Below are 57,671 nucleotides of genomic sequence, written 5' to 3'. Positions count from 1 at the left end.
CTATCATGGCGTCGATCTGCCGGTTGAGCGGCTCAAGCACAGCTACGCCATCGACGGGGTCCCTGTCTCGGCAACGCGACTGTTGCGCATGGCGAAGGAAGCGGGCATGCGCGCAACGCGCACGCAGCTTGACTGGGGTGCGCTGTTTCGGTTGGGAGAGGCTTATCCGGCTCTGCTCCGACTTTCGAACGGCAACTGGATCGTCGTTCTCGCGGCAGGGCAGGGAGCCGATGGTGCGGAAGCGGTTAGCGTGTTCGATCCGCTCGCCGAGCGCCGGGACGAGCCTCTGATCGTCGACAGGGATACGTTCTGCGCCCGATGGAGCGGCGACGCCATCCTGATCAAGCGCGAACGGCTCGCGTCGGACCATCGGCCGGCGTTCGGGCTGCGCTGGTTCATCCCCGAACTGGCCCGTCAGTGGCGCCTGTTTGTCGACGTCGCGATCGCCGCCATCATGCTCTATGCGCTGGGGCTCGCGACACCGATCTTCTTCCAGCTCGTCATCGACAAGGTCCTTGTGCACGAGAGCTTCACCACGCTCTATGTGCTGGCAGCCGGTGCGACTGCCGCGCTGGCGTTCGACGCGATATTCGGCTTTCTGCGGCGCTATCTTTTGCTCTATGCGACCAACAAGGTCGATATCCGGGTAGCAACCAAGACCTTTGGTCACCTCCTTGGCCTGCCCGTGACGTTCTTTGAGCACATTTCGGCCGGCGTGCTGGTAAAGCACATGCAGCAGGCGGCGCGAATTCGCGAGTTCCTGACCGGTCGGTTGTTCCTGACCACGCTCGATGCGCTGTCGCTATTCGTCTTCATCCCGGTGCTGGCGTTCTACAGCATCAAATTGACATGCATGGTGCTGGCCTTCACCGCCGCGAGCGGTCTGGTCGTCGCGCTGCTGATGGGACCGTTCCGGCGCCGTCTCTATAATCTGTACCAGGCGGAAGGCGCGCGGCAGGCTCTGTTGGTCGAGACTGTGCACGGCATGCGCACGGTGAAGTCGCTGGCAATGGAGCCGCTGCAGAGCAGGGTCTGGGACGATCGCTGCGCACAGTCGGTGACGATGCGGTTCGGCGTCGAGAAGATTTCTGCTGCCGCCCAGTCAACCACCGGATTTCTTGAGAAGATGATGACGCTCGGCATCATCTCGTTTGGGGCGCTCGACGTCTTCAGCGGCGAGATGACCATCGGCGCGCTGGTCGCCTTCAATATGCTGGCGGGGCGCGTGTCGGGACCGCTGGTCCAGTTGGTCACCATGGTTCATGAATATCAGGAAGTCGCGCTGGCGGTGAAGATGCTGGGCGAGGTGATGAACCAGAAGCCCGAACGCGATGGCAACCGCGAGGGGCTGCGACCCGACTTCGCCGGCAAGATCGAGTTCGAGAATGTCTCGTTCCGCTATGGCTCGGAAGGCGCGCCGGCGCTGGACGATGTCTCGTTCTCCATCGCCCCGGGATCGATATTCGGGATCGTCGGCCGAAGCGGCTCCGGCAAGACCACGCTAACGCGGCTCATTTCCGGGATGTATCCGGTGCAGCAGGGCCTGCTGCGCGTTGACGGATACGATTCGAGGGAGCTCGATCTCGCCCATCTGCGCCAAAATCTCGGATTGGTCCTGCAGGATAATTTCCTGTTTCGCGGTACGGTTCGCGACAACATCGCCTGCGTGAAGCGCGACGCGACCTTTGCAGAGGTCGTCCGCGCGGCCCAGCTCGCAGGAGCCGATGAATTCATCGAACGGCTGCCGCGCGGCTTCGACACCATGCTGGAGGAGGATGCCTCGAACCTGTCGGGCGGACAGAAGCAGCGCCTCGCGATCGCGAGGGCGCTGATCGTCAATCCGCGCATCCTGATCCTGGACGAGGCAACAAGCGCGCTCGATTCCGAAAGCGAGATGATCATCCGGCGCAACCTGCGCCGTATCGCAGAGGGGCGTACCGTCATCATCGTCTCGCACCGGCTGTCGATGCTCGCAGACGCGAACCAGATCCTCGTGATCGACCGCGGCCGGATCGTCGACGTCGATCATCACGACCGGTTGCTGTCGAAGTGCATGATTTACCGACATCTCTGGAACCAGCAGACGAAGCAGATCGCATGACCAAGCCTGAGACATCCGGCACCGATGCAAACGCGCCGGTGCGGACGACCGAACGGCGGCGGCGCGGGCTATTCCGGCCCACCAGGCGCCGGCCGCAGATAGTGACGGAATTCCAATCCGACGCGATCGAGGTCGAGCACCGTTCGCCGCCGCGGATCGCCCGCGTGACGCTCTATTGCGTCCTGGCTCTGATACTCACCGCGATCGGCTGGGCCGCGGGGTCGCAGGTCGACATGATCGTGACGGCGCAGGGCAAGCTGGTCACCACGCGCCCCAATATCGTCGTCCAGCCGCTCGAGACCTCCGTCATCCGCGAAATACATGTCAAACCCGGCGACCGGGTCAATCGCGGCGACCTGCTGGCGACGCTCGATCCGACATTCTCGCAGGCGGATCTCGACCAGTTGAGCAGCAAGGTCGGTGTATTCAATGCCGCGATTGACCGTCTCAAGGCTGAGTTGAATGGTGAGGAGTATGTCATCGGCGAATCCGCGAACGCCGACCAGGTCCTGCAGCGCAAGATGTTCCTGCAGCGCAAGGCGGCCTACGATGCGCAGGTGGAGAACTACCAGGCGCAGATCGCGTCCGCGCGCGCCAATCTGAAGACCGCGCAAAACGAAGAGACCGTGCTGCTTCAGCGGCTCGAAACGATGAAGTCGATCGAGGTCATGCGCGCGACGCTGATGGACAAGGAGGTCGGCTCGAAGCTGAACTTGCTGCTGTCGCGCGATGCTCGCCTCGACGTGGAAAGCAATCTGGCCCGCGTCCGGGGCAATATCGCCGATTATACGCATCGCCTCGACAAAGCCGAGGCGGACCAGAAGGTCTACGCCGAGGATTTTCGCAAGACGGCTTATCAGGACCTCGTGGAGACGCTGGCGAAGCGGGATAGCGCGGCGGAGGATCTCAAGAAGGCTGAGCTTCGCCGGCAGTTGATTGTGCTGAAGGCGCCGGCCGATGCAATCGTGCTCGATATTGCCAACCGAACTGTCGGTTCGGTCGCGCGTGAGGCCGAGCCGATGTTCGTGCTTGTTCCCCGCGATGTGCCGCTGCGGGCCGAGGTCAATGTCGAGGGCAAGGACGTCGGCCAGGTTTCGGTCGGCCAGCCTGTCCGCATCAAGTTTGATGCCTTTCCGTTCCAGAAATACGGGACAGCCAAAGGCGAGGTCGCCGTCATCAGCCAGGACTCGTTCCCGCCGGATCCGAAAGCCGAAGGTGCGCACCGTCCGACCGCTCCCTATTACCGCGTATTGGTCGACTTGTCCGATACGCACCTTCGGCTGCCGGCGGAGCGCGCTCAATTCATCCCCGGCATGGCGGTGACCGCCGAGTTGAAGGTCGGGCGGCGCACCGTGATGTCCTATTTCCTCTATCCACTACTTCGCGGGTTGGACGAAAGTATCCGCGAATACTAGCTGCAGACACAAATTGCATATCGGTCATTTCATGAAGTTGGAATCCAATGCCAGTCGCCTGCTGGTGATGCCTATGACCGCGAACGAGCGGTCACGGACGTCGAGCCTGGTGGACTACGCGCCGAGAGGTTTACAGCGGTGCTGGCTGCGGGAGCACGGTCACTGATCTCAAATCCAAGAAATTGAGGACATTTTCATGCAAGATATCCGCGTTGGTATGGGCGTCGTTGGATACGGCTATTGGGGGCCGAATCTCGTACGCAACTTCGTCAGCAACCCGTCCGCTCGCCTCGTTGCGATCGCCGATCTCGACCCGGGGAAGCTTGCGGCGAGCACGCGCCTCTACCCGGGCGTAGCCACCACTGACCGCTACGAGGACTTGCTCAAGGATCCGAGCATCGATGCGATCGCGATCGCCACACCGGTGCGAACGCATTACGAGTTGGCGCTTGCAGCTCTGAAGGCGGGCAAGCACGTGCTGGTGGAGAAGCCGCTAGCGCCAAGCGCGGATCTTGTACGCCGACTTATCGACGAGGCCGATCGGCGAAAGCTAACGCTGATGGTCGACCACACCTTCCTCTATACGCCGGCGGTTCAGAAAATCCGCGAACTGGTGCTTAAGGAAGAACTCGGCGAGATCTATTATTACGACAGCACGCGCTCGAGCCTTGGCCTGTTCCAGAGCGATGTGAACGTCATATGGGACCTTGCGGTCCATGATGTCTCGATCATTCAGTATATCTTGAACGAGGACCCCGTGGCTGTCTCGGCGACGGGATCTTGCCATGTGGCCGGCACGCCGGAGAACATGGCGCATATCACGCTGTTCTTCGACAGCAAGTGCGTGGCTCATGTCAGCGTCAACTGGCTCTCCCCCATCAAGGTCCGTCAGACCTTCGTAGGCGGGAGCAAGAAGATGATCGTCTATGACGATCTTGAGCCTACCGAAAAGATCAAGGTCTATGACAAGGGCATCACTCTCGACGAGCCGTCCGAAGACGCTCATCAATTCCGGATTGGCTATCGGGCCGGCGACATGTGGGCGCCTCACATCTCCGCGAAGGAGGCGCTGCAGACCGAGGTCGAGCACTTTATCGATTGCGTGCGTACGGGATCGCCGCCGATCTCCGGCGGCATGTCGGGCCTGCGCGTGATCGAAATTCTCGAGGCGGCATCACGCTCGATTGCCGACCAGGGCCGTCCCGTTCTGTTGCCTGGGAGGCGAACCTCTGTAACGCCGGTCAGAGCGACGGCCTGATAGATGAAGGGCCTTGATCAGCCTGGTCCGTCAGGCACCGCGCCGGGTTCGCGACGCTCCGTGCAACGTTCGATCTTCTTTTCAGCGATCGAACGCTACGGCAATCTTGTTGTGTTCCTGGTCACGACTGCCGTGCTGGCACGTCTGCTGACGCCGGCGGAGTTCGGGATTTATGCGGTTGTCAATGCTGTGACGGCAGTCGTTGTCGCGTCCTTCCAGGAGTTCGGAGGTGCCAATTACCTGGTTCAGAAGCGCGAGTTGTCGCGCGCCAGCGTGCAGACTGCTTTCACGGTCACGTTTGGAATTTCGGCACTCACCGGGCTGGTGCTGCTCGCACTGTCGGGCGTTCTGTCCCAGCTATTCGACCAGGAAAGTTTGCAGAAAGGGATCGCGGTCTCGGCGCTGAGCTTCCTGCTTGCACCATTCTCTGGAACGATTACCGGCCTGTTTCGCCGTGACATGGCGTTCGGAAAGCTCGCCATCTGCAATCTTGTATCCGGCGTCGTGGCGGCCGCGGTATCCATCGCACTTGCAATGTCGAGCTTTGGTTTTATGGCGCCCGTTTGGGGCGGCGTAGCCGGCAACGTGGTCTTGACTATCATGTTGCTGAGGCAGCATCGCGATTTCGGCGTGTTTCGGCCGTCGGTTGCGGATTTTCGTGACGTCGTCAGGTTCGGCCTGTATTCGAGCGGCATAAGCATCATAAATGTGTTGTATAATCTGTCGCCTCAGCTGTTTCTGGCGAAGATTCTCGACTTCACCTCTGTCGGCTTGTACAGCCGCGCCACGAGCATAACTCAGGTTTTCGACAGGCTCGTCGTGCAGGTCTTGAACCCCATCATCATGCCCGCCCTTGTCTCGAGGAGCAGAGATGCGGCGGGTCTGAGGAGTGCCTATCTTGATGCGGTTGAGCTGCTTTCGGTTGTGCAGTGGCCCTTTCTGCTCTTCATCGCGATCATGGCGCATCCGATCATTCTGATCCTTCTCGGTCAGAACTGGCTGGAAATCGTGCCTCTGGTTCGCTTTCTCTGCGTCGCGAATTTGGCGCTGTTCGGCGCCTGTTTGAGCTATCCGACATTGGTGGCTACAGGCAGCGTGCGCGACGCGCTCACGTCGTCCTTGATCTCCCTACCGCCCTCGCTTCTCGTCATTCTGTGCGCGGCTTTCTTTGGGGCCGAGGCCGTGGCAGCTTCAGCATTGTTGACCTTGCCGTTCCAGGCTGCTGTGGCTTTGTATTTCATCGGTCGACGGCTTGCCCTTGAGCCAAAACACCTTTCTCGTGCTTTGCTGAAGAGCGGCGTTGTGACGGCCATGTCCGCTTCAGGTATGATGGTCTGCGCGGCGCTCATCGAAGCGAGGATCGTACCATCCTTCGTTGGCCTGATCGTTGCGTGCGGTGTCGCCGCCCTCTGTTGGGGGCTCGGGCTGATGCTCACCGGACACCCGCTGCTGCATCACCTTTATCGAGCGGCAGGTGGGGTAGTTGTGATTGCGCCGTGGCTTAGGCTGCGGCGTCTATGAGAGTGTTGCAAGGTTGTTGAGAGCTTGGAGATAGCAGATGCCTATCGCAAAGGACGTTCAACTCGGTCGCGACGTCCGAATATTCCATCCGGATCTCGTTAATCTCTATGGCTGTTCGGTCGGGGACGACACAAGGATAGGAACTTTCGTCGAAATCCAGATCGGCGCGAAAATCGGGGCGCGCTGCAAGATATCTTCACACAGCTTCATCTGTGAAGGCGTGACCATCGAGGACGAGGTTTTCATCGGGCATGGCGTGATGTTCACCAACGACAAATACCCGAGAGCAACCACTGCAGACGGCAAGCTGCAGGGACCTGCGGACTGGAAGGTCGAACGAACCCACATCGGCCGAGGGGCATCCATCGGCTCCAACGCCACCATTCTCTGCGGTGTCACGGTCGGCGCTGGGGCCATCGTGGGCGCCGGCTCGGTGGTGACAAGGGACGTTCCACCGCAGGCGATTGTTGCTGGCGTACCCGCGCAGGTTCGTGAACCGCGCCACGTCGCGGCAGAAGCCGCAGACCGTTAATCAAGGATTGGATTCAACCCAAATTTCTTCGTGCGGCTATTTTCATCGTGCGATTTATATGATTTAATTTTATCTGGAATAATCATTTAATATATTTATTGGGTCCGGGCGGCCCGGAGAGGATAACCACTTGATACCTTTTCTGGATCTGAAGGCTCAGTATCGCCAAATCAAGCCACAGATTGATGCCGCGGTTGCGCGGGTCATCGACAGCACTCAATTTGTTCTGGGGCCGGACGTCGCCGCCTTTGAGGATCGCTTTGCAGCTTACTGCAACGTTGATCACTGCCGCGCGGTCAATAGTGGAACCTCGGCGCTGCATCTTGCGCTGCTCGCAGCCGACATTGGGCCGGGCGATGAGGTGATCACCGTGTCGATGACGTTCGTCGCCACGACCGCGGCGATCCTGTACTGCGGCGCCAAGCCGGTCTTCGTGGACGTCGACCCGGTCTCCTGGACAATGGACCCGGCCTTGATAGAAGCCGCGATCACGCCGCGAACGAAGGCGATACTGCCTGTGCATTTGCACGGACTAATGGCGGACATGGATCCGATCATGCAGATCGCTCGCCGCCACGGGCTCGTCGTCATCGAGGACGCGGCGCAGGCGCATGGTGCGGAATACAAGGGCCGGCGCGCGGGATCCGTCGGCGATCTCGGCTGCTTCAGCTTCTATCCCGGCAAGAATCTGGGAGCATACGGGGAGGGCGGAGCGGTGGTTACCAACAGCCCTGACCTCGCGCGACGAATTTCGCTGCTCCGTGATTGGGGGCAGGAATCCAAATACAATCACGTTGTCGCTGGCTACAATTTCCGCATGGACGGCATTCAGGGCGCCGTGCTGTCCGTCAAAATGGACCATCTCGAGTCCTGGACCGAGGGGCGGCGAGCAGTTGCTGGGCAGTATGATGCCCTGCTCGAGAAGCTTCCGTTTGAAGGGCCCCGAGCGCCGACCTACAGCCGGCATGTCTACCACGTCTACGCGGTAAGGCTTCCCCAGCGTGACGAGGCGCTGAAGGCGCTGCAGGAGGGCGGAATTGGTGTGGGCATTCACTATCCCGTTCCGGTTCACCTGCAGAAGGCCTACGCGAATCTTGGCTGTCGCGCGGGCGACTATCCTGTCACCGAACTGCTGGCGAACGAATTCCTCTCGTTACCGATCTATCCGGAACTGCGGCCGGACCAGGTGGCAGAAGTCGTGTCTCGGCTGCAGAAGGCGGTACTTGTCGAGGCTGCCTAAGGCATCCCGGTCAAAGCAGCATGTCATGCACGTCTGCTTGCCGAGGTCCAACAACAGGAGAGCGTCTTGGCTGATCTGAAGGGTAGGCGGATTCTGGTTACGGGTGGCGCCGGCTTTATCGGCTCGCACATCATTGACCTGTTGTGCGACGAAGGGTGCCTCGAGATCGTCGCGCTTGATAACATGGTGAGAGGACGGCCCGAAAATCTTCAGCGCGCCGTCTCGCGCGGTCCTGTGCGCCTCGTCCACGGAGACATACGCGACGGCAAGCTCATGGCAGCGCTGGTGCAGGCGGCCGACATAGTCTTTCATCAGGCCGCGCTCCGCATCACCCATTGCGCCGCCGAGCCGCGCTTGGCCATGGAAGTCATGGTCGACGCCACGTTCGATCTGCTCGAAATGTGCGTCAAGCACAATGTCCAGAAGGTCATCGCCGCGTCCTCCGCATCGGTGTACGGCATGGCGGAGGAGTTTCCCACGACGGAGCGGCAGAATCCTTACGACAACCGTACCCTTTATGGGGCGGCCAAGGCCTTCAACGAAGGGCTGCTGCGCACCTTCAACGACATGCACGGGCTCGACTACGTCGCCTTCCGCTATTTCAATGTCTATGGCGACCGCATGGACATCCATGGCCGCTATACCGAGGTGCTGATCCGCTGGATGGAGCGGCTGGAAGCGGGCCTGCCCCCGATTATCTTCGGCGACGGTCAGCAGACCATGGATTTCATCCATGTTCGCGATGTTGCTCGCGCCAACATTATGGGAGCGAGGGCAAAGCTCACCGATCAGGTTTTCAACGTCGCCAGCGGGACCGAGACCAGCCTGTTGCAGCTTGCTACGACCCTCGCTTCGGTGATGGGCCATCGTGGCTTGTCGCCGGAATTCGCTCCGGAGCGATCGGTCAATCCGGTGCCGCGCCGCCTGGCTTCGACGGGAAAGGCGGAGCGCCTGCTCGGCTTCCGCTCGAGTGTGCCGCTTGAGCAGGGACTTGCCGATCTTGTGAAATGGTGGCGAGTCGAACGCGGATCGCTCGAGCCATCGCGCCAGAAAGAAGCGGTGGCTTCGTGATGCCGATCGCACTGCCGCTGCTCGCGGGCGAGTTTGATCCATTCCGACCCGGCTAGCCATGATTTCGATCGTCGTTCCGGCCCACAACGAGAGTTCCGTGATTGCGCGGACGCTGAGCCAGTGGGTCACCGACCCGGCTTCGGACGAAATCGGCGTGGTTGTCGTTTGTAACGGGTGTACCGACGACACTGCGAACGTCGCCCGGCGCTTCAGTCCGGCCGTCCATGTTGTCGAGTCGGATATCGCAAGCAAAACCCACGCGCTGAATCTGGGTGATCAAATCTCAAATGGGTTTCCTAGGATTTATGCTGACGCCGATATTGTTCTGTCGCTTGACGCCGTTCGAGCTCTGGCGAAACGCCTCGAGCGAGGCGACGTTTTGGCGGCGGCACCTACCGCCGAGATCAATGTGACGGGCTGTTCCTGGCTGGTCCGCAAATACTACGGAATTCGGTCACGGCTGCCATCTTCGCGCCAGGGAATCGGTGGGTCTGGCGTCTACGCCTTATCCGAGGCGGGGCGCAGGCGATTCGGCCAGTTTCCGGATGTCATTGCTGATGATACCTATGTTTGCCTTCAGTTCAGACCAGGAGAGCGGGAGACACTACCCTACGTCAGCTCCACGGTATTCCCCCCACGCACTGTGCTGCAACTGATCGCGGTCAGAACGCGTGCCTACAGGGGAATATTCGAGCTCGTCCAGCGCTTTCCCGAACTGCGCGTCAACAAAGCGGAAGCCAATCATCGGACGCTCGTTGCACTGTTCAAAGAGCCTCACTTGTGGCCCGGATTACTGGTCTACTGTTGTGTCAACATTGTTGCCCGGCGCAGGGCGAGCATGGCTTCCCGAAGTGGAGCCCATCTCTGGCAACGCGATGAGACTTCTCGTGCAGCGCTAACCGCAGATTCACTCAAATGAGGGCGCAATGATCCCGATTGCCATTCCGCTTCTTGACAAGGAGGAGGCCGACGCGGCTCGCGAGGCCGTGTTATCCGGCTGGGTTTCGCAGGGGCCACAGGTTGCTGCGTTCGAGCGGGAATTCGCTGCTCTGGTTGGTGCGCCTCATGCGTGCGCGGTCTCGAACTGCACGACGGCATTGCACGTGGCCTTGACAGCGGCAAACATCGGGCCAGGCGACGAGGTGATTACCGCAAGTCATTCCTTCATCGCAACAGCCAACTGCATCAAATATTGTGGCGCAACTCCGGTGTTCGTGGATATCGACCCGGACACGTACAACATAGACCCAGATCGGGTAGCCGAGGCGATCACATCGCGCACGCGTGCGATCATCGCCGTTCATCAGATGGGCATGCCCTGTGATCTCGCGGCGCTCGCTACGATCGCCGATCGTCATGGCGTCATCCTGATCGAGGACGCGGCCTGTGCCGCCGGCAGCGAGGTCCGCGTGAACGGCCACTGGGAGCGGATCGGCAAGCCGCACGGCCTGATCGCGTGCTTTTCGTTCCACCCCCGCAAGGTCATCACGACCGGCGAGGGTGGAATGCTCACCACCGCGGACGCGGAGCTGGATCGAAAGTTCAGACTGCTGCGCCAGCACGGCATGAGCGTGCCGGACACAGTGCGCCATGGCTCGGCGCAAGTGATTTTCGAAGACTATCTGATGGTGGGCTTCAATTACCGCATGACCGATATCCAGGCCTCGGTCGGCCGCAAGCAACTTGAGCGGCTCTCCGAGCTTGTCGCGCGCCGTCGCTCGCTTGCCTTGCGCTACACGGAACTGCTCGGTAACATCGAGGGATTGATCTTGCCTTTCGAACCGCAATGGGCTCGTTCGAACTGGCAGAGCTACTGCATCAGACTGCCGGATCGCGTGGATCAGAAGGTGTTGATGCAGCGATTTCTCGATAAGGGAATTGCAACTCGGCGCGGCATCATGTGTGCGCATCGCGAGAAGCCCTACTCGAATGACAAGCAGCCTCACGACCTTCGCCAATCGGAGCTTGCGCAGGATCACTCGATCCTGCTGCCACTGTACGCTCAGATGACTGACGAGAACCAGGTGCTGATTGCAGAGACCTTGAAGAAGGAACTTCAAGTCTAAATAGATCGTGTCGATGTCGCGAGCCGGCAGTTGCGCCGGTGACGCCGATCATTTCGGTTGGGCTCAGGGAATCAGGCGCATGGCCAAAGTTGATATCGTTGTACCCTGTTACAATTACGGGCGGTTCCTCGAAGCCTGCGTGGGGAGCGTTCTCAGGCAGTCCGTCGCAGATCTTCGCGTGCTGATCATCGACGACGCTTCGTCCGATAATTCGCTCTCGGTGGCGAGAAAATTGGCGCGAGACGATTCCCGAGTGACCGTGGTCGCGCATGAGCAGAACAAGGGGCATATCGGCACATACAATGAGGGAATTGCCTGGGCCTCGGCCGATTACTTCCTTCTGCTGTCTGCGGATGATTTGCTGGTTGCCGGCGCACTCGAACGCGCTGTCGAAGTCATGGACAAAAATCCGGACATTGTTCTCACGCATGGCGAATGCGTCAATTGGAATGATGATTCTCCGATCCCGAATATCGAACCGAAGCAGAACTACACGTGGGCTCGCCAAGAGCTCTTGGAAGAGATGTGTGCGACCGCGACGAACTTTGTTTGGACGCCTACCGCTATTGCGCGAACGAGTACGCAAAAAGCGATCGGCGGCTATCGAGCATCGTTGCCGCACAGCGGTGATATGGAGATGTGGCTTCGTTTCGCGGCGAGCGGCTCGGTGGCGCGCATCCATGCGGTGCAGGCAATCTATCGAAGGCACTCAACTGCAATGTCTAACGCGTACTTTGCCGAAATCATATCCGACTATCGACAATGTCAACTCGCGTTTGAGAGCTTCTTCGATGAATACGGGGATCGTCTCGGCACCTCGCGTGACTTGAAAGGTTCAGCTCGTCGTGCATTGGCCGAGCGAATATTCCATCGGGGAATCGGGCTGCTGCGACGGGGACGCTTCAATGACGGCCTCGGCCTCATGCGCGAAGCGATGGCTATGGATCGCCGGCTGCGTTACTTGCCGCCGCTATGGCGATTGCTGAAGATTCCGGGCGAGGGCGGCCGTCAATGGGCTTTGTCCGTCATCAGGAGGACGCCGGGCAAGCTATTGGGGTGGGCATTGCAATCGCCGAAGAGTCAGCATCAACCCGAGGTCGATAGCGGCCGTTTCTCTTCCGGGAACCATGTAGGTCATTAGATGGAGTCAAAACAGATACGAGGTCCAATCGTGCTCGCCTGTGACAAGCGGTATGCCATGCCGCTTGCCACGACCCTGCGGTCGATTGTGGAAACGGATAGAAGCGGCGAGCCGCTCGAGTTTCATGTGCTTGCCGATGGGCTTTCCGAGCGTATTCGAAGGAGGATACTGGACTCCCTTCCGCATGGTTCTGCGTCGATCCGATGGATCGAGGTGGACTTGGGAATGTTCCAGGAGTTCTCGACGATTAGTTACATTTCCAAAATCACCTACGCTCGATTCCTCATTCCGCGTATTTTCCCGGATACGGTCTCCAAGGTATTGTATCTAGACTGCGACCTTCTTGCTCTTGATGACTTGCAGGCGCTCTGGGCAACAGATCTGGAGGGAAATGTTCTTGGCGCGGTTTTGGACCGTCTCGATTCTCAGATTAAAAATCAAACCGTTCGCCTACCGGTACCTCGCGTGCGGGACTACTTTAACGCCGGTGTACTTCTGATAGACCTGCACCAATGGCGAAAGGCGCAGATCGTCGAAACAGCGTTAGACTATCTCAAGCGCTGTCCTGGATCTCCCTACTCGGATCAAGACGCACTGAATGTTGCGTGCGACGGCTTTTGGAAAAAGCTCGATTCCCGATGGAACTATCTCGCTTACAACGAGAAGCTCGACGTCTCTGAACTGGCTGGCGAACACAAGCCCAGCATAGTTCATTTCACGACCTGGAACAAACCTTGGAGACCTGGCGTTCCAAACGCGAATGCCGCGTTGTACGACTCGTTTCGAAGCCGCACGCGGTTCCCGCGCAACGCCATGGACAGAATGGAAGCTACGCTGCGTATCGGTTGGTCCCACATCAAGCGCTTCCAGAAGGCGAGACAAGACAAATCAGCTCGCTCGGACGCTATGGTTGATCGTCAGGCTGATCAGAGTAGCCTCAAATAATCGAGCAGTTTCCTCTCTAGTCATTCGTCGGAGGGGCAGGAGTTTGCGATTCGGGCCATTCAGCCTAAGCAGCGGTCAACAGGAAAGCTGCCTGATCTCCCTGTTGTTCGATATTTAGCTTTGCCGCTCGTTTGGCAAACCCTCTCAACTGATGACGGCTAAACACATCGTTTGGCCCGGACGATGTGAGCGGCTTAGACTTCCGGTACATTTCGCTTCCCCAGAACTGAAACGCAGTAGAATCATCAATCGATTGTCTGACAGAGAGGCCGCAGCGCTCCGCCAATGCGTTCATTCCTTTGCGGGAGGGAATCACAATGTGGCGCGGTGCATCCAGTTGCACCCAATTCGGGCCGTACTCCATCCATGCTTGCGAGGACGAAGTTGGGATGCGAACCAGAATGCGGCCCCCGGGTGCGAGTAGCCTTCTTGCATTGTCAAGACTTTGGCCCGGATCAGGGACGTGTTCTAACGAGTGATTGAACATGATGAAATCGAACTCGCCGGACAGGCTCTGAAGATCCGACTTATGAATCGTCACGGCACCTGATGTCGGCTTGGAAATGTAAGGGTCTACTCCAGTAAGATTCGTGAACCCTGCCGCAGACATTCTATGAAGAAGTTTCCCGGAACCGCAGCCAACGTCCAGCACCCGAGAGCTAGGATCGATCTTAAAATCTCCGATGACCCCCACGATAGGATCGTACCTCACAAAGGATGCTACGGCTCCCAATATGCTTTTGATGCCGAGTGCATGCGCGTCCCTGATTGCGATGACCCGCGAATTTCGCGAAGGCTTGGCGAATGAATAATACCCATCGGGGTAAAAGCGACCTTCGTCTGCGACATCCGCCAGGCGCTGGATCGTCCCACAATCGATACATTCCTGGTATTCAAACCGCTCTCCTGTACCAAACATCATCTCGGTAAATACGTGGCGGCGATGCTCGCCGTCTGACAAGCAAGCTTTACAAATCATCTCGAGTACCTAGCCACTCCAGGGGTTCGAATCCGGCTCAGCCAGCATCGGAGAAGCCGTAACGGATGTAGTGGTCGTCGCAATAATGGTCGCGGTGAAACTGACGCGTTCGCCAATGCCGCCGCTTTCTGCCTGGTCGCTTTGCCCAGCTCCGTCGATCGGGCACGGGCTCTGTCACTTTGCAGCCTATTCATCCGAAGGTGCTCGCTCGCCCCACCTGTCGATCTCGATGGGCCGTGGCCCGCACCATGATGTTCACCGGGATGCCGATTAACGCTCCGGCTGAGCGTTTGTTGCATTATAATAATATATTGGATAAAATCGGCGTTGTCCAAATTAAATAATTGTCGGTTAATTTAGATAATGTGTTGAAGGCGAGCGCTGGACCCGATTGACCAGGAGCTATTCATGGCATCCCAAGCATATCCGCCCAAAGCTGAAGGAGTGGCTGAAGGTCCCCTCGTCACTGTCGTGATGTGCGTTTACAATGCAGGGGAGTATTTGCGGCCTTCACTGTTGAGTATAATTGATCAGACTTACAAAAATCTGGATATCCTCATTATCGACGATGGCAGCACGGACGGCTGCTTCAACTCAGTTCAAGACCTGCTGGCCGACCAGCGTGTTCGCGTGCTTCACCAGGCGAATTCAACCAAGCCTGTGGCTGTCAATCGAGCGCTCGATCAGATCCGCGGCGAGTTTTACGCCATTCAAGACGCGGACGACATCAGTCATCCAACGCGAATCGAAAGGCAGGTTCGTGCGCTGCTCAACAAGCCGCATTTGGCTGCCGTATTCTGCGGTAACGAGCTTATCATTAACGGAAGAGTCATGGCGCCGGTGTTTGCGCCGATGAGCGAGGACGACTGCCAGTCCGAGATTGGGGCCTTTCGAATGCCTGCTCTTGATCCGACAGGAATGTTCCGAATGTCATTGGTCGGCGATATGCGGTTCGAGCCCTCGTTGAAGGTTGCTGAGACCTACGATTACATATTGAGAATTGGGGAAGTATATCCAATGATCGTATTGGGCGAGTGCCTTTACTCGTACCGCATACTTCCCAATTCACTTACCCGACGTGCGCCATCGTGGCGTAAGCAGTTTGAGGTTGAGGCATACAGGCGAGCGTGCGAGCGGCGAGGTTTACGGATCGAGCCGGAATGCGAGGATAGCCGCCACGGCTCTCGCAACAGTTTATCGGATAACAACATCGCCGCCCATTTTATGAGGAGCGTGTTGGATTGGCGTCGGTCTAACCGTCGTTTGTCGGCCTTGAGGACGGGTTGGCAATGTGCTTGTTTGCACCCCGCGGATCCGCACTATTACAAGGCGCTTATTTACGCGCTGATTTCACCCAGCGTAGCGAAGCGCCTACGTCGTAACTTCCTGGCTATTCCCTTGGAAACGACGAAATGAAGCGCTTCTTCAGACCGAACTGTCGCCTTATGCGGCGACTTAATTTTGAGCGCTGCTTCTTTTTTGCGAGATGTCTTGGGCATTAGAGGTATCGGCGTTGAACCGCAGAAGCTTAGAATTGGATCCGGGTTTTCGACTTGCCTATCTGCAGGATCGGCAGAAAGGTCTGGGTGGGCGTACGGCAGGGAGCTCGCTCTCACTTAATGAGCTATATCTGAAACTATTACTGGTCGCGATTTTTCTGCCCGAGGGCCTATCTTTCTTCATCGGTGATTTTCGCCTCTCGGTCGCTCGAGTGCTGATTTTTGTGTCCTCGATCGCGGCGATATCGCGGCTCTCAAGCACGCGAACTGTAGTGTGCGTCCCATCAGATATTGTGGCCCCGGTTGCGGGTGTTTGGATGATGCTGGCTGCCACCGTGACGGCCGGTTTTACGGGTCTCAAAGGGGCGGGAATCGACGCAATTGTATTCACTGGCGCATATTTGACCTTCCGATATCTCACTCCTGGCGATAGCTCCGTGCGAGTCGCACGCTTCAGCTGCAAGCTGGCAGTTCTGGTTATCTGTGTCGGTCTTCTCGACCCTTTGAATGACAAACTGTTCACCTATGAGTTCATCAAGGGCATTACTGGTTATGTGAAATTCAGCTATGAAGGCGCATTAGCGACGAAGGCCGAGACGCTGTATAGGGACGGTGTTATTCGAGCCATGGGTCCGCTGGAGCATTCGATACTATTCGGTGCCATTTGCGCTTGGTTCGGGACCTTGGCTTTCACGACGTTTAGGCTTCAAGTATTCGGCTGGGCTGTTGCAGGTATCGCGCTCATCGGTGTGTTGTTTTCGCAGGCGCGGAGTCCATTGCTGGCTTATCTGATCGGATTTGCGCTGGCGATTTTCTATGCTGCGACCCCTCGCTTTACAGCTCGGTGGAAATTGGTCGGACTGTGTGTGAGTGCCGTACTCGTTGCTGTCTTCACTTTCTCAGGCAACCCTGTCGTAACGCTTGTACGCCTTTGCGGAGTAAGTCCGGAGGCGGCCTGGTACCGTCAAGCGATCTGGGAGGTGGGGGGGCGTGTGGTACTCGGTTCGCCGATCTTCGGAATTGGTGTGAACGGAGACTGGAATTGGCAGTCTCACGGCGCGCTCTTGAGTGAGAGCGTGGATGCTTTTTGGCTTGCCACTGCAATGGCATATGGAATTCCCGGAAGCATATTGGTCCTTTTGACAATTGTGGGTGCATGCGGGCTTGGTTCGATCGATAAATCGCGTCACCTTACTCCCGAAGAAGGACGGCTATCGGTGGCGCTCGGAATTGTCATGACGACCGTCGTTTTTCTAGGGTTCATGGTGCATTTTTGGGGCATCTGTTGGATCCTTATCGCCGTCTTTGCCGGCATGCGAGCGAACCTCGCGGAAACCGCGGTACTGCGCGATAGAGCCGCACGAGCGGCGGAAACATGGGTGTGATCGATTTATCAGAGGGTGTTTGCCTGCGAGGCCATGGCGCCCTGCCACGCGGAGGAGGCCGCTAGCGGATCGCTATGTCGGCGGTAATCGAATTAAATAGATTTGATAATTATTGCGATGTCTGATATTTAATATGTTTTAATTCTCCGAAGGTTCCTGTCATTGAATCAACGCGGGAAGAGTGGAGCGTACCTTTTCGAAGAGTGCCATGATTGCTTTTGGTACGATCTGCCGGTTGCGCCCGTGTGTAAGGGAATAAAATGAATCACTGCCACCCCTCCGGCGGCCAGGCAGCGCGGCGGATCGCCTTCGCCACGATCGGTGATGCAAGCGAGGTCAGGTTCTGGTCCGGCACCCCATTTCACATGTCGAAATCGCTCGCAAACGAAGGTCATGAGGTGGTCCATATCGGTCCCCTGAACGCACCGATCCTGCCTCTTTACAAGACGTATTCCAGACTTTGCCGCACCTTTCGCAGGCGGGGCCTCTCCCCATTCCATGCGGGGCCTGTTGTTGCACAGTATGCGGCGGACGCAGCACGCAAAATCCGCGCCGTCTCGCCCGATGTCGTCTTCGCGCCCGCCGGGTCCAACTTCGCCTGGAATGTGCCTGAAGGCGTTCCCCTCGTCTATGCGTCCGACGCGACCTTTCGACTTGTCGAGAACTACCATCCCAACTATCGGAACCTGTCGCGTAACGCTCGGGAGATTGCTGAACGCCTGGAACGCAACACGATCGCGCGCGCGGATCTGGTCCTCTACCCCTCGGAATGGGCCGCGGAATCTGCGGTTAGGGACTACGGCGTCGACCGTGCGCGCGTGCATGTCATTCCGTGGGGTGCCAACCTCGAGGAAGCGCCGGATCGTACCTCTGTGCTGGGCCGCCGCAAGCCAGGTCCGTGCCGGCTCCTCTTCATTGGTGCCAACTGGAAAGAGAAGGGCGCGGACATCGCGGTCGCAACCCTCGCTGAACTAAGGGGCAGGGGCGTAGACGCTGAGCTCGTGATCTGCGGATGCACGCCGTCCAAACCTGTCACCCAGGATGGCCTGACAATCATTCCTTTCCTCAATAAGAACGATCGCGAACAGCGCAATCGACTGGATCAACTCTATCGCGACGCGGATTTCTTTCTGCTGCCGACCCGGGCAGATTGCTACGGTATCGTATTTTGCGAGGCTGCGGCCCACGGCGTACCGAGCATCGCGCCGGCCACGGGTGGCGTGCCCGGTGCTATCCGCGATGGGGAGACAGGCATCTTGTTGCCGCCGGATGCGACGAAGGAGGACTATGCGACGGTCATCTCCGAGACCTTTGCATGCCCGGAACGGCTGGCACGCCTGAGACAATCGAGCCGCGACGCTTTCGAAGTCCGGCTGAACTGGCAGGCCTGGAGCCGGCGTGTCTCAGATCTGATACAAACGTTATGATTGTTCTGAACTATCACGAGCTGGTGGAAGCGTCGCCTTCGAATGCGTGGTGCCTGACGCATGAAACATTCGATGCGCATCTCGCGCTTTGCGGGGACAGGCTGGTCTCGCCTCAGTGTTTTCTGGAGTATTGCCCCAATCCGAAAGCCAGCCGTACCGGCTCGGTCCTGCTGACCTTCGACGATGGATGTCTCTCGGATTACACGTATGTCTATGCGCGTTACGTGAAGACCGGCCGGATTCCGGGTTTCATGTCTTTTATCCCGGTGGATTTTGTGGGCTCGCCGGGACGTATGAGCTGGGAGATGATTGAGGAACTGGGCAGGAACGGCGTTGCGATCGGCTCCCATGGCATGGCCCACGTCGATTTGACTACTGTCTCGGACGTCGAACTCGGTCGCGAGCTTACGGTGTCGAAGTCGATGCTGGAGGATCGCCTCGGGCAACAGGTTACTCTTTTCGCCTTCCCATACGGGCGCTTTTCCCGACGGGTTTGGGACGCGGCTCTGAAGGCCGGTTACACGCACCTCTTTACAATCCAGCTTGGTTATCATCGGGGATTTGAACCTTTTCTCTATTCCCGCCTATGTCTGACGAACAACATGGATGCGGACTACATGCGCCAGCACTTGCGCGATCCGGATGCGATGCGTGGTGTTGCCTGGAGGGTCAGCACAAGGCTGGGGCTCTATCGCCAACTGATGCGCTGGCGGCATCGATAAGCCGAGCCTTCCCAAAGCCGGCAATAACAAAGACAGTCAATTTGACTCGGTCAGGCCTGCCGGAAGGTGGGACGCGGAATCGTGGTTCTTTCGACCTGGGGAAAGCGCTATTTGAAAAGAGCGTCGTAAGCCGCAATCAATTTCGGCTCTTCGTGCTCCCACGACAGCTCGTCGCGCACACGCTTGCGTCCGTACATACCCATCTCGCGGCGACGATCTGGGTCGTCGATGAGTTCGAGGATCTTGTCACCAAAATCGGCCGTGTCGGGGTTGCGCGCATAGAGAGAAGCAGACTGGGCCGACACCCGTCCTTCGACCAGATCAAACTGCACGATCGGCTTGCCGAGCGCCATATACTCCATGATCTTGTTCATGGTGGACATGTCGTTCATCGCGTTGGGACGATCCGGATTGACGCAGACGTCTGCAGTTGAAAGCACCTTGAACAGCGTCGTGTCGTCGACCCTGCCGGTGAAAGTGACAAATTCCGAAAGTCGCATCCGTACACATGTATCTTTGAGCTGCTCCAGGCTCGGCCCTGCGCCCATGATAACGAACTGGATGTCGGTACGTTGACATGTGGACGTGATGTGCCGAACCGCCTCTAGCAGAAGGTCAATGCCTTCCTGCTCCCCGATCACGCCGACGTAGGCGACCAGATGCGGCCGGCCGTTGCGCCATGTGTTATCGGGGGCGAGCTCACGCACGCGCGCGAGATTTGGCCCCGAGCGGACGACAAACACGCGATCGGGTTCCATCTTGCCGCGTTGGACAGCGACGTTGGCGTAGGACCGGTTGGTGGCGATGGAAATGTCGGCCAGGCCAAAAGTCAGGCGCTCGAGAAAGACAAGCACCTTCCACATCAGTCCGCGATGTCCAAACTTTGCCTCGAACAGCTCGGGGTTCAGATCATGATGGTCAAATACGAACTTCTTGCCGAACAGGTACTTGTAGAACGCCCCGACGAGGAAAATGAGATCTGGCGGATTGCAGGCGTGAATCACGTCGAAACCGCGCCCCCAAAACACCTTGAGCGAATAGGCGAACTCCCACCATAGCGCGCTGCTGTATTCGGCAAGATAGCCGAGCTTGCCCTTGGCCTCGATTGGCAGCGGATGGCGGTAAACATCGATGCCGTCGATCGATTCGAACGGAGTTTCTGCGAACGGTCCACGGGGACAGATCACCGAAACCTCGTGACCTGCCCTGTGCAATGATTGCGCCTCCGCCCAGACCCGGCGATCAAACGGAACGGGAAGATTTTCGACAATGATCAGGATTCTCCGCCGGCGTACGCTGCGCGTCGCCTCAACGACCGTTGCCAGTGTCATGATCGCTGTCCCAGCGACTTACCAACAAATGCCGCGATAGTCGTCTCCGGTCTGCTTTTCCGGCGAGATGCGTACAAGATCGATGATTACTTTGTCATGGCCGTTCAAAACCAATGAGTTCTTCAGAAACTCCTTGCGGTTCCCCACGACGAGAACGTCGGCAAAGGCGGCGACGTCGCTCATTTTCTCCCGAAGCAGACAGGCAATGTGCGGCAGGCGACTTGTCAGGTGATCCCTGTTGACCCCCGTGAGCTGAGACAGGCGAACGTTCGAGTCATAGATTGCGAGCTCGTAGCCGCGACCAATCAACCTTTCGGCAATCTCGAGCATCGGACTGTAGCGCAGATCGTCCGTGTCCGGCTTGAAGCTCAGCCCGACGAGTCCGATGCGCCGTTTCCCGGTCGCGGCGACAAGTCGGAAAGCGCTGCGAATTTGGTTCTCGTTCGCCTGGAGCACGGCGTCGAGCAGGGGCGTGTCAACGTCGACATTTCGTCCTGCATAGCGCAAAGCGCTCACGTCTTTTGGCAAGCAGGACCCGCCAAATGCAAACCCTGGTTTGAGGTATGCCGGCGAGATATTCAGCTTCTTGTCGGCGACCAGGACGTTCATGACTTGGTGGCTATCGACGCCCATCGCCTTGCAAAGCAATCCCATCTCGTTCGCGAAGCTGATCTTGGTCGCGTGCCAGGCATTGTTTGCATATTTGACTGCCTCGGCGGCCCGAATTGACAGGACCAGGGGCGTTACCGCGAATCGCTCGTGAATTTGCATGAGGCGCCGAAGCGTAAGCGGATCATCGTCGACGCCAATGACAATGGTTCCAGGATCATCGTAGTCGGCTATGGCCGTTCCCTCCCGCAGAAACTCGGGCAGATAGGCGACCCCGAAATCTTGCCCCGCTTTCTTGCCGGACGACCGCTCCAGAATGGGTATGACGATGTTTTCCATCGTGCCCGGTAGCATCGTCGAGCGCATGACGACGGAATGGAAGTTCGTGGTCTTGCGGATGCTTTCTCCAATCTCCTGCGCCACCCGCGTGAGGAATGATGTTTCCAGCGATCCGTTCTCCTGCGAGGGGGTTCCAACGCAGACCAATGAAATGTCCGTCGACGAGACAGCGGCCGAGGAATCGGTGGTTGCCTTGAGCCGGCCGGCGCTGACACCGGAGCTAATGCTTTCAGCGAGCTTTGGCTCTATGATCGGCGATAGTCCACGGTTCAGAACACTGACCTTGTCCTGATTGACATCGACTGCCACGACATCATGTCCGTCGCGTGCAAGACAGGCCGCCGATACCGTGCCGACGTAACCGATCCCGAAGACGCAAATCCTGTATTTGCTCGCGCTGTCTAAGCGAGCCTTTTCTTTCTTGTCCAGAATTGAGCTGTCCCATGCCGAGCGGGACGGACTTTGAACGAGCGCATCCATGTCTAATCTCTTGGCTTTTAATGGGACTATTTAAAAGGTGATAAAACTATATTTAAATAAAATCGGAAATCAACCGATATTTAATCGCGGATTAAATATTAAAAAGAGGCGTGTGGCGAGATGATAAACCCCGGGCGGCATGGGTTTTCGCGTTAACCCCGATGCCGCTGATTGTGTGTTGGCTTTATAGCCACACCAGCGCTTGTTCTTCCCGGCAGGCGGCGTGAAGCAGGGCTGTAGCTAAACAGAAGGCGGCGGACTTGAGCCGGGACCTCGTCCTGTTCCGGTGCAGGGCCTTTCCGTAACGGTGTCGCTTCCGCCTCGTCCGCGCAAAACGCTTATTCCGTCTCGCGCCCGCAGTCCGGCGAGAGCTCGGTCGGTCCCGGCGAAGGCGGTGCCTAGAAACGGCTGTTCGAGGCGGTCTCCGGCAAACTGGGCACGGAATATGCCCTGGTCGGCGCCACCCTCGTCAAGGTCCGTCGCTACGGACAGGGCGCAAGGGGGGGGGGGACTCAAAGCCATCGGCCGTTCGATGCGCTCGGCAATCTGGTGGGTTTCCTGCTCCTGCCGGGGCAGCGCTTCGACGCAGCGGGCGTGCTACCGCCGTGACAAGCTCCGATGAATCCTAACAGGCCCTAGGCCGTACGCTCGAATATTAGGTCAGCAGAAGCACGCTTACTTCCGTTCCATGGTCGCGGTTCATCGATACGACCGGAGAGGTAGGCGTCGAACTCATAGAAATTATCCAGGACGCTGCACTTAAATCCGGCTGCAGAAAAGCTCTCGATGAGGTCAAGATTCTGATCGCTCACTTCAGCAACGACGGTCAGTGATCTATCGAAAGCATCCGCGTTGCGAATTATCTCCTCCAAAACGGGCCGCTCTGCGCCTTCGATGTCAATTTTGATGAAGGATACGCGCTTGGCTCTATCACCGAGGATGCCAATGAGCGTATCGGTCTGGATCATCGAATAATTACTGCCGTCTCGGGGCGCGATGAGAGAACAGTTGCCGGTGTTCGAACCGCCGAATTTCGATTCGAACAATTTCATTTGGCCTCGGGAAGCCGCCACGGCTTTGTTGACCACAGTGATGTTGCGTCGCCCGTTCTCGGCGACGTGCCGAGACAGCTCTTGGTAATTGTGGGGCGAGGCCTCGATGGCGACCACTTCGCGTGCCAGCTTCGACATCAGCAGGGTGAAATATCCGATGTGAGCGCCAACGTCGACGGCGCAGGTTTCCGGGCCGATCTTGCGTTCCATGAAACGGCTCAGGTTAGGTTCCCACACGCCAAACGAGAAAATGCGTGCAGGAATATAATCAGAGAGATTGCCCGAAAGCCTTGCGCCGAAATAAGTCTCGAATTTTCTGTGCTCTTTCAGCGCGCGAACCGATCGCAGATAGGCGCGTTGCGCTAAAACATGGGCTTTGGAGAGGGAAGGTGTGTAAAGGGCCGAATTAATACTGGAAAAATCAACACGCCAAAATGCAGCCATTGGACAATCCTAAGCCGTCCGGCGCGAGTGTGCACCGGGTGTTTGACGAGAGCAGGTTACTCGACATTACTCCCCGCGGCTAGCCTCTTGATTATGAGCTGGGATCGAACTTTGAACCACCCGGACGGAGGTCTACGATTGCAGTCGCCTACAGCCGCGGCCGCGGGATGAGGTTTCCCAGGACGAGCCGATCGCCCTGCCAACTCGCCCAGCGCACGTTCTCCCATTGCGCGATGTTGATGCGCTGGCCGTTGACTACGTCGAACCGGAAAGCCCCGTACAGGAACGAACCACGCACGAAATAGACATTCTTCAGGCTCACCGAGGAGCCACCGGTTGCGGGGATGCGGAGTCCGAAAGTGCCGCCTTCGAACAGCACGTTCTCCAACACGTGTGAGCCTCGCCAATCGTCGGCCGACCAGTAACCCGCGGTCGTGACACCGGCCATCTTGAACGTCGAGTTCTTGACCGTGACCGTGCCCGTGGAACCCGGGGCATAGCACTGCAATCCATCCGCATGGTCATTCTCCACCCCCGTAGCCTCGATATAGACCCACGTCAGATTGATACTGCCGCTCTTGCAGCGAACGCCTTCTCGCGACTGAATACGAACCCGCGTGAGATTACAGGAGCCAAGGCAGGTAATCGTCGGGTCCCCTGAGTTCTCAATGATCGACAAGTCTGTTCGGGAGGAGTCCGGCGGCAGGGCGATATTGGTCGTGCCGCTCGTGACGTTGGCATAGACCGGATCGTTGAAGCTCAGCGGGACCTCGGCAGGGCTTGGCGCCGGATCAGGCGAGGGATGAGGCGTAGGGCCGGGCGTCGGGCCAGGAACGGCCCCCCCACGCACCTCTGCGGTCATACGATAGCCGCCCGGGCGCGTCTCGAAGACTGGCTCGGGAGCCCCCAAGGTGTGCTTATTGCAAGCGTCCCCCGCCTTATCAGCCGGTGTGTGGCTCGAGAGTATCGCGCTCGAGGAATCTCGGCACATCGACTGCGCAGCTTCACTCGGCGTCGATGTGACGGTCGGTTGGGCAATAACTGCCCCGGCCGGCAATAGCGCCAGCCTTATCAGGTACCGCATGGGACGCTCCTAAGGCAGGATTTTCTGCCGAATCTCTGCACCGCCATCCAGCTCGGATATCTCGTAGCAGATAAGCGCCTCGAAGCGCCTGGACGGCGACGCGTTATCCTAGGATAGCCCATGTTCCGGCCGCTATCGAGGCCCTGTTCGTGCGGCTTTTCCGGAGCCGTATCAAACTGGCCAGATGCTGTTCTAATCGGCTAGTTTGCCAATGAGACTTTGAACATCAGCGTGATGCGCAACAACGGACACAGGCGCGAGATGCCGCGCGCCACATGCGGGATCCAACCGGGAAATCTCACAAGTCGGTTCGGCTTGGGGTACACTGCGCACAGCAGATCATCGCCGCCTTCGTTGAAGAACAACGTCTCGCCCGCCCAGTCCGGGTGCCAATGCAGATGTGGATAATAGAGCAGCGTATAGTGCTCGGGCCCCATCGAGTCCTTATGCACCCCGCCCTCGGCTCCGGACGGATAACCGTTGGCGTAGCAGCGCAGCAGCCGCGACTGACCGCGCACTTTCTGCCACATTGCTTCAACCAGTGGGTATTGGCGCAGCTCCTGCTCGGCCTGCGTATGTCGATCAAGCCCAGCAGTTGGCACCTCCCAGAACCCGGCGAAGTGCTTGTACCAGTAACGGCTGGCGTCGTTGCCCATATGTGAACGCGCGCCATAGCCCCAACCGGGGCCCTGCAAGAACTCATACATCTGCTCTTGCTCGACCTTGTTCAGATAGTTGTCTATCACTTCGACATCCGCGGCGCTGTACTGGCGCTGACTCGCGGAGCGTTGGCCTTGGATTGCCGTTGGCGTCGCTGACATTGTTTTTTCCGATGACATTAGTCGTACCTCGCAGCCCGACGGACCTATAGATGGGCATCTGTCCCAGGATTGGGGTTGTCCATAGGCCGAAACATGATGAATATGTGGCTAGTTGTTTAGTGCATTTTGGCGTTGCCATCAGAGAATTTCTGGGACTGGGTCTGTCGAAGGCTGCGTTCGAACATGCGCAGGTCTTTAGTGGGTGACGGTCGTTCGTCAACGTCGACAGCAAATGAGAAGGTGTCCGGGCTATGTCGACCGCTAGCATCAAACTTGCTGTCATCATCGTCTCATACTGCAATGCCGATGATGTCGATCGTTGCCTGAAGTCGCTCGCTCGTTCGGATTGGGATCACTTTGAGATATTCATTTGTGAAAATGGCGGGGAGGCAGCCTACGGAAGGTTACTGGCTACGCTCGTGGGACAGGATCGAACGTTGCAACGAACTTCCGAGGCGTCGGACAGTCTCGACCAGCCACAGAAACGACTGGTCTCAGTGACGAAATGCCGATTCCAGGCCCGCGCGAATGTCGTCCGAGTTGGGCTCGCGACCGAAAATCTCGGGTACGGAGGCGGCGTCAACGCGTGGCTTGAGCCATTGCTCGGCGTCCCCGACTGGGGGTCAGCGCTTGTCCTCAATCCCGATACCGAAGTGGATAGCCGTAGCCTGTCTGAATTAATTGCCAAGTCTGCTGAGGGATTTGGCATGGTTGGCGGAAGCCTGGTTTTCGACAACAGCCCCGACAAGGTCATCAACTACGGGCTGCATTGGTCCCGTGTGACGGGCCGTGTCGTCGCCGTAGGAAGGAATGCGCCAGCGGGCAGCGCACCATCGGCCGAGGACCTCGGCAGGATCGATGCCGTAAGTGGCGCGTGTGTTCTGGTAACGCGAGCGTTCGTCGAAGACGTCGGTCTCATGGCCGAGGACTATTTCCTCTATATGGAAGACCTGGATTGGGGGCGCCGGCGGGGAAAGCATCGCATCGGCTTCGCGAGCAAAGCTGTCGTTCGCCACATTGGGGGGACGACCATCGGATCTGCCGTTGCCCCCGAGAAGCGCTCGCACCTTTCGATCTATCTATCTGCTCGCAACAGCATTCTCTATGCTCGGCGCTTTGCGGGATGGCGCTGGATCTGCCATTTCGGAGTCGGACTGTTGTTTGCAGCGCGATATATGCTCAAAGGCTCGTTGTCGGCCGGACGCGTCGCTTTTTTTGGTTTGCTGGACGGTGCAAAAGGCAAGACGGGGCGGCCTGATGCCGTGCCCGGCACGTAACAGCTCGGTTGATCCGCGCGCCCGATCGCAGTCGATATCTTATTTAATTCTAAGCTCGTGCCAAGGATTTAAGCGTGGCCCGGACTGCGGCGGGCTCCGTCGGCATCTCGAGTGCCCTTCCAAAATCGCCCGGCGGCAATTGAGCCGAAAATCAACACGACGAATATGTTCTTGATCTTGGCAGGTGGAATGATCGTCCGTGTATATATTTCTTCGAACCGAGTGAACGCCTCGGCAGATGTCTCTTCAGCGGTCATCTATTTTTCGATGGTCAGATCATTTAATCAACTTTTGCCTGCAGGATGATACTGTCCATAGGGGTGATTCGGGTGGGCAGGCGGCCGGGCGCAGTAACCCTTCCAGTGCATGTTTGAAGGCTTGCCGTTGCGGTGCCGCGAAACGCGCCCCGCACGAAAATTGAACCGATGCTGCGGCTATGGGATGTTATTAAACACCTTGATCTTATTAAATACCTTGATGCGAAATTTACTCTGCGCAAGAACTGCGCGAGACCAGCGTTTTTTCGCGATCGAATTAACTGCGCCGAAATTACCGCTCCTTATTGTAAGGCCCATGGTTGCGGTGCTGAGAACACCGGATTTATTCTTCTTGTGGTTTTTCGAGCACACTGAGACTTTAGCCGGGGTGGCTACGAAATCACCTTGGGTGGGCCGTCATGTCGTCCCAAAAAAGCCTCTGCCGACCATCAAGACCACTCCGGGTGCTGCGCAAGCAGAGCCGCACGTGGGTATCGTCGCTCGAGATTTGAGATTTGGGGCACGTGCCAGGGACAACTACACGTGCCAGGGACAACTAAAAGCTTACCAGGAGAACTAGATGGCAGGCATTCCTCTGAGCTGGAATGATCCGATGTTTAGCGGCGTTGCTAATATCAATGGCGCCTCGGTACCAAACGGCGGGACGCTCTCGAATAAAAGTATTAGCGACATGAACAGCGGCGATGCGTCCATCGGAGGCATGGGCTCGTTCAACCTCGACACCGTCCGCATTGATTCAAGGGAAGGCGTGCGCGTTGGGGGTGGCGGCGATATAAACATCAATAACTCGTACATTGAAACAACCGGATTGGCGGGCGACCACGCCGATGGTATTCAGGCCTATGCTCCCGGCGAGAACGGGAATATCACCATCACAAATTCGGCGATCGTGTCCCACAACAACGCGAATGCAACCGCGGGAGTGTGGATTGCGGATAATTATGGTGGGTCGCTCACTCTGAACAATGTGATGTTCGAAGGCGGTCCGTATGGTCTGCGCGTTGCTGCCGATAAACAAGATATCACGGTAGCCCTCAAGGACGTGTATTTTGTGGGGCCCTTTGGTGGCGGCCCGCTACTCTTTCAGGCGGTCAATGCGCCCATACACATCACTCAGTGGGAAAACGTACGCTACGCGTCGATCGTGAATGGTCAGCTCGTTCCGGGCGATCTCATCCCGCCGCCGTTTCCGGTGGAAGGTGGAGGTCCGAGCACGCCTCCCAGTTCGCCACTTGATGCGCCGGTGATCGCTTCGTACTCGAACGACACAGGAAAAGTCGGCGACGGTGTTACCAGCGACAACACGCTTCAGTTGAAGGGGACCGCTGCGGCAAATAGCACCATCAAGATCTTCGACGGCACGAAGCAGATCGGTACGGCCACTGCGAATGCGAGCGGCAGTTGGGAGTATATTACGTCGGTGCTGACCAACGCCCAGCATGTGCTGAAGGCAACGGCCACCAATGCTGCCGGTCAGACCAGCGCCGCTTCTGCCGCGCTTACGGTGACGGTCGACAATATTGCTCCGACTGCCCCGGTGGTGAAGAGCGATTCGGTCGTTGAAACGAACAAGGTGCTGTTGTCCGGCACCGCCGAGGCGGGCAGCACGATCAAGGTCTATGAGGGGACGAACCTGGTCGGTACCGGCACGACGGCCGCGAATGGTACGTGGAGCATCACTACTAACGCCATGTCGGCCGGATCTCATACGCTGACGACCACGGCGACTGACGCTGCCGGCAATGTCAGCGCTGCCTCGCAGGTAGTCGATCCGGTGGTCGGTGGCCCGACGACGACGCCGCCGACGCAGCCTTCTGGGACGCCCAAGATCGTTTCCTTCTCGAACGATAGTGGGAAGGCCGGCGACAACATCACCAACGACAACACGCTGACGCTCAAAGGCACCGCCCAGGCCAACGCCTCGGTCAAGGTGTTCGACGGCAACACGCAGGTCGGGACGGTCAAGGCCGATGCCAGTGGCAACTGGAGCCTGACGACCGCGGCGCTGAAGGACGGTGCTCATAGCTTCACGGCTACGACCAGCAGCACCGATCCGGCGGCAAAAGCCGGCAGCGTGACGTCAGCAGCGCTTGCCGTCACCATCGACACCACGGCGCCGACCGCGCCGGCGTTGAAGGCGAACTCTGTTGTCGATACCAATCACGTGCTGTTGTCCGGAACGGCCGAGGCTGGCAGCACTGTCAAGGTCTATGACGGGTCGAATGTCGTCGGTACCGGTACGGCCGCTGCGAATGGTAGCTGGAGCGTCACTACCAGCGCTCTGTCGAACGGCACTCACGACCTCACCGCGAAGGCAACGGACGTTGCGGGCAATGTCAGCGCCGCGTCGCAGCCCTTCCATTCGGTGATCGGTGGTGGATCGACCACGCCGTCTGGATTGACTGGCCTTGTCGAGGTCGGCAACCATTATTTCCTCGGAGCGACAGGCCCCGAGCTGAAATATAGCGGCGCCGCCGTGACTCCCGGCCAATTCGATGACTGGATTCCAATCAGCTCAGTCAAGCTGGATGGCGGCGGCTACGATGTTGCGTGGAAAGACTCAAGTGGGCAGTTCACCTTCTGGACTACGGATAGTCAGGGCAACTTCCAGTCCTACCCGACCCACGGCGTTGCTCTTGCTGCCAACAGCACAACGGTCCAATCGTATGAGAATATTTTCCATCAGGATCTCAACGGGGATCACACCATCGGTGTTCCGGGCACGACCCCGACGACGCCAACGACCCCAACCACTCCAGCTTCAGCGGTGAATTTCAGTTCGCTCACCACGAACTCGAGCAATGTAGTTACGGTGAAAGGCACTGCTGATGCATTCAGCCAAGTCAAGATGTACGACGGCAAGGCGTATATCGGGACGACGAAAGCCGGTGCCGACGGTAACTGGAGCTTCACGAGCAAGTCTGCCGTATCCGACACCGTGCACTCGTTCAAAGCGGTAGGGGTCGACAGTGCCGGTCACACGACGGCCAGTTCGGGTAGCGCGATCCTTGGCTCGACAGGCAGCAATACGCTGACGAGCACATCGGGCAACGACTTGTTCGTCGGCAAGGGTCATCCAGACACGTTCGTGTTCGCTGCGAATTTCGGTAAGGATGTCATCAAGGACTTCGCTGCTTCCGGGCCCTCGCACGATACGATCCAGTTCAGCAAGAGTGCGTTCAGTGACTTTGCCAGCGTTCTCAACCACGCTTCGCAGGTCGGGCAGGACGTGGTCATTGCGAACGGAGCTGACTCGCTCACGCTGAAGAACACCAAGCTTGGTGCACTGCAGAGCCACGACTTCCATTTCGCGTAAGCGAAGGGCGCAATAAGTCGAAGAACATTCAGCGCCGTGGAGATTTAATCTCCACGGCGCACGTTAGGGGACACGTGCCATGACTAATCTTGGACGGCGGGGAGATGCCGCCGCGTCGGTAAATATTGAGGAGATGGAAGTATCGCGATGGGCGGTATTTATCGCTGCCTTGGGACTTCTGGCAGATCGGGCGCGATCATCGTCGCGAGAGCTCACCAGGTTGGGCGAGCGTTCGGTCGAGGTCGTGCGAGCGCGGCTGTTTGCCCGCCCGCCGCGTCCTGCCGACTTCTACGATGAGCCGCAATCCGAAATATCGGCATTCCTGAGTTCGTGCCGTCGGATATTCTGGAGCCTTGCCGCCTTCAGCGGCCTGAGCAATCTGCTGATGCTCACCGGCTCGTTCTTCATGCTTCAGGTTTATGACCGGGTGCTCCCCGGTCGCAGCATCCCGACGCTGGTTGCGTTGTTGGTGCTGGCGATGGTGCTTTATCTGTTCCAGAGCGGCCTCGACCTGGTCCGAAGCCGGATCAGTGTTCGGATCGGGCGTTACTTCGATGAAAGGCTCGGCCTTCGTGTGTTCGATGCAGTCGTGCGCCTGCCGCTCAAGACGCGCGGCGATGGCGACGGCCTGCAGCCATTGCGCGATCTCGATCAGGTCCGCAGCTTCTTGTCCGGAGGCGGGCCGACCGCACTCTTCGATCTGCCCTGGATGCCGATCTATCTTGGCATCTGCTTCCTGTTCCATTTCTGGATCGGCGTGACCGCGCTGTTGGGTGCGCTGGTGCTGGTCGGAGTCACAGTCCTGACGGAGACCCGCACGCGCGGTCCGGCGAGGGCCTTCTCGCGTCTCGGCGTTGCGCGCAACGCACTTGCCGCCGAGGGGCGGCGAAACGCCGAGGTCCTGCAGGCGATGGGGATGAGGCGGCAGGCGGCACTGCGCTGGCAGGATGTCAACGGCAAGTATCTCTCGGCGCATGAGAAGGCGAGTGACGTTGCGAGCGGGCTCGGTGGGCTCTCGAAGTTCTTTCGCTCGTTTCTGCAGTCGCTTGTTCTTGCGGTCGGTGCAGTTCTCGTCATCAACCAGGAATCGACAGCCGGCATCATCATCGCCGGCTCGATCCTGACGGCGAGGGCGCTTGCGCCGGTGGAGGTGGCGATCGCGAACTGGAAGGGATTCGTTGGCGCCCGACAGTCGGCGCATCGGCTGGATCGCTTGCTGAAGCTCCTCCCCGACGAGGTTTCGCCGCTTGACCTGCCTGCGCCCAAAGATGCACTCGTCGTGGAGCAGCTCTATGTCGCGCCGCCGGATTCAGAGAAGCTGATCCTCTCCGATGTCTCGTTTCAGTTGAAAGGAGGCCAGGGCGTGGGAATTATCGGCCCCAGTGGGTCCGGTAAGTCGACGCTGGTTCGGGCCCTTGTCGGCGTCTGGCCGCGGCTGCGCGGCAAGATCAAGCTCGACAACGCGGCGCTGGAGCAATGGTCGCCCGACGCGCTCGGCAAGCACATCGGCTATCTGCCGCAAGACGTCGAGCTGTTTGAGGGCAGCATTGCCGTCAACATCGCGCGGTTCGACCTTCAGGCCACATCCCAGGGGGTGCTGGACGCCGCACAGGCAGCCGGCGCGCATGATCTCATCCTCTCGCTGCCGGATGGCTATGCCACCAAAGTCGGCGAGGGCGGAATGGCCCTATCCGCCGGTCAGCGGCAACGCATCGGGCTCGCCCGGGCACTCTACGGCAATCCCTTCCTGGTGGTGCTTGATGAGCCGACATCGAACGTCGATTCCGAAGGCGAAGAGGCGCTCACGGAAGCGATCCTGAACGTTCGCCGCCGCGGTGGCATTGTGGCGGTGGTTGCGCACCGGCCGAAGGCGCTCGAAGCCGTCGACCATGTCCTGGTGATCGGCGAAGGAAGGCTTCAGTCGTTTGGGCCGAAAGAGGAGGTGCTCAACAAGGTGCTGCGACCAGCAGCTCCGCTCCGGGTGGTGGCAGACGGGCAGGGAGGCGGACGATGGATCGCCAAGTAGTAACGCCGGCGCTGCACTCCATCCAGCGCTACATCATCGTCGGCATGTTCATGGTCGGCTTCGTCACCTTCGGCATCGGCGGCTGGGCTGCGACGTCGCAATTGTCGGGCGCCGTGATCGGCCAGGGCGTCGTCGTGGTGGATTCAAGCGTGAAGAAGGTCCAGCACGCGACCGGCGGCATTGTCGGCGAACTGCGCGTTCGCGACGGTGACCGCGTGAAAGCCGGAGATATTCTGATCCGCCTCGACGAGACGCAGACGCTTGCGAATGCAACGATCGTCACCAAGAGTTTCGACGAATTGCTCGCTCGCCAAGCGCGCCTTGAGGCCGAGCGCGACGGTGCCGATCAGATCGAATTTCCGCCGACGCTGCTTGAACGGGCCAGAGACAGCAAGCTGGAGGCGGGGCGCGCGATCTCGGCGGAGCGCTCCTTGTTCGATTTGCGCCGACAGTCTCGGAGCGGCCAAAAGGCGCAGCTCAAGGAGCGCAAGGCCCAGCTTCAGGACGAGATCAAAGGTTATGCCGGTCAGGCCGAGGCCAAGCAGAAGGAGGTGGACTATATCCGCCAGGAACTCGAAGGCGTCAGGACGCTCTTCCAGAAGAACCTGGTGCCGATCACACGCCTGACTGCGCTCGAGCGCGACAGCGCGCGGCTGGAAGGTGAGCGTAGCCAGTTGAGCGGCATGATGGCGCAGGCAAAGGGGAAGATCGCCGAAATCGAGCTTCAGATCATCCAGATCGATCAGGACCTGCGAACCGAGGTTGGCAAGGATCTCATCGAAACGCGCTCCAAGCTTTCTGAGCTCACCGAGCGGAAGACCGCGGCCGTGGATCAGCTCAATCGCATCGATATTCGCGCGCCGCAGTCCGGCCGCGTTCACCAGCTTTCGGTTCACACCGTAGGAGGTGTGATCGCGCCCGGTGAGCAGATCATGCTCATCGTGCCCGATGCGGACGCCCTCGCGGTCGAAGTCAAGCTCGCACCGCGCGACATCGATCAGGTGTATGCCGGCCAGACTGCGACCATGCAATTTGCGGCGTTCAATCAGAAGACGACGCCGGAAGTCGACGGTGAGGTCAGTATGGTGTCGGCGGATCTGACGCAGGACCAGCGGACCGGCGCGAGCTATTACACGGCGCGCGTCCTGCTCAAGGCGGATGAGCTTGCAAGGCTCGGGTCGGCCAAGGTGGTGCCGGGCATGCCGGTCGATGTCTTCATCAAGACGCCGGCGCGAACCGCGCTGTCGTATCTGGTCAAGCCATTGCGGGATCAGGCGGGGCGCGCATTCAAGGAACGCTGAGATTCGCGAACTGGCGGCGTGGTGGATCATCGACGATAACGTCGATGATCCACCCGCTCGCGCAGGCTCGGCCACCGACATCGATGCCGTTTGTCCAGCCGAACCGCGCTGGTCCGGCCATCGCGAGTGACGGCGCGTCGCGATTTATGCATATCAATTTTAAAATATAGACTTGAATGCGGCATTAATACATTTATTATTTAATTTCTATTATAATGATTTTGAGGATTGTTCGGCTCAATGATCGATTGGTTGAGGGGTGAGGTTGTGTGGGACGGACGGGCCCTTTTGGTCCCCGCAGCCGTGCCGTCCGGTCAGGCCATTTGCAGAATACCTCGTGAGACGGTTCACGTGCTGCGATTGTATTCTGACGCGCTTGGTCGTGAGATAAACCTGGAACGACGGAACATAGTGGAGAAGCTTGCTCCATTCCTCATGACGAAGCTGGCCCGGGCCAACCACGGCGAAGTCGTTGAGTTGTTCCCTTGGGAGGTCGATGACTAGAAGGCGATGCCGATCCGTCCGAGCTCAGGCCTCTCAAAAGGCAGTCATGAATTGAGTTATGCTTCCACGGATCCCACGACCTAGTTCGTGGTGGGACCTTGAAGCTCACGCCACGGAAGTCGTTCGGCGTTGCAAGATGAATTCTCCGTCACGTTGATGACAGGCGAAACGGTTCTGGTCAGACGAAGCTCGCGAAGAAATCTGGACCAGAGATAATCCAGTACGGTCCAGAATACCGGTTGCTGCGTATACATCTCACCGCGAAAGACGACGAACGAGCGTTGCGCGCCTGCGGTAAGATGCCGAATGAGATTTGCGTTCGATCCATCGGGGGTTAGCTTGGCAACGTGCATTTCGCATGATGCTGCAGTGGCGCGGATGATCAGCGTTCCGGTCTCGTAGGTCGCGGCCACATTGAAGTGTTTGCGTTCAAGAAATTCAACAAGGTCTTCCTTCAGATGACCTTGATAGTCCGGCGGGAGCACGATCTTCCATCCGATGGCCAGCGCGAGTGCGGCGACGAGCGCCCCCTTAAATACGTTGGAAAAACTCACGCCTCACCCCTAGCAGGCAGCAACCGACGATCAGGCCCAGGATAACCGCGTTAGTAACAGCAGCTCCCAATTCGCTATGGAATGTTTCGTAGTGCCATTGGCTTAAGCCCATGACGCCCATGCGCGTAACGTTCACCGCGATCACCGATACGCAGGCCAATAAGCACCAGAACAGATCGTAGGCCGATCTCTTATGGTCGACCCATCGGCTCATGGTAACCCAGCAGAGAAATGCAAGCGACATGTTGGCGAGCGAAGAACAGCCCGGCAGGATGACCAGAACTCCCGAACCATCGGCGAATCCAACGACGTCCCCGGTCCGGGGAGTGTGCAACAACCAACCGACAAGCGCGGCATCAATCCGCAATATCAGATCGGCAAAGAACTGGAATAGCAGTCGGCTCCAGAGCACGGGTACGGTGGTCGCCACCAAGATGAAGGCGCCGCGGCGAGATGATGGGTCGTCGGTGAAGATGATGACGTAGAAGCCGAGCGCCGTTACAGCGAGCCAGCTCAACGCGCCGATTGGCAGAATGACCAAAAGGGCAAATACAGCGCCTATGGCGAGCTCCAAACGGCGAATCCCAACCGTTCGATCTTGAAGAACGAGGTATACCCCCGCGGCGCACGATACCCAAACGAGTATGCTCACCTCGAAGGTCTCAAAGAAGGCCTCCGCCCACCCAAGCTTGTTTACCGATTGAAGGACGCGTGCTGCGAGGCCGCTTATGCAGCCGAGGGCAAAGAGTCCCGCGAAGAACTCACCGCGCGACTGTTCGCTCGCCAGTTGCGAAAGGCTTCGGCTCGAGATTGATTCATTTAAAATCGCCATCGCCAAGTTAATAGCTTAACCAAATTATTTTAACTACCGCAAATCGGTTCGATGGCAGAGGTTTTTAATGGCAATTTGGATAGGCCGATACCGTTCGTTCACGGATCGTGCTGTGCAGGCTTGAAGGAGGAGCGCGGGAGGATATCGAAATAACCGCGTGCCTGCGGGCCGTTGATCAAGCGCGACGCGCGCCGTTGTCGTAGCCGGCCCAAGTCGTTATGGAACCATGCCGGGCGCGATTCTCGAATGGTTAATCGGAGTTATAATCAAATATTTAAAACGATTGATTAAATCTCGCTGGCGTCGTAGGGGTATTGGGACCGTTCACCTGCGGCCTCCGGCGACTGCGGGTAACGGAGAACGCGAGCTAAGCAGCAGGCCTCGCGCGGCGGTTCCCGTTGCGTCCTTGTTCGACGCGTGATGGTGATACAATGAAGTCCGCCCAGGATTCGGCTGAACTAGGGGGGCTTTGGATGTCGCCAGACTTCAATTCCGGAATGTCCGAACAGCGAGTCGACGAATGGCTCGGGCTCATCCGCCATTTTCTGCAGATTCTCGCAGCGCGCAAGAAACGTCAGTTCTCCCGAAGGGTGTCGATCGGCGATCTCCTCACAGAGCGAGGGGATAACGCGGCCGCATATGGCTTCGGCGAGGGCACAACGATGTACGACAATGTGCTCGTGCTCGGAGACGTCCGGGTCGGCCGGCATACATGGATCGGACCCGGCTGCATTCTGGACGGTTCGGGCGGAGGCTTGCAGATCGGCGATTGGTGCTCGATATCGGCCGGCGTTCAAATCTATACACATCACACCGTCAATCGCTCTATCTCGCTCGGCGAGAAGCCGGTCGACTACGCTCCGACTAAGATCGGAAACGGTGTCTATATCGGTCCGAATTCCATCGTTCAGATGGGCGTGACCCTTGGCGACAAAGCCATCATCGGTGCGAATTCGTTCGTCAATCGGGATGTGCCGGCGGGCGCGAAAGTATTCGGGTGCCCGGCGCGCATGCGAGAGGCCGCGGAATCACCGGCTGGTGGCGCTGGCTGCGATCACGGCGCAAGCCCTTCTCGTGCTTCCGCCGGCTCTGCAGATTAGATCTCCCGACGGCGTAGCGCTTGCTCGAAATAGAGCGCCGCGCGGCCCAAGAACATGCCCACGCTGCCGCCCACCATCTTTTCAAAGGCGTCCACCAGTCGCGCATGGCGATCTATGGTCACGAGCTGCATGAGTTCAAAGAGTGCGGCGCTGCCAATGACGACGAGCCACACAAACATGACGTGGCGCGGATAGGCCAAGTGGAAGAGGAAGCCTACGGTCGCAAATGCGGCAATATGTTCCAGGCTGGTTGAGGCCGGGAGTGTTGGCCTCGCGCCGATCGGCGACACTGAGGCATAGGCAAGAAAGCACAGGAGTGCCCAGGCGACGACCGCGACGAGTTTCTGAGCCATGGGGGCGCTGGTTCTTAGAGGAAATCCCGGAGGCGAGCGATTTCGATGATCTGTTCGACGGACAATACGGCCGTCACGAGTTGCGTTTGCGGTTCAGTACGTATCTCGTAGAGATGGCGTTGGTGTGCAGGCTTCGCCAGGAACGCCCCGATGCATGCGTCCAAAGAACCCTCAAGCAAAAGGTAAGGTTCGGGCCAGAGGGTTCTCTTTGCGCGCTCATTCCCAATTGAAGGCCATTTCCTCAGTGTCGCGGTTGCGCTGAAATCGACGGGCGCGCGCGGTAAGGATCCAACATATGCATCCGACTTGCGCGTCCGTTGAAGCGACGGTGCGGTTGTTTGCGCCGCTCTAATCATGCGGGCAGTCGAAGCGGGACGGGCCGAAATCCATGCCCGAAGAGACGTGGAACGTCTTGGTCTCTCTTTCGCCGGCGATTTCGGTCGTCGAACCATCGCGCAGGGGCTTCGGAGGTTCGATCGAACTTGGCGGCATCATCTCTTTCCAGGCCGAAAACCTGGTCGTAACATCATTGGGCAGATTGCGGATGCCACGCTGGGACACGGTCCTCTCCTGCGATACTTTAGCTGCGCTGCACTATCTTCCAGGTCGGAACCCGCTCAAATGTCATAGCCGCGCTTGCCCGGAGACGTGGTTGCCGGCCCCAAGCAAATTAAATATATTTAAATCAGCGTGATTTAAAAGAAAATAATTGGGTATGCGGCAGGCCGTCGGTGCAGGCCTGCAATCCGAAGGTGTGCCGTAGGCAAGCGGTCGGCATGTGACGATGCTTACCGCATGGTGACGGTTGAGCGCGTCAATGTTTGACATACCGTACCGCTCGACATGCTGCAGGCTGCGGGCAGTCTCGTACGGCGGGGCGATCATGTTTCCGTTCTCGTAGTGGTGAATGCGAGGGCGCAACCGGACAGTTTGAGCGCCGCCTGGCTCCGCCTGTGCACCGGGAGTCGATCATAAGATCGAAGGAGATGGCCGGCTCAAGCGTCCGTGAGCGTCGGCGGGCCAGCGTCTCGCTCGGATAGAGAGATCAAAGAAGGCTGTGGAGCTTTGTTAACAGGGCCATCACATAGCAGTGTTCAGAACGATGATTACGGGAATGCTAGAGGAAAAATGAAGGCGATGCTCGCAGGAGTGTTTATTTTGAGGTGGGAATCCATTGGTGGTTGACCCGCGGTTCCGCCCTGATTAGGGTATCATATTAGTTAAAACAGCTCATACTTCTCGAATTAAGTGAGCCGAAAATTCCATGCAGGGTCATGGGCCGAGATAGTTCTGGGCCTGGTGCAGCGGTATCCTGATCTTCGAGACCCTTCGGAGGAAACCATTTGTTTGGTGCCTTCGGAAGAAATCGCTTGAATGTGCGCTTCGCTCAATTGACCTCGCAGTGCAATCGGATATGAGCGGTTCGACTGTTAAGTGGCGATGCGATCGAAACAACGTTGTTGCGGCGCTCTGCCGTGGAGCGCCGATGATGTCCAATAGCGATCAAGGAAGCGGGCTCGGATCGTGATGATCCTGGTAGCGGAAGGTTGGTTTCACGCGACACGACCGGCGAACGAGGTCAAATTGATACGCGGTTACCGCTATGAAAATCAGGTTGCACCGCATCTAACACGAACGGCTAGCTTGCGCGGATAATGACTAACATTCTACCTGGAGCAAGGGCGTTAGCGACCCTTTCGGTGTTTCGCCTCTCGTTTCTGACTGTGGGTATTTATGATAATTGTGATGCTGCTCGAGCCGAGTCTTCGGCTATGTCGGGTGGCGGATCCGGCCGCTAGCTGCCGGCCCGAGCGCGTTTAGGCGGGAAGATGAAGAAGCACTCTCACGAGGAGATATTGTTGAAGCTCGTTCGAGCAGACGAGCTTGCGCGAGCGGGCAATTCCCAAGTGGAGATTTGTAAGGCGCTCGGGGTAAGCGTGATGACGCTTCATCGTTGGCGGAAACTGCCTCTGCGCAGGACTGATGCGGTCGTTCCGTCCGATCCGGCGGGTGAAGGGAAGCTGCCGGCCAACTCGCCAACGATTGATGAAATGCGCCGTGTGCTGGAGGAACTCACGCTCGAGAACCAGCGGCTGCGGAAGATCGTCACGGATCTCCTGCTGGAGAAGATGCGGCTCGAAGAAGCTTCGGCCGAGGCCTTTCCCGTAAGCCAGGCGCGCAAGGCCTGATCAATCCTTGTTGAGCCCTCGTGACCGCAGGTAGCTGATCTTTCACTGGGACGACAATCGCAAACACCATGGCGGGGCTTCCGGCAGCCAAAGGGCTTGCCGGCACGGCCGAGCGCTGTTGCGGGGACGGGCGTTGGACGTTGCAATGATCCGAACGCTTGATTGACCGTGTACAAACTCGCTCCGAGCGGCCGGCATATATATCGCGGACGCTTTTCGTAGACATCGCGCGCGATCGTCGGCTTCGGCGGAAGTGGTGGAACTCGCGCTAGTCCTCTCCAACCGCCCATTCTACTGCGTCTGCGAGCTGTTGGATCTCCTGATCCGCCGCATCTCCGGGCATGAAGCTCGCGACCGATTGACCGCTTGTAAAGGAGCGGACGAATGCTGAGCGACTGGCGATGGGAGGCGCGACAATCTCACCGAACTCGTTCAACTCCTCGACCAGCTGTCGGCCCTCGAGGGTGCGGCGATCGAGACGGTTAGGAACCAGAATGACCTTAATCGCATCGCGCCGGCGCTCGCGCGCCGCATCGATGATGGCAAGCGTCTGTGCGGTCGCGTCGAGATCAAGTCCGGAGGGGGTGCAGGGGACCAGGATCAGGTTTGCCAGGGCGATCGACGCACCCATTTCGCGCGCGTTCGGGGCGGTGTCGATCACCACGAGACCGGCCTGGATATTTCGCACCTCCTGGGCCCAGGCGGATACGGTGGTGCCTTCCAGAGCCATTTCGTAAACGGGGAATTCCAGATTGCCCGGCTCGGCCCACTGCGAGGCGGAGCGCTGCGGATCGCTGTCGACCAGCGCGACGTCATGACCGCGGCGCGCCAGCTCGGCCGCGATACAGACCGCAATCGTGGTCTTGCCAACCCCGCCTTTTCGCTGGGTAACAGTAATGGTCCTCCGCATCGGTATGGGAGAGGTCATGCGGCGCCACACTAACGAATCTTCACATTTAAAAGCAAAATCAGGTGGTTACACTATCACTACCTAACGCATATCGACAATTGGCGTCTTCATTGCGTTTCCCGGGATGTTCGATTCATGGCCTGTCTGATCTTCACGCATACCTCATCCGCAGATTCCGTATGGCTGCAGTCGCGGATTGTGCCGAAATTACCCGAAAAAGCGCCCTTCGGGGGCGGACTCGGATCGCTCACCCGGCGATTAACAATGGCGTGACATTGAGCTCAAATCTGAGTTAATCGCGCGTGAATTTAATCCTTGACTTCGATTGTGCAGCGCGACTAACAATGGCTTAACAAACGACGCGACGCACCTTAACATTGAACATGGTCGTGTCGGGTTGAGCTAGGCCTCTTCACTCTCGTTGTAGTTGTAGCACCTTCAACTTGCAGCACATTGGCGCTGACCGGCGTGTCAGCTGATCGGTGAAAAATCTTGGAATCTTGCCAGAGGGTACCATGGCCGTTACTTACTTGACGAAGACTGAGCTGGGTCAATTTCTCCACCACAGCGGCAACAACATCGAATCGAGTGTCAGATCGGCATTGATCGACTCGCTAGAGCAGAGCGGCGTGTTCAACGATGGGGGAGAGGATGGCACCAGGGGATGGTTTCAATCCGGACCATTTGCCGGTGGGCCGGTCGCTCCCACCATTCAGGTGCTGGACGTTAAAACCTCCACGACAGTCGACACGACCCCCAATCTGAAGGCGATCATCCTCGATGACGCCGGCGGCAAAACGCTTAACGTGACCGGTGCCGACAACGACGTATTCGTTGCAATGGGGAAGGGCTCCGACACCGTGCACCTGCACGATGGTGGCGATGATACGGTCTATGGCGGTGGCGGTAACGACCTGATCACCGGCGGACACGGCAACAGCTCGCTGTTTGGCGGTGCCGGCAACGACAGCATCTATGGCGGCACCGGCAACGACACGCTGGATGGCGGTAGCGGCAACGACTACCTGTTGGCTGGCACCGGTGCCCAGTCGCTGGTTGGCGGCGATGGCAACGATCTGATCAGGGATCTCACGTCCGGGCACAGCACGCTTTCGGGCGGCAGCGGCAATGACACCTTGGTCGGCGTGCAGGGCGATGTTTTCGAGGGTGGCAGCGGCAACGATCAGATCTGGCTCTATGGTGGCGCTGCGGGTGCGAACTCGACGCTGCAGGGCGGAGACGGCAACGATACCTTCCACATCCAGTCGCACTCCGGGAACGATACGATCATTGGTGGCAAGGGCAACGATACCGTCGACTTTGCGGATCGTTCCTTCTTTGATGTCACCAAGATTGACGTTGACGCGAGCACGTCAACTTATACGCTCCACTTCAGTGACAACCAGACGGTTGCGGTCAGCGGAGTTGAAGATCTTCACTTCAACGACCAGGTCGTCACTCTGCCGAAACTCTAACTCGGCTGCTGAAGGTTATGCTGGTGAAGGCCCCGCTTCCGCGGGGCTTTTGCTTTTGTGATCAGAAGATGACTCCAGGTACGATTTACGCCTTTGTCAGGCCACATCGATCAGATGATGTCGTTTACACTTGATTACGTATTGTTCTCACCCTCGTCCGATTGCGTCAGGAACCAGTCTTGTCCGCCAGTATGAAGCGCTTGCTCAATGCGGGCTCCGGCCCCGGACCTGCCCGCCGAATTGCTCGAATGGTTGGCGAGCAAGGTTGGGAGGAAGTGCGCTTCGACATCGATCCGGAAGTCAAGCCGGACGTTCTCGGCTCAATCCTTGATCTCGGCGGTTCCTTCGAGCCGCAATTATTCGATGCTGTCTGGTCGTCGCATGTGCTCGAGCATCTCTATGCGCACGAGGTCTTTCCAACGCTGCGTCAGTTCCATCGGGTCTTGAAACCCGACGGGTTTGCCTTGATCACAAGCCCGGATATCGAATCAGTCGCTCAATTCATTGTCGAGCACGGGATCGCCGCTGTCGCCTACAATTCGCCGGCGGGTCCGATCAGACCGCTTGACATGCTCTACGGCCATTCGCGCGCCATCGAGGAGGGGCATGTCTACATGGCCCATCGTACCGGATTTACGGCCGAGCGCCTTGGCAACCTGCTGTTGATGGCGGGCTTTCCAACTGTGTCGATAACAACGGAGAACTTCGAGGTTTGCGCGCTCGCGCTGATGCCCGAGGCCGATAGCGAGGGCATCCAGAGGACTTTGTTAGAAACGGGCTTTAATTTTCAGGAAGCGTCGGCCTAGACGTTCATCACGGCACCGGTTCGGCTGGCAGTGCAACCTGCAGTCGACGGCTGCGAGCGTTCGCTATCACGGTAAATGTTAGTGTTCCTGTCGTTTTTGTTGTATATATGTTAGTGTAAGAACAGCGCGCCGCTGGTCGCGCAGCGGTGCGTGCGTAAAAGATCGTAACAGATGCTCGTAACAGATACATGGACTGAGCTTTCATGATCATCCAAGCGGTCGCGGAGAACACTGATGCGGATCCTGTGCCTCCGTCGGCGCTCGAGTGTCTGATCATCGTCGCTCGACAGCACGGGCTGCATCTCACCTCAACGCAGCTCATCAAAGACAACCTTCTGACCGATCAGGAAGTGACGCCTGATCAACTCGTCCGCTGCGCGGAAAAGGCGGGCATGCGGGCGAAGCTCGTCAAGCTCGATTGGGACGGGCTTTCCCATCTGAAAAAGGCGCTCCCCGCCATCGTCCGCCTGCGCAACGGAAGCCATATGGTGCTGTTGCGGGTCGACGGGGATGCCAACAACACGCGCATCGTGTTGAGGGATCCGAATGCTGCGGAAGACGCGCTGCTCGTGATCGACCGGCCCCGCTTCGAGGACATCTGGTCCGGGGATGTTGTTCTGGTCAAGCGCAACTACGAGATCTCCGACGAATCGCAGCCGTTCAGTTTCGGCCTCGTGGCCGCGCTGATGTTCCGCGAGCGTCGGATGGTTCGGGACGTCGCAATCTCCGCGCTGATCCTCGGATTTCTTGGTTTGGCGCCGATCATGTTCTGGCGGCTGCTATCGGACAAGGTGATCTTCTACCAGGCATACAACACCTTCTATGTGCTGTGCCTCGCAATGCTGGTGATCATCGCTTTCGAGGCGACGTTCTCGTTCTTGAGGCAGTTTCTGGTTCATCGCCTGACGACCAGGCTTGACGTGAAGCTATCCACCTACGTCTTCGAAAGGGTTCTCAATCTTCCCATCGACTATTTCGAGCAGACTGCAGTCGGCCTGGTGGCCCGCGACATCCGCGAAGTGTTCCGCATTCGCACCTTCCTGATGGGGCAATTGTTCGGCACGATTCTGGATTCGACGACACTGATCTTCTTCCTACCTGTCATGTTCTTCTTCAGTCCGGTGATGACCTTGGTGGTCCTGGCGATGTCGGGATTGATCGTCGCATGGCTTATCTTGATGTTGCCGACTTACCGCAAGGCATCGGCCGCCGTCCTTGCAGCGGAAGGTGCGCAGGGCGCCTTCCTGGTTCAGACGCTCAACGGCATCCGGACGGTGAAGTCGCTCGCGCTCGATGCGAGGCAGCGCCATATGTGGGATGTGCTGGTCGCGCGCGTCTCCAGGGCCAGGCTTGCGGAAGGGATGACCGGAAACGCGATACAAGCGGTCGTGCGTCCGCTGGAGCGGTTGGCGGTAAGCGGTTCATATGCGCTCGGCGTCTATCTCGCGCTCGTCAGCAATGATCCCGTCGTCATCGGAGCGCTGTTCGCCTTTCTGATGCTGTCGCAGCGCGTGTCAGGTCCCCTGATGCAGATGGCACAACTTATCAATCAGTACGACGAAGCGCGAAGCGCGGTCGCCACCGTCGGCAACCTGGTCAACCAGCCTGCTGAAGAAGGGCGTTCCGGACATGGCGTCCGCTCGCCGCTTGTCGGCAGAGTGGAGTTTTCCGGCGTCACCTTCAAATACAAGGGCGCGGTCTCACCGACGCTGAACCGCATCTCCTTCGAAATTCCACAGGGAACCACGCTTGGCGTGATGGGCAAGAGCGGCTCCGGTAAGACGACGCTCACGCGTTTGCTGCAGCGGCTGCATTCGGACTATGACGGATTGATCAAGATCGACGGCATCGACGTTCGCGAATACGACGTCGACCATCTGCGCCGGAACGTCGGCGTCGTGCTGCAGGAGAATTTCCTGTTCAGCGGCACGATCCGGGAAAACATCTCCGCGGCCAAGCCGGATGCGACTTTCGATGACATCGTCAAGGCCGCGAGGCTAGCGGGCGCTGAGGAATTCATCGACAAGCTCCCCCGCGGCTACGAAACCCAGATCTATGAAGGTTCGCCCAACCTGTCAGGAGGGCAGCGGCAGCGGCTTGCGATCGCGCGCGCGCTGATCGTCAATCCGCCGATCCTGATTCTTGACGAAGCGACCAGCGCGCTCGATGCCGACAGTGAGGCGATCGTGAACGCCAATATCTCGCGGATCGCGCATGGCCGGACGCTGATCATCATCTCGCACCGGCTGTCGTCGCTGACATCGGCCGACGCCATCCTGGTGCTCAATCGCGGCGTGGTCGACGACATCGGCCGCCACGAGGAGCTGTTGGAGCGCAACGACATCTACAGTTCGCTTTGGTACCAGCAGAATACGCATTTGGTGCCCGCGAACCGGAACGATAGACCGAACTTCCGGAGCCCGACCCTTGTCTCCTAATCAAGCGTCGCTTGCCACCGTTCGCCAATTCCAATCGGAGACCGACGCGATCCGGGAGGAGGCGGAGCCGCTCGTTGCCCGAGCCACGCTGTTTGTACTTTCCGCGTTCATGGTTGCGATCGTCGCGATTCTGTGCCTGACACGGATCGATCGCGTCATCACCAGCATTAGCGGCAAGATTGTGCCGGCCGGGCAGGTCAGCGTTTTGCAGGCGCTCGATCCCTCGATCATCAAGACGATCGACGTGCGGGAAGGCGAGCAGGTGCAGCCGGGACAATTGCTCGCGACGCTCGATGCGACCTTTACGTCAGCGGATTTGACGCAGGCGAAATTGCAGATCGCGAGCCTCGAGACGCAAGTGGCGCGCGACGAGGCCGAGCTGAAGCAGCAGCCGCTGGTGTTCCCCGACAAGTCGGACCCCGACTACCAGAAGTACGCGGCGCTGCAGAAGGCGCTCTATGATCAGCGGATGGCGCAATACACCGCCCAGCTCAACAGTTTTGAATCGAAGATCAAGCAGACGCAGGCGACGATCGAAAAGCTTCGCGGCGACGATGCCAGGTATCGGCAGCGCGACGAGGTTCTGCAGAAGATCGAAACGATGCGCACGACGCTAGCCGAGCACGGCACCGGCTCGCAGCTCAACATGTACATCTCCCAGGACACCCGGCTGGAATTGCTGCGGACGTTGGAGAATACCCATAACAGCTTGATCGAGGCGCAAAATACGCTGGGATCGCTGATCGCCGATCGTGACGCCTTCAAGCAGCAGTGGTTCGCGCAATTGAGCCAGGATCTGGTCACGACGCGCAACAAGCTCGACGACGCGAGATCGGCTTATGACAAGGCGGAGAAGCACCAGGATCTCGTCCGCTGGACCGCCGCCGAACCCTCCGTGGTGCTGACCATGGCAAGGCTTTCGGTCGGCTCGGTCCTCAAGCCAGGCGATCCCTTCATCACACTCATGCCGGTCGATACCAAGCTCGAAGCGGAAATCAGGATATCGTCGCGGGATATCGGATTCATCCGGGCTGGCGATCCCTGCACCATGAAGATCGACGCCTTCAATGCCGCGGAGCATGGCACGGCTGAAGGCAAAGTGCGCTGGATCAGCGAAGGCGCGTTTACGACCGATGAGGATGGAAAGCCGCTCGAATATGCTTACTACAAGGCGCGTTGTTCGGTGGACTCGTCCAATTTCAAGGACGTGCCGCATAATTTCCGCCTGATCCCCGGAATGACCCTTGCGGGCGATATCAATGTCGGCACCCGATCGGTCGGAATGTATCTGCTCGGCGGGATGCTCAAGGGCATTCGAGAGGCCATGCGCGAGCCATGACACTGTCGGCGCGATCGCTCTTTCAGTGGATTCGACCGGCTTCCGCGTTCTCCCAGGAAGGGCCGTTTGAGCGCGGAAAGGCTGCACACGAGAGCGGTCAATATTTGGAGGCGCTCAAGCTCTGGAAGCTCGCGGCGCAAGCCGGTGAAGCCGAGGCGAGCTATCGGATCGGAATGCTTTATGCGAGGGGCGAGGGGGTCGTGAGAAGCGTCCCGGATGCTGCGATCTGGTACGAGCGTGCGGCACAACTCGGCAACATCGACGCGCAATTTCAGCTCGGCCTGATCTTTCTTTACGGGGCCAATCCGGTGCTCGGTCCTTATCGGCATGAGAGATGGTACCAGTCGTCCGCCGCTCGGTTGGGCGACGAAGCGGCAAACGTGCAAGATCTGATATTCCCGCACGGAACAAGCGTAGCGAAGGATGTCGACACCGCTTTTCGCTGGATATCGGCTGCGGCGGAAGGCGGGAAAGCCGAGGCGCAGACGGTCCTTGGCAACATGTACAGCGAAGGGCTGGGTTGCACGAAAGACTTCCAGACGGCGCTCGGATGGTTCCAAGCCGCAGCGGAGCAGAAGTGTGCGCCGGCCGAATTCGCGCTTGGCGATGTCTACTATCAGGGCCGGGGCGTCCCGGTCGATTTCGAGCAGGCCGCGATCTGGTATCGCAGGGCCGCCGATCAGGATCATGTGAGGGCGCAGGTTGCGCTTGCCTTCATGAACCTGAAGGGAGCGGGGATGCCCGAGGCTCCCGCCGAAGCGGCGCGCCTGTTCCAGAGCGCGGCAAAGCATGACGATGCGATCGCGCTCTACAACATCGGTCTGTTGCGCTTGAACGGCAAGGGCGTCGCCAAAGATCTCGATCTGGCCGAAACCGCGTTACGCAAGGCGGCGCGCAAGGACTACCTTCCGGCGATCCAGGCGTTGGCGGAGTTCTATTCACACGGCGCAGGGGCCGAGCCGGATCTGCGGGAAGCGGCCACTTGGTACGAGAAGGCCGCCGAGCGAGGCGACGTGCAGGCGCAGTTCTTCATCGGGCGCTTCTATGCGACCGGAACCGGCGTCTCCCCGAACATTCGTCAAGCCGCAAAGTGGTTCGAGCGTGCGGCCGAGAACGGCCACGCCACCGCCGCGTTCAACGTCGCGATCTTCTATCTCAACGGCTCCGGCGTCGAACGTAATGTGGAAACCGCGATCAAGTGGTTTGAGCGCGCTTCGGAGGGCGGCATCAGCGCCGCGCAGGTGCAGCTCGGCAGGCTCTACTCCGCAGGCAACGGCGTTCCGCGCGATCAAAAGCTCGCGGGAGAATGGCTCAGCAAGGCCGCTGTTGGCGGGGATCCTGACGCCAAGACCGCCTATGCGCTGTTCCTCTTGCATCACGATGGCTCGGCGGACCGACTTGCGCAGGTGCAGTCGTTGTTGACCGAAGCTGCTGAAGCCGGCTACGCGCCCGCGGCCTTCCAGCTCGGCGCGATGCAAATGGGCAAGTTCGGCGGGGTTGCGGATGTTCGAGGCGCTATCCCGTGGTTTACGCGCGCGGCCAAAGCAGGCCATGTCGAAGCCCAATACACCCTTGCGCTACTATTTGCCGATCCAAACAGCGGCGTGAATGATGCACGAGCATCAGCGACCTGGATGACCGCGGCCGCGCGCGCAGGCAATGCGGCCGCGCAGTTCCAGCTTGCCGTCATGTATTGCACCGGCAATGGCGTTGCCCAGGATGTTGCTCAGGGTGTGACCTGGTACGAATCCGCCGCGCAGCAGGGACACACGGTTGCGCAGTATAACCTCGCTGTGATGCTCGGAAGAGGGCAGGGCCGCGAAGCGGATCCGAAGAAGGCGGCCGAATGGTTTCAGAAAGCCGCGGAGCAGGGAATGGCGGAAGCGCAGCTAGCGGTGGGAGACGCGCTGATGTCGGGCGCCGGCGTTGCACAGGATAGGGACATGGCGGTGCATTGGTATCAACAGGCGGCGCGACAGAATAATGAAGGCGCAGTGCGCCGCCTGAGGGCGATCGGCCTGACGTTGGTGGACACTGAGCGATGAAGAAGGATGTTGTTCGTTCTGGAGCGGAAAGATGCAAAAGGAGGCAAGCAACAACAACAATTCGGGCACAACTGAAGCTTGCTTTCATATCGAAGACAGAAAGAGTGCGCTAATCTCGCGCTTGCGACGTAAAGTGCTCAACGCTGAAGTGAATGTGTGACGATGGCTGATTTTCTTTCGAAACTCGCGCGCGACGCCGGCCAAAAGGAGCCTCGGATGAGGCGCGGTGCGATCGCAAGGGCTCAACCCAAGGGAGAGACAAGCGTCGCAAAGATCAACGGCGCGGCTGCCAAGGAGCCCGTGAGCAAGCAACCAGAGCTTCCGCCTTCGCCCGATCCGGCTGCACCAGCCGTCGATCTCACGGGTGCTGCGCGAACGCTCAAGGGGCTTGGGCTGTTCGATGAAAATTTTTATGCGACGAGCTACCCCGACGTGATCGCCGTCGGCGCCGATCCGTTCGAGCACTTCTTCCTCTATGGCTACAAGGAAGGCCGCAAGCCCAATCCGATCTTCGATCCGATCTGGTACGTCACGACCTATCCCGATGTGAAGGACGTGGATGTGCAGCCGCTACTGCACTATGCATCGATCGGCGAGCCCGAAGGGAGGCGGCCGAGCCCGTATTTCCAGCCTGCCTGGTATCGCGAGAAGTACGGCATACCGGAGAAGGAGAGTCCGCTCGCGCACTATCTGAAAAACCGGATCGGTCCGTTCAGCCCGATTCCGGAATTCGATGCGCACTACTATCTGCAGACCTATCAGGACGTCGCGACCGCCGGCGTCGATCCGTTCGAACACTTCATCTTCCACGGTTACAAGGAAGGACGAAACCCGTCGGCGGAGTTCGATACAAAATTTTACATCCAGCGCTACTTCAAGGGGAAGACCGACCAGAATCCGCTGCTGCACTATCTGGAGCATCGGCACGAGGACGGCATCTATCCGTCGCCGCCGGAAAACGAAGCCACCATCCCGGCCGAGATCAAGCGCTTCACCAAGCCGAGCGCGCAGTTCGAGGAACTGCGTCCCTTGCCAGCAAGTGCCAAGCCGCGTGCAAAGGTCCTGGCCTATTACCTGACCCAGTTTCACGCCTTCCCTGAGAACGACAAATGGTGGGGCACCGGCTTCACCGAATGGACCAACATCGCGCGCGGCGTGCCGCGGTTCAAGGATCACTATCAGCCGCGGATCCCGCGCGATCTCGGCTTCTACTCGCTCGGCGACATCGAAACCATGCGCAAGCAGGCGAGGCTCGCCCAGGCGGCGGGTGTCTACGGCTTTGTGTACTACTACTACTGGTTCAACGGCAAGCGTCTGCTGGAGAGGCCGCTCGAGCAGTTCTTGAAGGCGCGCGACATCAACATGCCGTTCTGCCTGATGTGGGCGAACGAGAACTGGACGCGGCGCTGGGACGGTATGGAAGGCGAGGTCCTGATCTCGCAGGACTATCTCGCCGACGACGACGAGCGCTTGTTGTCGGACTTCAACCGGCACTTCAAGGACAAGCGTTACATCCGCATCCAGGGCCGGCCGCTCCTGATGATCTATCGTCCGCGCCTCATTCCGGACACCGCCAAGGTGATTGCGCGCTGGCGCTCCATTTTCGCGAAGAAGTTCAACGAAGATCCGATCATCATCATGAGTCAGAGCTTTGATGATTACGATCCTACTCCGAACGGCATGGATGGCGCGATCGAGTTTCCGCCGCATAAGCTCACCAAATATGTCCCGCTGGTCAATTCCGAAGCCAAGATCCTGGACGATACCTACTCAGGCCAGATCTACAGCTACGACGACGTCGCCAAATATTCCATCGAGGAGCCGCGCCCGAATTTTCCGCTGATCAAGACGGTCGTACCGAGCTGGGACAATGACGCGCGCCGCCAGGGCACGGGTCTGGTGGTCCAGGGCTCGACGCCGCAGAAATACGAGGCGTGGCTGGCGACTCTGGTCGAGCAGGCGCAAAAGCACACGTTTTTCGGAGATGCGTTCGTCTGCGTCAATGCCTGGAACGAGTGGTGCGAAGGTGCCTATCTCGAGCCGGACCTGCATTTCGGATCGGCGTACCTGAACGCCACCGCGCGTGCTGCCACCGGCCTGACGCGCGACCTTTCGCTGCCAAAGATTCTGCTGATCGGGCACGATGCGTTCCCGAGCGGCGCGCAGCATTTGTTGCTCAATATCGGCAGGACGTTGCGGAGCGCCTTCAACATTGAGGTCGAGTATCTATTGCTGCAGGGCGGCGCGATGGAGGCCGAATACGCGTCGGTTGCTCCACTCACCGTTCTCAAGCAGGCCTCTGAAATCCCGGCGACCTTGCGGCACTTCCGGGAGAAGGGGTTCACGGCCGCGATCGCCAACACTTCGGCGAGCGGGCGCGCCACCAAGTTCCTCGCCGAGATGGGTTTTCGCACCATTTCGCTGGTGCACGAACTGCCGCGGATCCTTCGCGAGAAGAATCTCGAGGACGTTGCACGGATGGCGATCGGCAACGCACAGCACGTCGTGTTCGCCTCCGAATTCGTCCGCGACAGGCTGGTGGAAGCGCTCAAGCTCGACGCCGGTGACGGGCGATTCATGATCCGCGCGCAAGGCAGCTACAAGCAGATCGAGCCGGCGCCGGCGGAAGCCGTCTTGGTTCGCAAGGAGCTTGGCATCGCCCCCACCGACAAGATGGTGCTTGGGGTCGGCTATGCCGACCTGCGCAAAGGGTTCGATTTGTTCCTGCAGGTTTGGAACTTGGTTCGGCAACAGCATCCGAACGTCCATTTCTGCTGGGCTGGCGGCATCGATCCCGGCCTGCAGGAATGGTTGGGGCCTGAAATCAAGCGCGCCGAGGCCACCGGCCGTTTCCATCTCGCCGGCTTTCGTTCCGACATGCAGGCGCTCTATTCCGCTTCTGATATCTACGCCCTGACCTCGCGCGAGGATCCATTCCCGACGGTGGCGCTGGAGGCGCTCAGCGTTGGCGTGCCCGTGGTTGCCTTTCAGGACTCCGGCGGCATCCCCGGCTTCCTTCTCAAGGAGAATGTCGGCCGCGTCGTGCCGTATTGCGACGTGCCGGCGATGGCGCAAGCCGTAGAGAACTTCCTGCGTCGGCCGCCATCTGAGCCCGAGCGCAACCGCATGACCGAGATCATCCAGACCAAATTCGCGTTCGCAGACTATGTCCGCGATCTGCTCCGGCTTGCGGTTCCTTCGCTGCCGACCATCTCGGTCGCGGTTCCCAACTACAATTACGCGCATTGTCTCCCGGAGCGGCTCTACACTATCTTCGACCAGAACCATCCGGTCGAGGAGATCATCGTGCTGGACGACTGCTCCTCCGACGACAGCATCTCCGTCATCATGAAACTCGCCGACGAGCGCCAGCGCGATCTCACACTCGTCATCAACGAGCAGAATTCCGGTTCCGTGTTCGCGCAATGGGCCAAAGCGGCGGAGATGGCGAGGGGCGAGTTCCTCTGGATCGCTGAAGCCGACGATCTCTCCGAGCCCACCTTCCTCTCAAGCCTGCTCGCATTGATGAATGGTGATCCCGACATCGCGTTCGGTTTCAGCGACTCGAAATCCATCGATGCCGACGGCTCCCATCTCTATGCGAGCTACAAACCGTATTACGCCACCATTGAGCCCGGCGCATTGTCGCGGACCGAGGTGTTCGACGGCCGCGATTTCGTGACCCGCTACCTCGGTGTCAAGAACACCATCCTGAACGTCAGTTCGGTACTGTGGCGCCGCGAGGCGTTGTTGCGCGCGCTCGAAGCCTGCCGCGGTGACCTTCGCGACCTTCGCATGGCCGGCGACTGGCGCATCTATCTGGAGGCGCTCGGCACGCGAGGCGCCAAGGTCGCTTACGTCGCCGATCCTCTCAACATCCACCGTCGCCACGCCGCAAGCGTCACGCATTCGCTGAAGGCGCAGAAACATATCGCGGAGATCGATAGCATGCACCGTATCGCCCGCGAGCGATTTGGTTTCGCGGACCGCGAAACCAAATCGCAGGCCGCCTATCTGGAAGAGGTGACTACGCAACTGCTCGGCGCGCCGCTGGAAGCGGAGAAGCCGAAGCGGGCCACGGAAAAGCTGCCCGCCAAGGTAAGTGCCAAGGCGTAAGGATCTGGGAATAACGAGTAGAGGTTGGGGTTATCAATGTTCGTTCCGTCTGCCGTTTCGATGCTCAACTCGCTGAAGATCGATTATGCGACCTTCGAAAACGGGGGACGGGTTGAAATACCTGCCAGACTTTTCAAGCTGTTGCTTCAGATTGCGTTGGCGTCAGCTGACTTCGACGAGGATGGCTATTTGAGAGAGAACCCGGATGTAGCGAAGGCGCTCGGCAGTGGTGAGATTGAGAGCGCTCACATGCATTTTATTGGATTTGGCTATTTTGAGGGGCGGCAGGGCGGCGGTCCCGAAGTTGACGAGGAGTGGTATACGCAGAAATATCCAGACGTTGCCGCTGCCATTCGCGAAGGAAAGATCAAGTCAGCCAAGCAGCATTTTCATTTGATTGGCGGTGCGGAAGGACGAAGTCCGAACCTCGATCAGGAGGAGAATGCAGCACAGTGGAAGAAAGCGCTGCGATCCTGACAAGGCGTCGCAAACGCTTTTCCGAAGTGTGGCAGCCCTGGATTGTCACACATCTGTAATGTCGCCGGGTTGTCAATTTGCATGAAATCACTCCGACTCAATGCCCGATATAACTCGGCCTCCTTGCAGGCTCTCGCTGTGTGCGTTCTTTCGGTGGTGTTGATGAGTTGGCCCGCGTTGGCCGGAGACGACGTCCTGATCGGCGCTCTTCGCTGGGATAACTGGACCTCGAAGAGTCCCGAGGTGAAGGTCCTAGCGCAACCGGAGTGGAAGGATCGCGTTCCCTTTTTTGCGCGCTATGACGAGCAGGGGCACCTGACCATCTCGGGTGACATGGACAATGTTCTGACGGCTGAGGTGGCTTATGCCTACTCAGCGGGGATCGACTATTTTGTCTTTGGCTTTTATCCAGAGACAGGGTCGTGGGGGCGAAACGTAACTGATTCGTTGTCGCTCAATCGCGCACTCGCAACTTACCTTCGCCTGAAGGATCGGAAGGGCATACGTTTCGCCGTCTCGCTCAATCAAAGCTTTCCGGAACAGGACGTTGCCGACATATCCGAGAGCATCGCGGCGTTCGTCGCCGACAAAGGCTACGTTCGTACTGCAAATGGCAGTGCTCCCTTGTTCGTCTTTACGCAGAATCCGAAGGGATGGGGGGCGGTCTATGGGAGCGATGAAGCCGCGAGACGGGTCGTTCAGCAGATAAAAAAGCGTGTATACGAGAAGTCGGGAGTAAATCTGCTCTTCATTCTCGAATACCCGGATCCCGCGGTTGCAGCCGAGCAGGCGCGCAATACCGGCATGGATATGGCTAGTGCCTATTCGACTTTCTCGCCACCTCGGCCGGGGGAACATGTGTTTTCGGATTGCGTTGCCAACAACTCGAACTATTGGGGGCGTGCGACCAATGCGGGATTTCCGTTCGTGCCCAATGTTACGCTTGGATGGGACCCGCGGCCGCGCGACTCGGTTAGAGTTCGTGAGGGCAAGGAGCCGCAGGTCAAATCCTGGTGCGATCCACCCCGAGACAACAATCTGAAACAACTGCTTCAGTCGGCTTTCCATGCTGTCGCAAGTCAATCCGGCCCTCTGCCATTCCGGAGTGTTCTCGTCTATGCTTGGAATGAATTCACCGAGGGCGGGTGGCTTGCTCCAACCTGGAATGGCGGAACGGCGAAGCTCGACGAGTTCCGCAAGGCGACGGGCCGGAACCGGACGATCGATCGCGTAACGATCACTTGGCCCGACGCAGCCAAGAGCGATCGATGTCCTGTGAGAACCGGGGAGCGAGATCGAAAGGAAGTCCTGCAACAATGCTCTCGCAACGTCGAGGTGAGTGAGGTGCCGCGATGGCCATGTCCACCAGGGATGCGTTCGTCGGAAGACCGCGTTCGGGCGCCGACCGGTCTTGAGGCGCTTTACTGGTCCGGACTTTGGATCGAGCGGACGTGTATCGGCGGTTAATGTGCACCGTGACGATCAGTGACAGTCTGAAATTGCACCTTCGTTCATTACGTCACGAGTTGGTTGACGGTCCTCTTGGGAGTTATAGGTGAGCTCGCCTCTCAGAAAATGGCACGAACAGATACAATCCAATGCGGCTTCGATCGCGGAGCGCAAGTCGGATTTCAAGATCCTTTTAAAGACAAAAAATGACCGTTGGCTTTTGAAGGAATGGATCGAGCACCATGCACCTATATGCGGCATGGATTCGCTGATCATTTTCGATAACGATTCCAGCGATGGGCACGTGCTTGAAATCTACGAAAGCAGTCATCCTGACCTGCTCATCTACAACTTCTCGGGTCACCACAACAATCTGCACTTTGTTGACAAGAATCCGGAGTTGTATCGGGCTCTGGCGGAGTCCTGTCGCTTCTTCATCTTTCTCGATACCGATGAGTTCCTGCACTGGATAGATGGCAGTGGCCACTACGATACCAATATAGCCGATCGTCTCTCCAGGCAGCTCGGAGAGGCGGAAGGAGATTTCCTTTGTGGCACCTGGCTCCCGAACGTCGCCTGGGATGCAACCAGATATTGGATCGGCGAGGACAACAAGATCTTGCTTGACGGCGTGAAGTGGGGGAAGCCGCTGCTCAAGGCATCATCGCTGAGAAACGCATTCATCAACCATAACATTCAGGCGCGCGAATGCGGTCTCTTGCCGGCGCGGTGCGGCTCGCTCGTGGTGCAACATCGCAACCGCGTTCACCGTGAGCAGAGATTGATGTCGAATATCAACAAGCTCCGGCAGCGCCGCGTGATCGTCGAGCTCGATGAAAGTGTCGAGCGCATACACGACCGAATTTCGCAAGCAACGGATCCGAACATCGTTCTCTATTTGAGGGAAATACTCGAATTGAGAAATGCGGACGGGGCTGGCAAGAGCTACGTGCGCGGGTTTGTCAAGTTCGGTCCGGATGGCCGGCTGGAATTTCCCGGCAGCAGCGAAAAGGAGATGCTTCTCTCGTTTGTTAACTCACCGGCGGACATCATCGCGCTTGGCCTGGCACAGCACTCATCCTCCTGATCGCTGGTTGGTTGGGAAACTTCTGTATGTTATATATGTTATATGTCTGACCGGACGGGAGGAACTTAACGTCGCAGTAGCGCCACGGACTGGTTGAATTCGACGTCCGGCGTCCATGAGCTGCTCGGCACCGTGTCATTCAGTGAACCAGTAGAGAAAAACAATGTCCGATAGATCGAGCCTGGACGTTTCCGCTGAGAAAATAGGTCACGCCTGGAAGGAGAGTGCCTACTACGACGATGCAGAGCGCTGGACCAAGACGATTTTTTGGAATCCTGAGACGATTTTTTCGAAGCTGTTTTCTCGTCTCGATCTTACTACGGTGATTGAACTGGCTTGCGGTCGCGGTCGGCATGCGGAGCAAATCGCGTCTCAATGCGGTTCGCTGCTCGTTGTCGACATACATGAAGAGAATATCGAGTTTTGCAAGAGCCGATTGGCGCATCATCGGAATGTCTCTTACCTCAAGAACAATGGCTACGAGTTTAGCGGCGTTCCGAATAATTCGATGACTGCGATCTATTGCTATGACGCAATGGTGCATTTTAGCCCTGATCTCGTTGAGAACTATCTCAAGGAAACGGCACGTGTTCTTGCGCCAGGGGGGATGGCTCTCTATCACCACTCCAACTACGACGCACCGAACACCACCAGCTATGGGGCAAATCCCCACGCGCGTAACCATATGACGTTTGATCTGTTTTCGGAGTATGCGCGCAACGCCGGCCTTTTGATCGAGGAGAGCCACCCCATCAAATGGGCGCGGCTCGACGATTTGGACCGGGTGACCCTGCTAAGGCTTAGAGCGCTTTCGAGCGAAGTTGATACCGGGTCGCGCGAGGCGTCTGAACAGAAGTCCAGAGCTTCGGCTCTGATTCAATCAGAACCGAACATGCTGTAAGCCGAGCCGGTCACTGCGGGTCGAGGCGATGCCTCTGGAGTAGCTGCTGGGCTCGTTCGCTGTCGAGTTGAAGCGGCCTTTGAAAGACCGACATGTTGTTCGCTCGGGCGACTTCCCGGGCGATCTGCCTGACTATATGGTATTGGGGTCGACTGGCAAAATCGTGTATCGCGATGAACGTCCCCGGCGGCGAGTGAAGAAGGCATTGCGTAAAGCAAGCGACCCGGAACCGGCCATCGATGAAGTAGAGGTCAGCGTTGCGACTTTCGGGCCTTTGCCAGATGCTCTCGTGATACTGGGGCCATGAGCTCTCTCGTTCCCGGTCTGCCGGAAATCCCCACTCTCGAAGCTTGCCGATGTCGATGTAAACCAAATCAGGTTTTGTAGGGCAATCCTTCGTTGCATTGGCGACGTTGGCAAGCCACTCCTGAGATGAGTCAATCGAAATGATCCACTCTTTTCTCATCTGGGAAGCCAGCCACGTGCTGCCACCTGATCCAAACTCCAGATACCGGTCGGACAGATTCAGAAAGCTCTTGAACAGGCTCTGTTCGTGACTATCCATCGCAAGTTGCATTGTATGTCCCGTTGCTCCATGCGAGCCCGATCAATAGGATCGCTGGAATGGAGTTCTACGATTCAGTGTGCTGTTGCCGACAGGCTCAACCCGACCCGCTTGGCTTGATATCCCCGCTCCAAAATCCCGCGCCACCACGGTTGCTGGTCGATGTACCAGTGCACGGTCTTGGCGATGCCGCTCTCGAAATTCTCTTCTGCGCGCCAGCCGAGATCGCGTTCCAGCTTTGAGGCATCGATGGCGTAGCGGCGGTCGTGGCCGGGACGGTCGGCGACGAAGGTGATCAGGTCGCGGCGGGCGCCTTGTGCGCGCGGTGCGATTTCGTCGAGGAGATCGCAGATGGTTTCGACCACATGCAGGTTGGTGCGCTCGTTGCGGCCGCCGACATTGTAGGTCTCGCCGACCGCGCCGCGCTCGAGCACCAGCGTCAGTGCCTTCGCATGGTCCTCGACATAGAGCCAGTCGCGGATGTTCTTTCCGTCGCCATAGACGGGCAGCGGCTCGCCGGCCAGGCCCTTGATGATCATGTGCGGAATCAGCTTTTCCGGGAAGTGATAGGGGCCNTAATTGTTCGAGCAGTTGGTGACCAGCGTCGGCAAATCGTAGGTCTCGCGCCAGGCGCGCACCAGATGGTCGGAGGAGGCTTTGCTCGCGGAGTAGGGCGAGTTTGGCGAATANGCCGTGGTTTCCGTGAAGAAGCCNTCGTCGCCGAGCGAGCCGAACACCTCGTCGGTCGAGATGTGGAGGAAGCGGAATTGCTCACGCTTCTCGGGCGAGAGCGTGCGCCAATGGCGCAGCGCTTCCTGCAGGATGGTGAAGGTGCCGACGATGTTGGTCTGGATGAATTCGCCGGGGCCAT

44 protein-coding genes and 1 pseudogene (1 of these 45 running past the window's edge) are annotated in these 57,671 nt (G+C 58.4%); 32 read left to right on the top strand and 13 right to left on the bottom strand.

Annotated features, from left to right (window positions below; translation table 11 throughout):
* From YY7_RS0131675 to YY7_RS53380, 11 genes are all read left to right on the top strand, one after another.
* A protein-coding gene (locus tag YY7_RS0131675) for a peptidase domain-containing ABC transporter (protein ID WP_035691424.1) crosses the window boundary here: on the top strand, window positions 1-2,101 show its 3' portion. It extends 50 nt beyond the left edge of the window; 2,101 of the gene's 2,151 nt are visible here — the last part of the coding sequence; the start codon falls outside the window, past its left edge; it ends in the stop codon at window positions 2,099-2,101.
* 98 nt (window positions 2,102-2,199) lie between these two features.
* Entirely contained in the window at window positions 2,200-3,516 is a 1,317-nt protein-coding gene (locus YY7_RS0131670; protein ID WP_028166731.1) for an HlyD family type I secretion periplasmic adaptor subunit, read from the top strand.
* Window positions 3,517-3,712: 196 nt separating this feature from the next.
* Entirely contained in the window at window positions 3,713-4,774 is a 1,062-nt protein-coding gene (locus tag YY7_RS0131665) for a Gfo/Idh/MocA family protein (RefSeq protein ID WP_028166730.1), read from the top strand.
* 3 nt (window positions 4,775-4,777) lie between these two features.
* Window positions 4,778-6,295 carry an oligosaccharide flippase family protein gene (locus YY7_RS53390; protein WP_051397032.1) on the top strand — a complete coding sequence of 506 codons (1,518 nt, stop codon included), beginning with the start codon at window positions 4,778-4,780 and terminating at the stop codon, window positions 6,293-6,295.
* A 37-nt stretch (window positions 6,296-6,332) separates the two neighbouring features.
* Window positions 6,333-6,827: an acyltransferase gene (locus YY7_RS0131655; RefSeq protein WP_028166729.1), complete on the top strand. Its 495-nt coding sequence runs from the start codon at window positions 6,333-6,335 to the stop codon at window positions 6,825-6,827.
* Between the two features lie 130 nt (window positions 6,828-6,957).
* The gene (locus YY7_RS0131650; protein WP_028166728.1) at window positions 6,958-8,067 is read left to right on the top strand and encodes a DegT/DnrJ/EryC1/StrS family aminotransferase; all 1,110 of its coding nucleotides are present in this window, start codon (window positions 6,958-6,960) and stop codon (window positions 8,065-8,067) included.
* Window positions 8,068-8,142: 75 nt separating this feature from the next.
* Window positions 8,143-9,138, top strand: coding sequence for an NAD-dependent epimerase/dehydratase family protein (locus YY7_RS0131645; protein WP_035691416.1), 996 nt, complete (start codon window positions 8,143-8,145; stop codon window positions 9,136-9,138).
* 58 nt (window positions 9,139-9,196) lie between these two features.
* Window positions 9,197-10,057, top strand: a complete 861-nt coding sequence (locus tag YY7_RS0131640; RefSeq protein ID WP_028166726.1) for a glycosyltransferase — start codon at window positions 9,197-9,199, stop codon at window positions 10,055-10,057.
* A 7-nt stretch (window positions 10,058-10,064) separates the two neighbouring features.
* Window positions 10,065-11,204 carry a DegT/DnrJ/EryC1/StrS family aminotransferase gene (locus tag YY7_RS0131635; RefSeq protein WP_028166725.1) on the top strand — a complete coding sequence of 380 codons (1,140 nt, stop codon included), beginning with the start codon at window positions 10,065-10,067 and terminating at the stop codon, window positions 11,202-11,204.
* Between the two features lie 79 nt (window positions 11,205-11,283).
* Complete coding sequence (locus tag YY7_RS53385) at window positions 11,284-12,345, top strand: glycosyltransferase family 2 protein (protein ID WP_051397031.1); 1,062 nt, start codon at window positions 11,284-11,286, stop codon at window positions 12,343-12,345.
* Between the two features lie 30 nt (window positions 12,346-12,375).
* Window positions 12,376-13,290 (top strand): glycosyltransferase family 8 protein, encoded by a 915-nt coding sequence (locus YY7_RS53380; protein ID WP_196237360.1) that lies wholly within the window; start codon window positions 12,376-12,378, stop codon window positions 13,288-13,290.
* Between the two features lie 64 nt (window positions 13,291-13,354).
* On the opposite strand, the gene YY7_RS0131620 is transcribed toward YY7_RS53380, so the two are convergent.
* Window positions 13,355-14,251: a class I SAM-dependent methyltransferase gene (locus YY7_RS0131620; RefSeq protein WP_196237359.1), complete on the bottom strand. Its 897-nt coding sequence runs from the start codon at window positions 14,249-14,251 to the stop codon at window positions 13,355-13,357.
* 426 nt (window positions 14,252-14,677) lie between these two features.
* Here YY7_RS0131620 and YY7_RS56910 point away from each other — a divergent pair, with 426 nt between their 5' ends.
* From YY7_RS56910 to YY7_RS0131595, 4 genes are all read left to right on the top strand, one after another.
* Window positions 14,678-15,685 (top strand): glycosyltransferase family A protein, encoded by a 1,008-nt coding sequence (locus tag YY7_RS56910; RefSeq protein ID WP_051397029.1) that lies wholly within the window; start codon window positions 14,678-14,680, stop codon window positions 15,683-15,685.
* Window positions 15,686-15,782: 97 nt separating this feature from the next.
* On the top strand, window positions 15,783-17,153 hold the full coding sequence (locus tag YY7_RS0131605; RefSeq protein WP_196237358.1) for an O-antigen ligase family protein: 1,371 nt from the start codon (window positions 15,783-15,785) through the stop codon (window positions 17,151-17,153).
* Window positions 17,154-17,518: 365 nt separating this feature from the next.
* Complete coding sequence (locus tag YY7_RS0131600) at window positions 17,519-18,580, top strand: glycosyltransferase family 4 protein (RefSeq protein ID WP_245287477.1); 1,062 nt, start codon at window positions 17,519-17,521, stop codon at window positions 18,578-18,580.
* On the top strand, window positions 18,577-19,302 hold the full coding sequence (locus YY7_RS0131595) for a polysaccharide deacetylase family protein (protein WP_028166721.1): 726 nt from the start codon (window positions 18,577-18,579) through the stop codon (window positions 19,300-19,302). Before YY7_RS0131600 ends, YY7_RS0131595 begins: the two co-directional genes overlap by 4 nt.
* Before the next feature lie 107 nt (window positions 19,303-19,409).
* On the opposite strand, the gene YY7_RS0131590 is transcribed toward YY7_RS0131595, so the two are convergent.
* The 5 genes from YY7_RS0131590 to YY7_RS0131570 form a co-directional block, all read right to left on the bottom strand.
* Window positions 19,410-20,633, bottom strand: a complete 1,224-nt coding sequence (locus YY7_RS0131590) for a glycosyltransferase family 4 protein (RefSeq protein ID WP_051397028.1) — start codon at window positions 20,631-20,633, stop codon at window positions 19,410-19,412.
* An 18-nt stretch (window positions 20,634-20,651) separates the two neighbouring features.
* Window positions 20,652-22,061, bottom strand: a complete 1,410-nt coding sequence (locus tag YY7_RS0131585) for a nucleotide sugar dehydrogenase (protein ID WP_080663927.1) — start codon at window positions 22,059-22,061, stop codon at window positions 20,652-20,654.
* A gap of 635 nt (window positions 22,062-22,696) precedes the next feature.
* The gene (locus tag YY7_RS56905) at window positions 22,697-23,557 is read right to left on the bottom strand and encodes an FkbM family methyltransferase (RefSeq protein ID WP_080663926.1); all 861 of its coding nucleotides are present in this window, start codon (window positions 23,555-23,557) and stop codon (window positions 22,697-22,699) included.
* A 148-nt stretch (window positions 23,558-23,705) separates the two neighbouring features.
* Complete coding sequence (locus YY7_RS60805; protein ID WP_155255392.1) at window positions 23,706-24,419, bottom strand: hypothetical protein; 714 nt, start codon at window positions 24,417-24,419, stop codon at window positions 23,706-23,708.
* 422 nt (window positions 24,420-24,841) lie between these two features.
* Complete coding sequence (locus YY7_RS0131570; RefSeq protein ID WP_051397026.1) at window positions 24,842-25,462, bottom strand: hypothetical protein; 621 nt, start codon at window positions 25,460-25,462, stop codon at window positions 24,842-24,844.
* 251 nt (window positions 25,463-25,713) lie between these two features.
* On the opposite strand from YY7_RS0131570, the gene YY7_RS53365 reads away from it, so the two are divergent.
* From YY7_RS53365 to YY7_RS0131540, 4 genes are all read left to right on the top strand, one after another.
* Complete coding sequence (locus YY7_RS53365; protein WP_035691395.1) at window positions 25,714-26,739, top strand: glycosyltransferase family 2 protein; 1,026 nt, start codon at window positions 25,714-25,716, stop codon at window positions 26,737-26,739.
* An 837-nt stretch (window positions 26,740-27,576) separates the two neighbouring features.
* Entirely contained in the window at window positions 27,577-30,333 is a 2,757-nt protein-coding gene (locus YY7_RS0131550; protein ID WP_051397025.1) for an Ig-like domain-containing protein, read from the top strand.
* A gap of 79 nt (window positions 30,334-30,412) precedes the next feature.
* On the top strand, window positions 30,413-32,359 hold the full coding sequence (locus YY7_RS0131545) for a type I secretion system permease/ATPase (RefSeq protein ID WP_035691392.1): 1,947 nt from the start codon (window positions 30,413-30,415) through the stop codon (window positions 32,357-32,359).
* Window positions 32,344-33,660, top strand: coding sequence for an HlyD family type I secretion periplasmic adaptor subunit (locus YY7_RS0131540; protein ID WP_028166712.1), 1,317 nt, complete (start codon window positions 32,344-32,346; stop codon window positions 33,658-33,660). The genes YY7_RS0131545 and YY7_RS0131540 overlap by 16 nt, the downstream gene beginning before the upstream one ends.
* Window positions 33,661-34,244: 584 nt before the next feature.
* Here the strand turns inward: YY7_RS0131540 and YY7_RS0131525 are convergent.
* Window positions 34,245-34,718, bottom strand: coding sequence for a hypothetical protein (locus YY7_RS0131525; protein ID WP_028166710.1), 474 nt, complete (start codon window positions 34,716-34,718; stop codon window positions 34,245-34,247).
* A complete protein-coding gene (locus tag YY7_RS0131520) occupies window positions 34,696-35,556 on the bottom strand; it encodes a hypothetical protein (protein ID WP_155255391.1) in 861 nt (286 codons plus the stop codon). Before YY7_RS0131520 ends, YY7_RS0131525 begins: the two co-directional genes overlap by 23 nt.
* Before the next feature lie 425 nt (window positions 35,557-35,981).
* Between YY7_RS0131520 and YY7_RS53360 the strand changes: the two genes are divergently transcribed.
* On the top strand, window positions 35,982-36,650 hold the full coding sequence (locus tag YY7_RS53360) for an acyltransferase (RefSeq protein ID WP_245287476.1): 669 nt from the start codon (window positions 35,982-35,984) through the stop codon (window positions 36,648-36,650).
* Here YY7_RS53360 and YY7_RS53355 read toward each other — a convergent pair.
* Together YY7_RS53355 and YY7_RS60800 are read right to left on the bottom strand one after the other, a co-directional pair.
* Window positions 36,647-37,003 (bottom strand): VanZ family protein, encoded by a 357-nt coding sequence (locus YY7_RS53355; protein WP_035691390.1) that lies wholly within the window; start codon window positions 37,001-37,003, stop codon window positions 36,647-36,649. The genes YY7_RS53360 and YY7_RS53355 overlap by 4 nt on opposite strands.
* A gap of 348 nt (window positions 37,004-37,351) precedes the next feature.
* The gene (locus tag YY7_RS60800; protein WP_155255390.1) at window positions 37,352-37,564 is read right to left on the bottom strand and encodes a hypothetical protein; all 213 of its coding nucleotides are present in this window, start codon (window positions 37,562-37,564) and stop codon (window positions 37,352-37,354) included.
* Window positions 37,565-38,832: 1,268 nt separating this feature from the next.
* Between YY7_RS60800 and YY7_RS64815 the strand changes: the two are divergent.
* A pseudogene (locus YY7_RS64815) lies at window positions 38,833-38,931 on the top strand (helix-turn-helix domain-containing protein); the annotation flags it as partial.
* 12 nt (window positions 38,932-38,943) lie between these two features.
* Window positions 38,944-39,192: a hypothetical protein gene (locus YY7_RS0131495; RefSeq protein ID WP_245287475.1), complete on the top strand. Its 249-nt coding sequence runs from the start codon at window positions 38,944-38,946 to the stop codon at window positions 39,190-39,192.
* Window positions 39,193-39,460: 268 nt separating this feature from the next.
* On the opposite strand, the gene YY7_RS0131490 is transcribed toward YY7_RS0131495, so the two are convergent.
* Window positions 39,461-40,102, bottom strand: a complete 642-nt coding sequence (locus tag YY7_RS0131490) for an AAA family ATPase (protein ID WP_028166707.1) — start codon at window positions 40,100-40,102, stop codon at window positions 39,461-39,463.
* 515 nt (window positions 40,103-40,617) lie between these two features.
* On the opposite strand from YY7_RS0131490, the gene YY7_RS0131485 reads away from it, so the two are divergent.
* The 10 genes from YY7_RS0131485 to YY7_RS0131440 all read left to right on the top strand — a co-directional run bounded on the left by YY7_RS0131485 (window position 40,618) and on the right by YY7_RS0131440 (window position 56,235).
* Entirely contained in the window at window positions 40,618-41,577 is a 960-nt protein-coding gene (locus YY7_RS0131485) for a calcium-binding protein (RefSeq protein ID WP_028166706.1), read from the top strand.
* A 191-nt stretch (window positions 41,578-41,768) separates the two neighbouring features.
* On the top strand, window positions 41,769-42,383 hold the full coding sequence (locus YY7_RS0131480) for a class I SAM-dependent methyltransferase (protein WP_080663923.1): 615 nt from the start codon (window positions 41,769-41,771) through the stop codon (window positions 42,381-42,383).
* Window positions 42,384-42,586: 203 nt separating this feature from the next.
* The gene (locus YY7_RS0131475; protein WP_028166704.1) at window positions 42,587-44,821 is read left to right on the top strand and encodes a peptidase domain-containing ABC transporter; all 2,235 of its coding nucleotides are present in this window, start codon (window positions 42,587-42,589) and stop codon (window positions 44,819-44,821) included.
* Entirely contained in the window at window positions 44,811-46,160 is a 1,350-nt protein-coding gene (locus YY7_RS0131470; protein ID WP_028166703.1) for an HlyD family type I secretion periplasmic adaptor subunit, read from the top strand. The genes YY7_RS0131475 and YY7_RS0131470 overlap by 11 nt, the downstream gene beginning before the upstream one ends.
* The gene (locus tag YY7_RS0131465; protein WP_028166702.1) at window positions 46,157-48,205 is read left to right on the top strand and encodes a tetratricopeptide repeat protein; all 2,049 of its coding nucleotides are present in this window, start codon (window positions 46,157-46,159) and stop codon (window positions 48,203-48,205) included. The genes YY7_RS0131470 and YY7_RS0131465 overlap by 4 nt, the downstream gene beginning before the upstream one ends.
* Window positions 48,206-48,421: 216 nt before the next feature.
* A complete protein-coding gene (locus tag YY7_RS0131460; protein WP_080663931.1) occupies window positions 48,422-52,321 on the top strand; it encodes a glycoside hydrolase family 99-like domain-containing protein in 3,900 nt (1,299 codons plus the stop codon).
* A 36-nt stretch (window positions 52,322-52,357) separates the two neighbouring features.
* Window positions 52,358-52,798: a hypothetical protein gene (locus YY7_RS0131455; RefSeq protein WP_028166700.1), complete on the top strand. Its 441-nt coding sequence runs from the start codon at window positions 52,358-52,360 to the stop codon at window positions 52,796-52,798.
* A gap of 162 nt (window positions 52,799-52,960) precedes the next feature.
* The gene (locus tag YY7_RS0131450; RefSeq protein WP_155255389.1) at window positions 52,961-54,265 is read left to right on the top strand and encodes a hypothetical protein; all 1,305 of its coding nucleotides are present in this window, start codon (window positions 52,961-52,963) and stop codon (window positions 54,263-54,265) included.
* 88 nt (window positions 54,266-54,353) lie between these two features.
* Window positions 54,354-55,334 carry a glycosyltransferase family 2 protein gene (locus YY7_RS0131445; RefSeq protein ID WP_080663922.1) on the top strand — a complete coding sequence of 327 codons (981 nt, stop codon included), beginning with the start codon at window positions 54,354-54,356 and terminating at the stop codon, window positions 55,332-55,334.
* A 163-nt stretch (window positions 55,335-55,497) separates the two neighbouring features.
* On the top strand, window positions 55,498-56,235 hold the full coding sequence (locus YY7_RS0131440; RefSeq protein ID WP_028166697.1) for a class I SAM-dependent methyltransferase: 738 nt from the start codon (window positions 55,498-55,500) through the stop codon (window positions 56,233-56,235).
* Between the two features lie 10 nt (window positions 56,236-56,245).
* Here YY7_RS0131440 and YY7_RS53345 read toward each other — a convergent pair whose 3' ends face one another.
* Both YY7_RS53345 and YY7_RS0131430 read right to left on the bottom strand, forming a co-directional pair.
* Window positions 56,246-56,812 carry a hypothetical protein gene (locus YY7_RS53345; RefSeq protein WP_245287474.1) on the bottom strand — a complete coding sequence of 189 codons (567 nt, stop codon included), beginning with the start codon at window positions 56,810-56,812 and terminating at the stop codon, window positions 56,246-56,248.
* Between the two features lie 62 nt (window positions 56,813-56,874).
* On the bottom strand, window positions 56,875-57,671 hold a 797-nt coding region (locus YY7_RS0131430; RefSeq protein WP_028166696.1), incomplete at its 5' end, for a dTDP-glucose 4,6-dehydratase.

This window comes from Bradyrhizobium elkanii WSM2783, assembly GCF_000472865.1.
GTDB classification, from domain to species: Bacteria; Pseudomonadota; Alphaproteobacteria; order Rhizobiales; family Xanthobacteraceae; genus Bradyrhizobium; species Bradyrhizobium elkanii_A.
This window is presented reverse-complemented; position numbering and strand designations above follow the sequence as displayed.

What these genes read in the sequence shown, in the direction of transcription:
- YY7_RS0131665 (WP_028166730.1), top strand. Translation starts at nt 3,713, where the DNA reads ATGCAAGATATCCGCGTTGGTATGGGCGTCGTTGGATACGGCTATTGG.
- YY7_RS53390 (WP_051397032.1), top strand. Translation starts at nt 4,778, where the DNA reads ATGAAGGGCCTTGATCAGCCTGGTCCGTCAGGCACCGCGCCGGGTTCG.
- YY7_RS0131655 (WP_028166729.1), top strand. Translation starts at nt 6,333, where the DNA reads ATGCCTATCGCAAAGGACGTTCAACTCGGTCGCGACGTCCGAATATTC.
- YY7_RS0131640 (WP_028166726.1), top strand. Translation starts at nt 9,197, where the DNA reads ATGATTTCGATCGTCGTTCCGGCCCACAACGAGAGTTCCGTGATTGCG.
- YY7_RS0131635 (WP_028166725.1), top strand. Translation starts at nt 10,065, where the DNA reads ATGATCCCGATTGCCATTCCGCTTCTTGACAAGGAGGAGGCCGACGCG.
- YY7_RS53385 (WP_051397031.1), top strand. Translation starts at nt 11,284, where the DNA reads ATGGCCAAAGTTGATATCGTTGTACCCTGTTACAATTACGGGCGGTTC.
- YY7_RS56910 (WP_051397029.1), top strand. Translation starts at nt 14,678, where the DNA reads ATGGCATCCCAAGCATATCCGCCCAAAGCTGAAGGAGTGGCTGAAGGT.
- YY7_RS0131600 (WP_245287477.1), top strand. Translation starts at nt 17,519, where the DNA reads ATGTCGAAATCGCTCGCAAACGAAGGTCATGAGGTGGTCCATATCGGT.
- YY7_RS0131595 (WP_028166721.1), top strand. Translation starts at nt 18,577, where the DNA reads ATGATTGTTCTGAACTATCACGAGCTGGTGGAAGCGTCGCCTTCGAAT.
- YY7_RS0131590 (WP_051397028.1), bottom strand. Translation starts at nt 20,633, where the DNA reads ATGACACTGGCAACGGTCGTTGAGGCGACGCGCAGCGTACGCCGGCGG.
- YY7_RS0131585 (WP_080663927.1), bottom strand. Translation starts at nt 22,061, where the DNA reads ATGGATGCGCTCGTTCAAAGTCCGTCCCGCTCGGCATGGGACAGCTCA.
- YY7_RS56905 (WP_080663926.1), bottom strand. Translation starts at nt 23,557, where the DNA reads ATGGCTGCATTTTGGCGTGTTGATTTTTCCAGTATTAATTCGGCCCTT.
- YY7_RS60805 (WP_155255392.1), bottom strand. Translation starts at nt 24,419, where the DNA reads ATGACCGCAGAGGTGCGTGGGGGGGCCGTTCCTGGCCCGACGCCCGGC.
- YY7_RS0131570 (WP_051397026.1), bottom strand. Translation starts at nt 25,462, where the DNA reads ATGTCAGCGACGCCAACGGCAATCCAAGGCCAACGCTCCGCGAGTCAG.
- YY7_RS53365 (WP_035691395.1), top strand. Translation starts at nt 25,714, where the DNA reads ATGTCGACCGCTAGCATCAAACTTGCTGTCATCATCGTCTCATACTGC.
- YY7_RS0131550 (WP_051397025.1), top strand. Translation starts at nt 27,577, where the DNA reads ATGGCAGGCATTCCTCTGAGCTGGAATGATCCGATGTTTAGCGGCGTT.
- YY7_RS0131545 (WP_035691392.1), top strand. Translation starts at nt 30,413, where the DNA reads ATGACTAATCTTGGACGGCGGGGAGATGCCGCCGCGTCGGTAAATATT.
- YY7_RS0131540 (WP_028166712.1), top strand. Translation starts at nt 32,344, where the DNA reads ATGGATCGCCAAGTAGTAACGCCGGCGCTGCACTCCATCCAGCGCTAC.
- YY7_RS53360 (WP_245287476.1), top strand. Translation starts at nt 35,982, where the DNA reads ATGAAGTCCGCCCAGGATTCGGCTGAACTAGGGGGGCTTTGGATGTCG.
- YY7_RS53355 (WP_035691390.1), bottom strand. Translation starts at nt 37,003, where the DNA reads ATGGCTCAGAAACTCGTCGCGGTCGTCGCCTGGGCACTCCTGTGCTTT.
- YY7_RS0131495 (WP_245287475.1), top strand. Translation starts at nt 38,944, where the DNA reads ATGACGCTTCATCGTTGGCGGAAACTGCCTCTGCGCAGGACTGATGCG.
- YY7_RS0131490 (WP_028166707.1), bottom strand. Translation starts at nt 40,102, where the DNA reads ATGCGGAGGACCATTACTGTTACCCAGCGAAAAGGCGGGGTTGGCAAG.
- YY7_RS0131485 (WP_028166706.1), top strand. Translation starts at nt 40,618, where the DNA reads ATGGCCGTTACTTACTTGACGAAGACTGAGCTGGGTCAATTTCTCCAC.
- YY7_RS0131480 (WP_080663923.1), top strand. Translation starts at nt 41,769, where the DNA reads ATGAAGCGCTTGCTCAATGCGGGCTCCGGCCCCGGACCTGCCCGCCGA.
- YY7_RS0131475 (WP_028166704.1), top strand. Translation starts at nt 42,587, where the DNA reads ATGATCATCCAAGCGGTCGCGGAGAACACTGATGCGGATCCTGTGCCT.
- YY7_RS0131465 (WP_028166702.1), top strand. Translation starts at nt 46,157, where the DNA reads ATGACACTGTCGGCGCGATCGCTCTTTCAGTGGATTCGACCGGCTTCC.
- YY7_RS0131460 (WP_080663931.1), top strand. Translation starts at nt 48,422, where the DNA reads ATGAGGCGCGGTGCGATCGCAAGGGCTCAACCCAAGGGAGAGACAAGC.
- YY7_RS0131455 (WP_028166700.1), top strand. Translation starts at nt 52,358, where the DNA reads ATGTTCGTTCCGTCTGCCGTTTCGATGCTCAACTCGCTGAAGATCGAT.
- YY7_RS0131450 (WP_155255389.1), top strand. Translation starts at nt 52,961, where the DNA reads ATGAGTTGGCCCGCGTTGGCCGGAGACGACGTCCTGATCGGCGCTCTT.
- YY7_RS0131440 (WP_028166697.1), top strand. Translation starts at nt 55,498, where the DNA reads ATGTCCGATAGATCGAGCCTGGACGTTTCCGCTGAGAAAATAGGTCAC.
- YY7_RS53345 (WP_245287474.1), bottom strand. Translation starts at nt 56,812, where the DNA reads ATGCAACTTGCGATGGATAGTCACGAACAGAGCCTGTTCAAGAGCTTT.